The sequence below is a fragment of the Amycolatopsis mediterranei genome, from assembly GCF_026017845.1.
Taxonomy (GTDB): Bacteria; Actinomycetota; Actinomycetes; order Mycobacteriales; family Pseudonocardiaceae; genus Amycolatopsis; species Amycolatopsis mediterranei.
The window spans coordinates 5,422,090-5,469,615 of sequence record NZ_CP100416.1 but is presented as its reverse complement, the minus strand read 5'-3'; the positions used below and the strand labels follow the sequence as shown (position 1 = coordinate 5,469,615).

Annotated in this window: 54 protein-coding genes; 19 read left to right on the top strand and 35 right to left on the bottom strand. The window is 72.6% G+C overall.

The features are described 5' to 3' along the window. Positions 1-251: 251 nt before the first annotated feature. The 4 genes from ISP_RS24565 to ISP_RS24550 are packed head-to-tail and all read right to left on the bottom strand — an operon-like array spanning position 252 to position 5,603. Positions 252-1,340 (bottom strand): SWIM zinc finger family protein, encoded by a 1,089-nt coding sequence (locus ISP_RS24565; RefSeq protein ID WP_013226544.1) that lies wholly within the window; start codon positions 1,338-1,340, stop codon positions 252-254. After that, positions 1,337-3,853: a DEAD/DEAH box helicase gene (locus ISP_RS24560; protein WP_013226543.1), complete on the bottom strand. Its 2,517-nt coding sequence runs from the start codon at positions 3,851-3,853 to the stop codon at positions 1,337-1,339. The genes ISP_RS24565 and ISP_RS24560 overlap by 4 nt, the downstream gene beginning before the upstream one ends. A gap of 44 nt (positions 3,854-3,897) precedes the next feature. Further along, on the bottom strand, positions 3,898-4,680 hold the full coding sequence (locus tag ISP_RS24555; RefSeq protein WP_013226542.1) for an ABC transporter permease: 783 nt from the start codon (positions 4,678-4,680) through the stop codon (positions 3,898-3,900). Next, complete coding sequence (locus ISP_RS24550) at positions 4,677-5,603, bottom strand: daunorubicin resistance protein DrrA family ABC transporter ATP-binding protein (protein WP_013226541.1); 927 nt, start codon at positions 5,601-5,603, stop codon at positions 4,677-4,679. Before ISP_RS24550 ends, ISP_RS24555 begins: the two co-directional genes overlap by 4 nt. 80 nt (positions 5,604-5,683) lie before the next feature. On the opposite strand from ISP_RS24550, the gene ISP_RS24545 reads away from it, so the two are divergent. Beyond that, positions 5,684-6,460: a TetR/AcrR family transcriptional regulator gene (locus ISP_RS24545; protein WP_013226540.1), complete on the top strand. Its 777-nt coding sequence runs from the start codon at positions 5,684-5,686 to the stop codon at positions 6,458-6,460. Here ISP_RS24545 and ISP_RS24540 read toward each other — a convergent pair. After that, positions 6,443-7,618, bottom strand: a complete 1,176-nt coding sequence (locus ISP_RS24540; RefSeq protein WP_037374416.1) for a cytochrome P450 family protein — start codon at positions 7,616-7,618, stop codon at positions 6,443-6,445. The two genes, ISP_RS24545 and ISP_RS24540, sit on opposite strands and share 18 nt — an antisense overlap. An 86-nt stretch (positions 7,619-7,704) precedes the next feature. Here ISP_RS24540 and ISP_RS24535 point away from each other — a divergent pair, with 86 nt between their 5' ends. The 5 genes from ISP_RS24535 to ISP_RS24515 are packed head-to-tail and all read left to right on the top strand — an operon-like array spanning position 7,705 to position 11,664. Then, positions 7,705-8,775 carry a TetR/AcrR family transcriptional regulator gene (locus ISP_RS24535; protein ID WP_013226538.1) on the top strand — a complete coding sequence of 357 codons (1,071 nt, stop codon included), beginning with the start codon at positions 7,705-7,707 and terminating at the stop codon, positions 8,773-8,775. A 22-nt stretch (positions 8,776-8,797) separates the two neighbouring features. Beyond that, complete coding sequence (locus ISP_RS24530; protein ID WP_013226537.1) at positions 8,798-10,081, top strand: RNA polymerase sigma factor; 1,284 nt, start codon at positions 8,798-8,800, stop codon at positions 10,079-10,081. Then, positions 10,078-10,842 (top strand): alpha/beta fold hydrolase, encoded by a 765-nt coding sequence (locus ISP_RS24525; RefSeq protein WP_013226536.1) that lies wholly within the window; start codon positions 10,078-10,080, stop codon positions 10,840-10,842. The genes ISP_RS24530 and ISP_RS24525 overlap by 4 nt, the downstream gene beginning before the upstream one ends. A 1-nt stretch (position 10,843) precedes the next feature. Further along, on the top strand, positions 10,844-11,179 hold the full coding sequence (locus ISP_RS24520; protein ID WP_013226535.1) for a YciI family protein: 336 nt from the start codon (positions 10,844-10,846) through the stop codon (positions 11,177-11,179). Continuing rightward, positions 11,179-11,664, top strand: coding sequence for a GyrI-like domain-containing protein (locus ISP_RS24515; protein WP_013226534.1), 486 nt, complete (start codon positions 11,179-11,181; stop codon positions 11,662-11,664). Before ISP_RS24520 ends, ISP_RS24515 begins: the two co-directional genes overlap by 1 nt. Here ISP_RS24515 and ISP_RS24510 read toward each other — a convergent pair. Further along, positions 11,661-12,113, bottom strand: a complete 453-nt coding sequence (locus ISP_RS24510; protein WP_013226533.1) for an anthrone oxygenase family protein — start codon at positions 12,111-12,113, stop codon at positions 11,661-11,663. The two genes, ISP_RS24515 and ISP_RS24510, sit on opposite strands and share 4 nt — an antisense overlap. Before the next feature lie 17 nt (positions 12,114-12,130). Further along, positions 12,131-12,952 (bottom strand): NAD(P)H-binding protein, encoded by an 822-nt coding sequence (locus ISP_RS24505; RefSeq protein WP_013226532.1) that lies wholly within the window; start codon positions 12,950-12,952, stop codon positions 12,131-12,133. 81 nt (positions 12,953-13,033) lie between these two features. Between ISP_RS24505 and ISP_RS24500 the strand changes: the two genes are divergently transcribed. Genes ISP_RS24500 through ISP_RS24485 form a run of 4 tightly spaced genes read left to right on the top strand, consistent with a single transcriptional unit; the run spans position 13,034 to position 15,309 of the window. Then, on the top strand, positions 13,034-13,969 hold the full coding sequence (locus ISP_RS24500; protein ID WP_013226531.1) for an AraC family transcriptional regulator: 936 nt from the start codon (positions 13,034-13,036) through the stop codon (positions 13,967-13,969). Between the two features lie 46 nt (positions 13,970-14,015). Further along, the gene (locus tag ISP_RS24495; protein ID WP_013226530.1) at positions 14,016-14,609 is read left to right on the top strand and encodes a TetR/AcrR family transcriptional regulator; all 594 of its coding nucleotides are present in this window, start codon (positions 14,016-14,018) and stop codon (positions 14,607-14,609) included. Then, complete coding sequence (locus tag ISP_RS24490; protein WP_013226529.1) at positions 14,606-14,866, top strand: DUF3159 domain-containing protein; 261 nt, start codon at positions 14,606-14,608, stop codon at positions 14,864-14,866. The genes ISP_RS24495 and ISP_RS24490 overlap by 4 nt, the downstream gene beginning before the upstream one ends. Next, positions 14,857-15,309, top strand: a complete 453-nt coding sequence (locus tag ISP_RS24485; RefSeq protein ID WP_230468329.1) for a DUF3159 domain-containing protein — start codon at positions 14,857-14,859, stop codon at positions 15,307-15,309. Before ISP_RS24490 ends, ISP_RS24485 begins: the two co-directional genes overlap by 10 nt. Before the next feature lie 5 nt (positions 15,310-15,314). On the opposite strand, the gene ISP_RS24480 is transcribed toward ISP_RS24485, so the two are convergent. From ISP_RS24480 to ISP_RS24460, 5 genes are all read right to left on the bottom strand, one after another. Then, complete coding sequence (locus tag ISP_RS24480; protein WP_013226527.1) at positions 15,315-15,749, bottom strand: SRPBCC family protein; 435 nt, start codon at positions 15,747-15,749, stop codon at positions 15,315-15,317. After that, complete coding sequence (locus ISP_RS24475) at positions 15,746-16,093, bottom strand: ArsR/SmtB family transcription factor (RefSeq protein ID WP_013226526.1); 348 nt, start codon at positions 16,091-16,093, stop codon at positions 15,746-15,748. The genes ISP_RS24480 and ISP_RS24475 overlap by 4 nt, the downstream gene beginning before the upstream one ends. Positions 16,094-16,102: 9 nt before the next feature. Next, positions 16,103-17,218, bottom strand: coding sequence for a hypothetical protein (locus ISP_RS24470; RefSeq protein WP_230468328.1), 1,116 nt, complete (start codon positions 17,216-17,218; stop codon positions 16,103-16,105). Between the two features lie 257 nt (positions 17,219-17,475). Next, on the bottom strand, positions 17,476-18,678 hold the full coding sequence (locus ISP_RS24465; protein WP_013226524.1) for an RNA polymerase sigma factor: 1,203 nt from the start codon (positions 18,676-18,678) through the stop codon (positions 17,476-17,478). Beyond that, positions 18,675-19,019 carry a YciI family protein gene (locus ISP_RS24460; RefSeq protein WP_013226523.1) on the bottom strand — a complete coding sequence of 115 codons (345 nt, stop codon included), beginning with the start codon at positions 19,017-19,019 and terminating at the stop codon, positions 18,675-18,677. Before ISP_RS24460 ends, ISP_RS24465 begins: the two co-directional genes overlap by 4 nt. A gap of 108 nt (positions 19,020-19,127) precedes the next feature. On the opposite strand from ISP_RS24460, the gene ISP_RS24455 reads away from it, so the two are divergent. Beyond that, positions 19,128-19,610, top strand: coding sequence for an alpha/beta fold hydrolase (locus ISP_RS24455; RefSeq protein WP_013226522.1), 483 nt, complete (start codon positions 19,128-19,130; stop codon positions 19,608-19,610). Positions 19,611-19,619: 9 nt separating this feature from the next. Further along, on the top strand, positions 19,620-20,654 hold the full coding sequence (locus tag ISP_RS24450; RefSeq protein WP_013226521.1) for a site-specific integrase: 1,035 nt from the start codon (positions 19,620-19,622) through the stop codon (positions 20,652-20,654). Position 20,655: 1 nt separating this feature from the next. Here the strand turns inward: ISP_RS24450 and ISP_RS24445 are convergent, their stop codons facing one another. After that, positions 20,656-20,820, bottom strand: coding sequence for a hypothetical protein (locus ISP_RS24445; RefSeq protein WP_014467145.1), 165 nt, complete (start codon positions 20,818-20,820; stop codon positions 20,656-20,658). Positions 20,821-20,845: 25 nt separating this feature from the next. Here ISP_RS24445 and ISP_RS24440 point away from each other — a divergent pair, with 25 nt between their 5' ends. Continuing rightward, positions 20,846-21,355, top strand: a complete 510-nt coding sequence (locus tag ISP_RS24440) for a CGNR zinc finger domain-containing protein (RefSeq protein WP_013226520.1) — start codon at positions 20,846-20,848, stop codon at positions 21,353-21,355. Here ISP_RS24440 and ISP_RS24435 read toward each other — a convergent pair. Then, on the bottom strand, positions 21,352-21,477 hold the full coding sequence (locus ISP_RS24435) for a hypothetical protein (protein WP_265049857.1): 126 nt from the start codon (positions 21,475-21,477) through the stop codon (positions 21,352-21,354). The genes ISP_RS24440 and ISP_RS24435 overlap by 4 nt on opposite strands. A 71-nt stretch (positions 21,478-21,548) precedes the next feature. After that, positions 21,549-22,124 (bottom strand): dihydrofolate reductase family protein, encoded by a 576-nt coding sequence (locus ISP_RS24430; protein WP_013226519.1) that lies wholly within the window; start codon positions 22,122-22,124, stop codon positions 21,549-21,551. 107 nt (positions 22,125-22,231) lie between these two features. Here ISP_RS24430 and ISP_RS24425 point away from each other — a divergent pair, with 107 nt between their 5' ends. After that, positions 22,232-23,008 carry an SGNH/GDSL hydrolase family protein gene (locus tag ISP_RS24425; protein ID WP_176742086.1) on the top strand — a complete coding sequence of 259 codons (777 nt, stop codon included), beginning with the start codon at positions 22,232-22,234 and terminating at the stop codon, positions 23,006-23,008. Here ISP_RS24425 and ISP_RS24420 read toward each other — a convergent pair. The 6 genes from ISP_RS24420 to ISP_RS24395 form a co-directional block, all read right to left on the bottom strand. Continuing rightward, the gene (locus ISP_RS24420; RefSeq protein ID WP_013226517.1) at positions 22,988-23,593 is read right to left on the bottom strand and encodes a TetR/AcrR family transcriptional regulator; all 606 of its coding nucleotides are present in this window, start codon (positions 23,591-23,593) and stop codon (positions 22,988-22,990) included. The two genes, ISP_RS24425 and ISP_RS24420, sit on opposite strands and share 21 nt — an antisense overlap. Before the next feature lie 71 nt (positions 23,594-23,664). Further along, on the bottom strand, positions 23,665-24,153 hold the full coding sequence (locus tag ISP_RS24415) for an SRPBCC family protein (RefSeq protein WP_013226516.1): 489 nt from the start codon (positions 24,151-24,153) through the stop codon (positions 23,665-23,667). Further along, positions 24,150-24,470, bottom strand: a complete 321-nt coding sequence (locus tag ISP_RS24410) for a metalloregulator ArsR/SmtB family transcription factor (protein ID WP_013226515.1) — start codon at positions 24,468-24,470, stop codon at positions 24,150-24,152. Before ISP_RS24410 ends, ISP_RS24415 begins: the two co-directional genes overlap by 4 nt. Next, positions 24,470-24,856 carry a VOC family protein gene (locus ISP_RS24405; protein ID WP_013226514.1) on the bottom strand — a complete coding sequence of 129 codons (387 nt, stop codon included), beginning with the start codon at positions 24,854-24,856 and terminating at the stop codon, positions 24,470-24,472. The genes ISP_RS24410 and ISP_RS24405 overlap by 1 nt, the downstream gene beginning before the upstream one ends. Before the next feature lie 26 nt (positions 24,857-24,882). Further along, on the bottom strand, positions 24,883-26,406 hold the full coding sequence (locus tag ISP_RS24400) for an FAD-dependent monooxygenase (protein ID WP_013226513.1): 1,524 nt from the start codon (positions 26,404-26,406) through the stop codon (positions 24,883-24,885). A 97-nt stretch (positions 26,407-26,503) separates the two neighbouring features. Continuing rightward, the gene (locus ISP_RS24395; RefSeq protein ID WP_013226512.1) at positions 26,504-27,127 is read right to left on the bottom strand and encodes an acyl-CoA-like ligand-binding transcription factor; all 624 of its coding nucleotides are present in this window, start codon (positions 27,125-27,127) and stop codon (positions 26,504-26,506) included. A gap of 251 nt (positions 27,128-27,378) precedes the next feature. On the opposite strand from ISP_RS24395, the gene ISP_RS24390 reads away from it, so the two are divergent. Together ISP_RS24390 and ISP_RS24385 are read left to right on the top strand one after the other, a co-directional pair. Beyond that, positions 27,379-28,716 carry an MFS transporter gene (locus ISP_RS24390; RefSeq protein ID WP_013226511.1) on the top strand — a complete coding sequence of 446 codons (1,338 nt, stop codon included), beginning with the start codon at positions 27,379-27,381 and terminating at the stop codon, positions 28,714-28,716. 168 nt (positions 28,717-28,884) lie between these two features. Beyond that, positions 28,885-30,024, top strand: coding sequence for a mechanosensitive ion channel family protein (locus ISP_RS24385; protein ID WP_013226510.1), 1,140 nt, complete (start codon positions 28,885-28,887; stop codon positions 30,022-30,024). A 43-nt stretch (positions 30,025-30,067) separates the two neighbouring features. Here ISP_RS24385 and ISP_RS24380 read toward each other — a convergent pair whose 3' ends face one another. From ISP_RS24380 to ISP_RS24335, 10 genes are all read right to left on the bottom strand, one after another. Further along, the gene (locus tag ISP_RS24380) at positions 30,068-30,586 is read right to left on the bottom strand and encodes a CAP family protein (RefSeq protein ID WP_230468327.1); all 519 of its coding nucleotides are present in this window, start codon (positions 30,584-30,586) and stop codon (positions 30,068-30,070) included. After that, complete coding sequence (locus ISP_RS24375; RefSeq protein WP_013226508.1) at positions 30,583-31,254, bottom strand: hypothetical protein; 672 nt, start codon at positions 31,252-31,254, stop codon at positions 30,583-30,585. Before ISP_RS24375 ends, ISP_RS24380 begins: the two co-directional genes overlap by 4 nt. Positions 31,255-31,285: 31 nt before the next feature. Beyond that, entirely contained in the window at positions 31,286-32,827 is a 1,542-nt protein-coding gene (locus tag ISP_RS24370; RefSeq protein WP_013226507.1) for an adenosine deaminase family protein, read from the bottom strand. A gap of 359 nt (positions 32,828-33,186) precedes the next feature. Then, on the bottom strand, positions 33,187-34,536 hold the full coding sequence (locus tag ISP_RS24365; protein ID WP_230468946.1) for an SPFH domain-containing protein: 1,350 nt from the start codon (positions 34,534-34,536) through the stop codon (positions 33,187-33,189). An 88-nt stretch (positions 34,537-34,624) separates the two neighbouring features. After that, complete coding sequence (locus ISP_RS24360) at positions 34,625-35,110, bottom strand: SPFH domain-containing protein (protein ID WP_013226505.1); 486 nt, start codon at positions 35,108-35,110, stop codon at positions 34,625-34,627. Then, a complete protein-coding gene (locus ISP_RS24355) occupies positions 35,107-35,541 on the bottom strand; it encodes an NfeD family protein (RefSeq protein WP_013226504.1) in 435 nt (144 codons plus the stop codon). The genes ISP_RS24360 and ISP_RS24355 overlap by 4 nt, the downstream gene beginning before the upstream one ends. 84 nt (positions 35,542-35,625) lie before the next feature. After that, positions 35,626-36,438 carry a DUF3097 domain-containing protein gene (locus tag ISP_RS24350; RefSeq protein WP_013226503.1) on the bottom strand — a complete coding sequence of 271 codons (813 nt, stop codon included), beginning with the start codon at positions 36,436-36,438 and terminating at the stop codon, positions 35,626-35,628. A gap of 50 nt (positions 36,439-36,488) precedes the next feature. Next, on the bottom strand, positions 36,489-37,406 hold the full coding sequence (locus ISP_RS24345) for an aminoglycoside phosphotransferase family protein (protein WP_013226502.1): 918 nt from the start codon (positions 37,404-37,406) through the stop codon (positions 36,489-36,491). Next, positions 37,391-38,188: an SCO1664 family protein gene (locus ISP_RS24340; protein WP_013226501.1), complete on the bottom strand. Its 798-nt coding sequence runs from the start codon at positions 38,186-38,188 to the stop codon at positions 37,391-37,393. The genes ISP_RS24345 and ISP_RS24340 overlap by 16 nt, the downstream gene beginning before the upstream one ends. 2 nt (positions 38,189-38,190) lie before the next feature. Next, positions 38,191-38,769, bottom strand: a complete 579-nt coding sequence (locus tag ISP_RS24335; RefSeq protein WP_013226500.1) for a DUF3090 domain-containing protein — start codon at positions 38,767-38,769, stop codon at positions 38,191-38,193. A gap of 77 nt (positions 38,770-38,846) precedes the next feature. On the opposite strand from ISP_RS24335, the gene ISP_RS24330 reads away from it, so the two are divergent. Genes ISP_RS24330 through ISP_RS24320 form a run of 3 tightly spaced genes read left to right on the top strand, consistent with a single transcriptional unit; the run spans position 38,847 to position 42,051 of the window. Then, positions 38,847-40,757, top strand: a complete 1,911-nt coding sequence (locus ISP_RS24330) for a prolyl oligopeptidase family serine peptidase (RefSeq protein WP_013226499.1) — start codon at positions 38,847-38,849, stop codon at positions 40,755-40,757. Continuing rightward, positions 40,754-41,653 carry a S66 peptidase family protein gene (locus tag ISP_RS24325; RefSeq protein ID WP_013226498.1) on the top strand — a complete coding sequence of 300 codons (900 nt, stop codon included), beginning with the start codon at positions 40,754-40,756 and terminating at the stop codon, positions 41,651-41,653. The genes ISP_RS24330 and ISP_RS24325 overlap by 4 nt, the downstream gene beginning before the upstream one ends. Next, a complete protein-coding gene (locus ISP_RS24320) occupies positions 41,650-42,051 on the top strand; it encodes a TIGR03668 family PPOX class F420-dependent oxidoreductase (RefSeq protein ID WP_013226497.1) in 402 nt (133 codons plus the stop codon). Before ISP_RS24325 ends, ISP_RS24320 begins: the two co-directional genes overlap by 4 nt. A 212-nt stretch (positions 42,052-42,263) precedes the next feature. Here the strand turns inward: ISP_RS24320 and mptB are convergent, their stop codons facing one another. Genes mptB through ISP_RS24300 form a run of 4 tightly spaced genes read right to left on the bottom strand, consistent with a single transcriptional unit; the run spans position 42,264 to position 47,449 of the window. Then, entirely contained in the window at positions 42,264-43,799 is a 1,536-nt protein-coding gene (gene mptB, locus ISP_RS24315; RefSeq protein ID WP_013226496.1) for a polyprenol phosphomannose-dependent alpha 1,6 mannosyltransferase MptB, read from the bottom strand. Positions 43,800-43,812: 13 nt separating this feature from the next. Further along, positions 43,813-45,558 carry a nickel ABC transporter ATP-binding protein NikE gene (gene nikE, locus ISP_RS24310; RefSeq protein WP_013226495.1) on the bottom strand — a complete coding sequence of 582 codons (1,746 nt, stop codon included), beginning with the start codon at positions 45,556-45,558 and terminating at the stop codon, positions 43,813-43,815. Beyond that, a complete protein-coding gene (locus tag ISP_RS24305; protein WP_013226494.1) occupies positions 45,555-46,451 on the bottom strand; it encodes an ABC transporter permease in 897 nt (298 codons plus the stop codon). The genes nikE and ISP_RS24305 overlap by 4 nt, the downstream gene beginning before the upstream one ends. Continuing rightward, positions 46,448-47,449, bottom strand: coding sequence for an ABC transporter permease (locus ISP_RS24300; RefSeq protein ID WP_265049920.1), 1,002 nt, complete (start codon positions 47,447-47,449; stop codon positions 46,448-46,450). The genes ISP_RS24305 and ISP_RS24300 overlap by 4 nt, the downstream gene beginning before the upstream one ends. Between the last annotated feature and the right edge of the window lie 77 nt (positions 47,450-47,526).

Genomic DNA, 47,526 nt, shown 5'->3' with positions numbered 1-47,526 from the left:
GGCGGGGGGTGGCCCCCCCCCCCCCTATGTGCCGGGGGCGTGGCCTGCGGCCGGCCTTTCGGGGGGGGGGCCCGGGGCGCCCCCCCCCCCCCCCCCCCACCCCCAGTGGCCCGGCGGAACCCGCCGTCAGGGGACAGGAGACAACGAGTCTCGCGCTGGATACCGGGAAAAGTGGCGGATTTCAGCCTCGTAACGAGCCCGGAACGCAGCACGTCGAGTCCGGCCGGCCGGCGTGGTGGCCGGCCGCGATTTCAGCCCACGAGCAGCCCCGGATCGCGCTCCGGCGCCCCCGCGGGCCACCACGTCTGATCTTCGAGCCGGTACGGGTGCCACCGGCCCCGGCGATCCAGTCTCAGCTGCACCGCACCGACCGTGCAGTGGTTGCGTTCGAACACCGGCTCCCCCGCCACGTCCGCGAGCGCCGCCCGCGCGGCCGCCAAAGCCGCTTTCGGCGGGCTCCACGGCGTTTCCAGCACCTCCAGCCCGTCCTGCCCGCCGTACCGCCACGCCGCGACCGCCCGCGCGAAGCCCGCTCCCTGCCCCAGCCGCTGCGCCGCCGGAGGGAACTCCGCGGCCAACCGGACCGCGTCGTGCCGCCGCCCCGGCCACGGCCGCCCCGCCGCCAACGCCCGGGCCCGCGCGGCCGCATTGGCCACCAGCAGCGTGAACGCCTCGGCCGGCACCCCGGGCGCCGCCGGGATCGACGGCGCTCCCGACGGCCGGAACCCGGCCAGGTCGGGCAGCTCCCCCGGGACCCGGTCCGCCGCCGGCGCCACGACCGGAACCGGCGCGGTGCGGCTCTCCAGCTCCTCACGGATCTCCCGCTCGCCCTTGCCCCGCATCAGCAACAGCAGGAACGGGTCCGCGTCGAGCAGCCACGACGCCTGGAACGACAACGCCGCCGCGTGCCGGCACGGCAGCTCCCAGCCCGGGCAGTCGCACTCCGGGTCGAGGTCGCCGATCCCCGGCAGCAGGTCGACGCCGGCCGCCTCGACCAGGTCCGGTGGCAGGTCGCGGTCCAGCAGGGCCGCCAGGTGCCCCGCGCGGGAGGCGACGCGGTCGAGGAAGCGCGTCCAGTCCGGTTCGGACAGTTCCGCCAGCCGCAGCTGCGTGCGGTACGGGCCGCCGTCGGCGTCGTCGACCACCGCCGCGAGGCGGCCCGGGCTGACCGTGATCGGGCCGACCAGGCCGGCCGCGGCGTACTTGCGGCCCTTCTTCAGCTGACGCAGGTCCAGCGCGGTGTCCTCCATCGCGCGCACCCACGCCCGTCCCCACCACGAGCGGGCGAGGTGCCCGCCCGCCCCGAACGCGGGAAACCCGCGCACCCGGTCGTCGGTCATCCGCGGCTCCTCAGTTCGACGAGCTCGGCCAGCTCGGTGTCCGACAGTTCCGTCAACGCGGCCTCGCCGCCGGCGAGCACCGCCTCGGCCAGTGCCCGCTTCTCCCGCAGCATCGCCGCGATCCGGTCCTCGACCGTGCCTTCGGCCACCAGCCGGTGCACCTGGACCGGCCGGGTCTGCCCGATCCGGTACGCCCGGTCGGTCGCCTGGTCCTCCACCGCCGGGTTCCACCAACGGTCGAAGTGCACGACGTGGTCGGCGCGCGTGAGGTTCAGCCCCGTCCCGGCCGCCTTCAGCGACAGCAGGAACACCGGCACCGCACCGGCCTGGAACCGGGCCACCAGTTCCTCGCGCCGGGGCACCGGCGTGCCGCCGTGCAGCAGCTGCGTCGCGATCCCGCGGCCGGCCAGGTGCTTTTCCAGCAGCCGCGCCATGGCGACGTACTGGGTGAACACCAGCACCGCACCGTCTTCGGCGAGGATCGTGTCGAGCAGCTCGTCGAGCAGCTCCACCTTGCCCGAACGGCCGCCGCCCTCGTCCAGAGACCGGGCCTTGAGGTACTGCGCCGGGTGGTTGCAGATCTGTTTGAGCGCGGTCAGCAGCTTGACGATCCGGCCGCGCCGGGCCATCCCGTCGCTCGCGGCGATCTCGGCCATCATCTCCCGCACGACCGCCTCGTACAGCGCCACCTGGTCCGCGCTGAGCGCCACCGGCCGGTCCGTCTCGGTCTTCGCCGGCAGCTCGGGCGCGATCCCCGGATCGGACTTGCGGCGCCGCAGCAGGAACGGCCGTAGCAACCGCGAAAGCCGTTCGGCCGCCACGGGGTCCCCGGCTTCGATCGGCTTCGCCCACCGCGTCCGGAACTCGCTCAGCGACCCCAGCAGGCCGGGCGCCGTCCAGTCGAGGATCGCCCACAGCTCCGAGAGCGTGTTCTCCACCGGCGTGCCGGTCAGCGCCACCCGCGCCGCCGCCGGCACCAGCCGCAGCGCCTTCGCCGTGCCCGAACGGTGGTTCTTGACGTGCTGGGCCTCGTCGGCCACCAGCAGCCCCCACCGCACCCCGGCCAGCGGCGCGGGATCGGTGCGCAGCGTGCCGTAGGTGGTCAGGACGAACCCCTCGAGGTCTTCGAGTGAGCGGGCGTTGCCGTGGAAGCGCCGCACCGGCCCCCCGGGGGCGAACCGGCGGATCTCGCGTTCCCAGTTGCCCAGCAGCGAAGCCGGGCACACCACCAAGGTCGCCCCCGCCGCCCGGTGCAGGTGCAGCGCGATCAGCGTGACCGTCTTGCCCAGGCCCATGTCGTCGGCGAGGCACCCGCCGAGCCCGAGGCCGGTCACCGTGGCCAGCCACTGCAGTCCCCGCAGCTGGTAGTCCCGCAGCGTCGCGGCGAGCCCGGCCGGCGGGCCCTGCGGTTGTGGCGGCTCGGACAGCCGTTCCCGCAGCCGCGCCAGCCAGCCCTCGGTGACGACCTCGACCACCTCGCCGTCGACCTCGGTGGTCCCCGACAGCACCGCCCCGAGCGCGTCGACCGGGGTCAGCGGCTTGAGCGCCCGGTCCCGCGCCTTCGCCGCCAGCGCCGGATCGACCAGCACCCAGCGATCGCGCAGCCGCACCACGGGGCGGCGCGCCTCGGCGAGCGCGTCCAGTTCCGCCTCGGTCAGCACCTCACCGCCCAGCGCGAGCTGCCAGTCGAACGCCAGGGCGCGCCCGCCGCCGAAGAACGACGGCAGGTCGCCCGGGGTGTCCCCGGCGCGGACGACCGCCCGCGCGGTCAGCGACCCCGCCAGCTCGGCCGGCCAGTGCACGTCGATCCCGGCCGCCGCCAGCCGCGGCGCCGCGGCCGCGACCAGCTCGGTCACGTCGTCTTCGCCCAGCGCCACTTCGGCCGGCACCGCCGAGGTCAGTAGCGGGCTCAGCGCCGGCCACACCTGCGCGCCGCGCCGCAGCGCCAGCAGGACGTCGATGCGGGCCCTCGGCCCGAAGCGCCCGGTCTCCCACAGCTGCGCCGCGTCGGCGACCTGCCCGGGATCGGCCAGGCTGTGCACCTGGACCACGGCGTGGAACCGCCTGGTGCCGAACCCGCCGGGCGCGGTCACCCGCAGCGACACGCGGATCCCCGAATCCAGGCCCGCGGCCAGCTCGTCGGCCCAGTCCCGCAGGGAATCCGCGCGCTGCGGTGCGACGGCGGCGAACAACCGCGTCCCGGCGGCTTTGGCCGCAGCGGGCGTGCGGGGCAGCGTGTCGGCGACGGCGTCGAGGAAGGCCCGCAGCAGCGGTCCCGGCGCACGCTCGTCCGGGGGCATCGCGGCCGCGAGGTCCCGCAGCCACGCGGCTTCCGCCGGTTCCAGCGGCCCGACGCGCCAGGCGTCGTGTCCGGCGGCGGTGACGCCGGGCAGCAGCCGTCCCGCGGCCACCAGCCGCAGCGCCGCCTTCGCCGCGGTCGCCCAGAAGGCATCGGTGCCGGCCAGCAGCTCCGGCAGGCCGTCCGCAATGGACAGTTCGCGGCCGTCGACCACCAGGCGGCCGGTCCGCGGTGGTTCGCCCGGTTCGAAGTGGACGTTCAGTTCCCCAGCCTCCCGTACCGGCGCACCGACAACGGCACGAACACCGCCAGCAGCACCAGCGGCCACCCCACGGCCATCGGCACCGCGTGCGCACTCACCCAGGACGTCCCCGCCGCGCCCGGGTTGCCGAACAGCACCCGCGCCGCGGTCACCGTGGAGGACAACGGGTTCCACTCCGCCACGGTTCCCAGCCACGCCGGCATCGTCGAGGTCGCCACGAAGGCGCCGGAGAGGAACCCGAACGGGAATTCGAGGGTCTGCGCCAGCGGCACCATCGACGGATCGGCGGTCAGCAGGCCCAGGTAGATCCCGGCCCACACCAGCGCCGTCCGCAGCAGGAGCAGCAAACCCAGCGCCGCGAGGGTCTCGCCAAGGCTGCCGTGCGGACGCCAGCCGACGGCGAGCCCGCAGCCGACCAGCACGGCCAGCGCGAGGACGGCGTTCACCAGATCCGCGGCCACCCTCCCGGTGAACACCGCCGACGGCGCCATCGGCAGTGACCGGAACCGGTCGGTGACGCCCTTGCCGGTGTCGTCCAGCACCGCGCTCATCGTCCCCGACAGCCCGAAGACCATGGTCATCGCGAACATGCCCGGCAGCAGGAACTCCCGGTAGGAGCCCCCGCCGGGCACGCTCATCCCGCCGCCGAGCAGGTAGGCGAAGATCAGCACCATCAGGATCGGGAACGCCACCACCCCGGCGAGACGCGCCGGGCGCCGCGCCAGCTGCGCCAGATAGCGCTGGGCCATCGTCCAGCCGTCTTCGACCGCCCACCTCATCGCGTCACCCCCGTCAGCTCCAGGAACACTTCGTCGAGCGTCGGCTGCCGCAGCGCCACGTCGGCGAACGACAGCTCGGTCGCCGCCAGCTCACGCACGACGTCGGTCAGCATCGACGGCTCGGCCGCCGCGCTCACCCGCAGCTCTTCGGTGACCGGCTCGGCCCCGGTGACGCGGGCGAGCAGCGCAGCCGCCGCGCCGAGCGCGTCCGGGTCGGTGAGGACCAGCTCGATCCGGGTCGCCCCGAGCGAGCCCTTCAGCTCGGCCGGGGCCCCTTCGGCGATCACCCGGCCGTGCTCGACGAGGGCAATCCGGTCGGCCAGCCGGTCGGCCTCCTCCAGGTACTGCGTGGTGAGCAGCACCGTCGTGCCGTCCGCGACCAGCGAGCGCACCGCTCGCCAGACCTCGGCGCGGCTGCGCGGGTCCAGCCCGGTCGTCGGCTCGTCGAGGAAGAGCACCCGCGGGGCCGCCGGCAGCGACGCGGCCAGGTCGAGCCGCCGCCGCATCCCGCCCGAGTAGGCCGACACCGGCTTCGGCCCGGTATCGGCGAGACCGAACCGCTCGAGCAGGTCGTCGGCGCGCTGGGCGGCCTCCCGGCGGCCCAGGTGGTGCAGCCGGCCGAAGAGGATCAGGTTCTGCCGGCCGGACAGGATTTCGTCGACGGCGGCCTGCTGGCCGACCAGCCCGATCGACGCGCGCACCTTCGCCGGCTCGGTGGCGACGTCGAACCCGGCCACCCGGGCGACGCCGCCGTCGTGGCGCAGCAGCGTCGAAAGCACGCGGACCGCGGTGGTCTTCCCTGCGCCGTTGGGTCCCAGCAGGCCGCACAGGGTGCCGGCCGGGACGGAGAGATCGAACCCGTCGAGGGCGTACGCATCGCCGTAGCGCTTGCGTAGTCCCTCGGCGTGAATGTGCGCAGTCATCCTGTCCCCCTAACTCTGTACAGTGTACGAAGAAGAGATTAGCACAACTCTGTACGTTGTACGGAAATCAGGTGGGCAGAATGGCCGGCGTGCACGAGCAGGACAACGGTGACGGCGACCCGCGGCGGGCGATCGAGCTGCTCTGGGGCGTCTCGGCACCCCCGCGCCGCGGCCCGAAACCCAAACTGGCCACGGCCGACGTCGTCCGCGCGGCGATCGCGCTCGCCGACGCCGACGGCATCGAGGCCGTCACCATCCGCCGGGTCGCCGAGCAGCTCGGCGTCTCCCCCATGTCGCTCTACACCTACGTGCCGGGCCGGGCCGAGCTGCTGGACCTGATGATCGACCACGCCCACGGCGAGCTGGCCGCCCCGGAGGAAGGCCTCGGCTGGCGAGCGGCGCTGACCGCGATCGCCGAAGAGCAGTGGGCGCTGTTCCACCGCCACCCCTGGCTGCTGCAGGTGACCACCAGCCGCTCGGCGCTGGGCCCGCACAGCTTCGCCAAGTACGAGCACGAGCTGCGCGCGATCGAGGGCATCGGCCTCGGCGACGTCGAGATGGACGCCGTGGTCAGTCTCGTCACCGGCCTGCTCCGCAGCACCGCGCGCAGCTCGCTCGACAACGCCCGCCTGGTCCGCGCCACCGGCATGACCGACGCCCAGTGGTGGGAGCGCGCCGGGCCGGTGCTGGCCGGCATCCCGGCCGCCGACGCGGCGCACTACCCGATCTCTTCCCGCGTCGGCCAGGCCGCCGGCGAGGCCCACAACGCCGCCGAGAACCCGGCCTACACCTTCCGCTTCGGCCTCGCCCGGGTCCTCGACGGCATCGAAGTGCTCGTGTTACAGCGCCAGCAGTAGCCGTGCCGGACGCCAGGTCCCGCCGTCGGGCGCGCGCGGGACGTCCTCGGTGAGAGCCAGGTCCGGGAAGCGCGCGAACAGCGACGACAACGCCACCTCCGTCTGCACCCGCGAGATCGAGGCACCGAGGCAGAAGTGCGGGCCGTGCGAGAAGCCCAGCTGTACCGGCCCCGAACGGGTGATGTCGAAGCGGTCCGGCTCGGCGAACGCCCGCGGGTCGCGGTCGGCGGCCACCATCGCCGCCGTCACCCGCTCGCCTTTGCGGATCAGCTCGCCGTCGATCTCGACGTCCTCACGCGCGAACCGCGGCGTGGTCAGCAGCTGCGGGCTGCACCAGCGCATCAGCTCCTCCACCGCCCCCGGCCACAACGCGGGGTCGGCACGCAGGTGCGCCAGCTGGTCCGGGTGCCGCAACAGCGCTTCGACGGCGTTGGCGATGAGGTTCACCGGCGTCTGCCCGCCGAGGACCAGGTGCCAGACCAGGGTGACCAGCTCGGTGTCGGTGAGCCGGTCACCATCCTCGGCCTGGACCCGCACCAGGTCGCCGATGAGGTCGTCGCCCGGTTCGGCCCGGCTGCGCGCCACGGCTTCCTTCGCGCCCTCGATGATCGCCGGGATCGCCTCGGCGAAGTCCGGCCCCATCCCGCTCGCGACCGCGGCACCGTAGCCGCGCCAGCGGGGCCGATCGGCCCCGGGAATGCCGACCAGCTCGCAGATGACGTCGATCGGCAGCGGTCGGGCGAAGTGCGGCACCAGGTCGACGACGCCGTCTTCGGCATGGCCGGGCAGTTCGTCGAGCAGCCGGTCGGTGATCGCCGCCAGCCGTGGCCGCAGCTGCGCGGCCCGCTTCGGGGTGAACGCCGGCACCACCAGCCGCCGCAGCCGCAGGTGCTCCGGCCCGTCCTTCTCCGACATCGTCTCCAGGTACGCCAGGCAGTGCTCGGGGATGCCCGGGGGCCGCATGAAGCTGCCGGAATTCACCTCGAACCGCGAGTCGGCCAGCATCGCGCGCGCTTCGGCGTAGCGGGTCAAGGCCCAGAACGGGCCGAAACCGGGGATGACCAGCTTGGCCACCGCGCTCACTTCCCGCGCCCGGTCGTAGGCGGTGAAGGGGTCGGTCAGCACCTTCGGGTCGGTCAGATCGATCTCGGGGGTCATCCACCACTCCAGATGTTCAAATCAGATGTTCTTATCATCTCAGTGGTCACGGTATCTTGACTCGCGATCCCACGGCAAGGAGGACGATGGCCAGGCTCAGCAGGGCGGAGACCCAGGAGCGCAACCGCGCCAAGGTGCTCACCGCCGCCCGCGACGAGTTCGCCCGCCGCGGTTTCCGCGAGGCGAAGATCGACGTCATCGCCGAACGCGCCGAACTGACCCGCGGCGCGGTCTACTCCAACTTCCCCGGCAAACGCGCCTTGTACTTCGCGGTCCTGGCCGACCTCGCCGAACGCTCGCCCCGGCCCGCCGTCCCGCCGCGGCATCCGGCCGCGGCCGACGTCCTGGCCGCGTTCGCCGGCGCCTGGATCGCCCGGCTCCCGCTGGCTACCGACACCGACAGCGAAGACGCCCGCCTCGCCCGCGACCTGCTGCCGGAAGTCCTCGCCGACGAGCACACCCGGCGGCCCTTCGCCCAGCTCATGAGCGTCGACGCGATCCTGCTCGGGCTCGCCCTCGAACGCGTCCGGCCGGGACGGCGTCTCGTGCGGGTCGCCGAAGCCGCGCTCACCACGCTCCACGGCGCGAGCCAGCTCGCCGCCGCCGCGCCCGGTTTCGGCGAGCCGTTCCACCTGGTCACCGCCTGCGCCGCCCTGCTCGAGCTGGACCTGAGCGACGACTGGCCGACCGAGCCGCCGATCACCACCCAGGCCCGGCCCGCCGGCCAGCCGTGGGACCCGCCGACGGCGACCGATCTGCTGACCGGCGAGCCGTTCCGGCCCGGCGACGGCGTCGTCACCGTCCTCGGCCTGCACCGCGCCGCCGCCTTCGAAGAGGCCGTCCGCGCCGGCGCCGACGTCACCGCCGTGCTCGTCACCAGCGACCCCGGCGAACTCGCGCCGCTGGCCCGGCTCGCCGTCGCCGACCTGCGCGGGTGCCTCGACCAGGCGATCGCACCCCCGGCCCGGCCCCGGCTGCGGCTGGTCTGCGACGCCACCGGCGAACTCGCGGCCGCCGCCGGTGTCACCGCCGTCAGCGACGCCACCGAGACGGCCGTCCGCGTCGAAGCCGGCCGGATCGTCGTGCGCGCCGACGGGTACGGCGCGTGTCACGCGGCGGCTGTCGGTCCCGGGCCGTCCCGTTCGTCGTCAGGGTGAAACCGGCGGAAAGGAGCGGGTGGTGGACGTCGAGACCGTGGTCGCCGAGGCGTTCCGCGAGGAGTGGGGCCAGGTCGTGGCCACGCTCATCCGGATCACCGGCGACTGGGACCTCGCCGAGGAGTGCGCCCAGGAAGCCTTCGCCCTCGCCCTGCGCACCTGGCCCCGCGACGGCATCCCTGACCGGCCCGGTGCCTGGCTGACCACCGCCGCCCGCCACCGCGCCACCGACCGGCTCCGCCGCGACGCCCTCGGCGCCGCCAAGCTCCGGGAGGCCGCCCGCATGCCCGTCCCCAGCCCGGACCCGGTCCCCGAACCCGACGACAGCGGCGTCACCGACGACCGGCTGCGGCTCATCTTCACCTGCTGCCACCCCGCGCTGGCCACCGAAGCCCAGGTCGCGCTCGCCCTGCGCACCCTCGCCGGGCTGTCCACCGCCGAGATCGCCCGCGCCTTCCTCGTCCCGGAAGCGACCATGTCCCAGCGGCTCGTGCGGGTGAAGCGCAAGATCCGCCACGCCCGCATCCCCTACCGCGTCCCGCCCGCGCACCTGCTGCCCGAACGCACCAACGCCGTGCTCGGCGTGCTCTACCTGACGTTCAGCGAGGGCTACTCCGCCAGCGCCGGCCCCGACCTGCTCCGCCCGGACCTCGCCGCCGAAGCGCTCCGACTCGCCCGCGTCCTCGCGCAGCTGATGCCTGACGAACCCGAAGCTCTCGGCCTGCTCGCCCTGATGCTGCTCCAGCACGCCCGCCGCGCCACCCGCGTCGACGCCGAGGGTGTCCTCGTCCCGCTCGAGGAACAGGACCGCACCCGCTGGGACACCGCCGCGATCACCGAAGGCACCGCCGTCCTGGAAACCGCGCTGCGACGCCGCCGTCCCGGGCCGTACCAGATCCAGGCCGCCATCGCCGCCTGCCACGCCATCGCCGCCCGCGCCGCCGACACCGACTGGCCCCAGATCGCCGGCCTCTACGACCAGCTGCGCAAGCACGTCCCCAGCGCCGTCGTCGAACTCAACCGCGCCATCGCGGTCGGCATGGCCCACGGCCCGGCGGCCGGGCTCGCCCTCCTCGACGCCTTGGCGCTGCCGGACTACCACCTGCTGGCCGCCGCCCGCGCCGACTTCCTCCGCCGCCTCGGCCGTCACGCCGAAGCCCGGCACTGGTACGAGCAGGCCCGCGACCTCGCCGGCACCGACGCCGAACGCAGCTACCTCACGCGAAGAATCTCCGAAACGGTGTCGGTCCCGGGCGACGCCGTTCGTCGGGCTGGTGAAGCCCGACCCCCGGAGGAACACCCATGACCACCCTCGCCGTCCCCGGCGCCACCCTCACCTACGACGTCCACGGCCACGGGCCGGTGCTGCTGCTGGTCCCCGGCGGACCCGCCGACGCCGCGGTGTTCACGCACCTGCGGCCACTGCTGGCCGAAGACCACACCGTCGTCACCTACGACCCGCGCGGCCTGTCCCGCAGCCTCCTCGACGGCGCCCCCGGACCCGACCCCGTCCGCGACCACGCCGAAGACGTGCACCGGCTGCTCACCGAGGCCGGCCCCGCCGACGTCCTGGCCAGCAGCGGCGGCGCGATCACCCTGCTCGAACTCCTGCGCCACCACCCCGCCGACGTCCGCACGGCCGTGCTGCACGAACCGCCGGTCACCCGGTACCTGCCCGCCGGCGCGCTCGACGGCCCCGGCATTCCGGCACTGTTCCGCGACCAAGGCCTCGCGGCCGCCTTCGCCGCGTTCATGAAGGTCGTCGGCGTCGACCCTGCCCCGCCGCTCGACCCGCGCGCGGAAGGCAACTTCGCCTACTTCTTCGGCCACCTCATGCCCGCGACCGGCGCCTACGAGCCCGACCTCGACGCACTGCGGGCGACGCCGGCGCGGCTGGTCGTCGCCGTCGGCGAGCAGTCCGCCGGGCTGCCGGCCCACCACGCCGCCCTCGGGCTGGCCGCGGCTCTCGGCGCCGCCACCGAGGTGTTCCCCGGCGGCCACGGCGGGTTCGACACCGACGCGGAAGCCTTCGCCGCGCGCCTGCGCGAAGTCCTGAAAGGATGCTGACATGCAGTACCTGCTGATGATCTGCGGCGACGAAACCGCCGAAGAACACGCGAACGACGGCTGCGGCGGCTGGAGCGAGGACATGGAACGCCGTGGCAAGGTCCGCGGCGGTGGCGGCCTGCGCCCGCCGTCGGAAGCGACCACGATCCGTGTCCGCGGCGGCGAAGTGCTGCTCACCGACGGGCCGTTCACCGAGGCCAAGGAACAGATCGGCGGCTTCGTCATCCTCGACTGCGCCGACCTCGACGAAGCCCTCGAACTCGCGGCCCGCCACCCCGCCGCCACCTACGGCAGCATCGAAGTCCGCCCGATGCTCGGACCGGAGGACTTCGCCTGATGCCGACCGTCGTCGAGCGGGCCGCCCAGCGCTACGTCGCCGAACGCGCCACCGTCGGCATCCCGGACTTCCCGCGGATCGCCGACCGGCTGCCACCCCTCATCGGCACCCTCACCACCCACGGCCTCGCCCCGGCCGGAGCCCCGTTCTTCCGCTACCGCGTCCTGCACCCCGGCCCGCGGTTCACCGTCGAAGCCGGCGTCCCGATCGACGGCGACCACACCCCGGCCGAGCCCGCCTTCCTCGGCGAGCTCCCGGCGGGCCGGTACGTCCTGGACACCTACGTCGGCCCGCCCGGCGGCCTCGCCGCCGCGACCGAAGCCGTCCTGGCCTGGGGCGACGCCGAAGGCCTCACCTGGGACCGCACCGCGGGGCCGGACGGCGAGGAATGGGGCTGCCGCCTGGAAGTGCTGCGCAGCAACCCGCGCGAGGTCCCCGACCCCGCGCAGTGGGTCACCGACCTGCTCTTCCGCCTCGAGGGCTAACCGCGCCGGGTGAGCACGGCCGCGACCAGGCAGCCGAAGCCCGCCGTGCTCACCAGCGCGCGCAGCACGTTCCAGCGGACCCACGTCGTCTCGAACGCCGCCCGCGCCGCCGCGTAGTCGTCGCCGCCACGGTCGAGCGCGTTGTTCAGCGGGATGTTGACCGCCCCGGTGATCACCACCATCGCGGCCAGCAGCACGAACCCCGCGATCACCCACGGCCGCGGCCCCGGGTTCAGGAACACCGCCACCCCCGCCAGCAGCGGCGCGCCCAGGAACGTCAGCAGGAACACCGGGTTCACGATCGCGATGTTGATCCCGCGCATGCCTTCGACGAACGTCTTGTCGTCAGCCCGGGCCAGACCCGGCATGACCGAACAGGCGTAGGCGTAGAACAACCCCGCGAGCAATCCCGCCGCGACCAGCGCGGCCACCAGTACCACCGTCGACATCGGTTTCCCCGTCCCCTTCACCGCGCCCAGACCCCGGCCGCCGCGGCGTCCCGCGCGAAATCGGCGAACTGCGTCGCCGGACGGCCCAGCACCCGCTCGACGTCGGACGTCACCGACGAGTTGCGGCCGTCCAGCACCCGCGCGAACAGCTCGGTCAGCGCGCCGATCTCCACCTCCGGCACGCCCTGGGCCGCCGCCGCGGCGGCGAACTCCCCGGCCGAAACCGGAACATAGCGGACATTCCGTCCGGAGGTGGCGGCGATCTCCGTGGCGGCGTCGGCGAAACTCAGCAGCCGCGGCCCGGTCAGCTCGTACAGCTCACCGGTGTGCCCGGGCTCGGTCAGCACCTTCACCGCGACGTCGGCGATGTCGCGGACGTCGACGAACGGCTCGGTCACCGTCCCCGCCGGCAGCACGATCTCCCCGGACCGCACCGCGTCCAGCAGGAAGTGCTCGCTGAAGTTCTGCGCGAACCAGCTGCACCGCAGGATCGTCCAGCCGGTCCCGGCCGCCCGGACGATCGCTTCGCAGGCCTCGGCTTCCTCTTCGCCGCGGCCGGACAGCAGCACCAGGTGCCGCACCCCGGCCGCCACCGCCAGGTCGGTGAAGGCCCGGATGTCGCCGGCGGCGCCCGGCACCACGAGATCGGGGTAGTAGGTCAGGTAGACCGCGCCGACGCCGTCGAGCACCGGCGCCCACGTGCCTCGGTCACCCCAGTCGAACGGCGGCACTCCGCGCCGCGACGTGCTCCGCACCGGCAAGCCACGCTCCCGCAGCCGGTCCGCCACCCGGCGCCCGGTCTTGCCGGTGCCGCCCACCACCAGGAAGTTCGTTGTCATGGGATTCAGTCAACCGGCCGCCGGTGAGACTCTCCATAGTTGAAAACCTCGATCGCATGTTCCAGCGTCTACGATCGGCCCATGGATCCGCTCGCCGCACTCCTCGACGGCCCCCGCGCCCACGGCGCGTTCCTGCTGCGATCGGTGCTGACCCCGCCGTGGTCACTGCGCATCGAAGACCGGGCGCCGCTGACCGTGGTGGCGGTGGTGCGCGGCGAAGCGTGGATCGTGCCCGACACCGCCGACGGCGTTCTGCTGGGCGAAGGCGACGTCGCGATCGTCCGCGGCCCGGAGCCGTACCTGGTCGCCGACCACCCCTCGACACCGCCGCAGGCGCTCATCCTGCCGGGCCAGGAGTGCCGCGCCCCCGACGGCGGTCACCTGACCGAGCTCGCCGACCTCGGCGTCCGCACCTGGGGGCACGGCACCGACGGCCCGGTGGTGCTGCTCACCGGCACCTACGGCATGGAGGGCGAGCTGAGCAACCGGCTGCTGGCCGCGCTGCCGACGGTGCTCGTCCTGCGCGCGGTCGACTGGCCGAACCCGGTCGCCGGGCTGCTCGCCGCCGAGATCGGCCGCGACGTGCCCGGCCAGGAAGCCGTCCTCGACCGGCTGCTCGACCTGCTGCTCATCGCCGCGCTGCGGGCCTGGTTCGACCGGCCGGACACCAGCGCACCGGCCTGGTACCGGGCCCACGACGACCCGGTCGTCGGCCAGGCGCTGCGGCTGCTGCAGCACCAGCCGGCCGAGCCGTGGACGGTCGCCAAGCTCGCCGCCGACGTCGGCGTGTCCCGCGCCGCCCTGGCCCGGCGGTTCGCCGCCACGGTCGGCGAGACACCGATGGCGTACCTCACCGGCTGGCGGCTCGCCCTGGCCGCCGACCTGCTGCGCCAGCACCCGGAAACGACGATCGCCTCGATCGCCCGCCAGGTCGGCTACGGCAGCGCCTTCGCCCTGAGCACGGCCTTCAAGCGCGAGTTCGGCGTCAGTCCGCAGAACTACCGGACCCGAACGTAATGGCCGTGGTAACTTTTATCTGGTCAGATAAAAGTATGGAGGGGTCATGGGGCGGACGTTCACCAACGAGGCACGGCGCGCGCAGATCATGCGGGCGGCGATCGACACGATCGCGGAGGTGGGGTACGCGAAAGCGTCCTTCGCACGGATCACCGAGAAGGCCGGGCTGAGCGGCCCGCGCATGATCTCCTACCACTTCGCCGACAAGGACGAACTGATCCACGAGATCCTCATGCACGTCTTCACCGCCGGCGCGGCGTTCATCAACGAGCGGGTGGAAGCCGAAGTCACCGCGACCGGCAAGGTGCGGGCCTACCTCGAGGCCAACCTGCAGTTCCTGCGCGAACACCCCAACGACATGGCAGCACTGACCGAGATCGGGCCACACCTGCGCACCGCGACCGGACGGTCGTACACCTCCGTCAGCGCACAGGAACTCAGCGTGCAGAGCCTGGAGAAACTCCTCGCCCAGGGCCAGGCGAGCGGCGAATTCCGCGACTTCGACCTCCGGTCGATGGCGGTGCTGATCCGGGGAGCCGTCGACGGAGCCGCCCGCCGGCTGCGCGACGAAGCCGACTTCGACTTCGACGCCTACACCGCCGAAGTCGTCACGACGTTCACCCTGGCGGTGGCCCGGTGAAGGGGTTCAACGGCGTCCTGATCGAGGTGCTCGCGCCGCTGGCCCTGTTCTACGGGCTGCGCGCCGCGGACGTGGACCAGCTGCTCGCCCTCCTCGCCGGCGCGGCCATCCCGGTCGTGACCGGACTGCGCGACCTGGCAGCGGGAGAGCGGATCGGCGGCGTGCGCTGGTTCGTGCCCGGAGCCATGGCGGTGACCGCGGCCGGGTCCTTCATCAGCGGCAGCCCCGCGCGCTGTTGCTGCGCGGCGTGGTGCTGACGGCGGCACTCGGCGGGTTCCTCCTGGTCACGGTGTGGGCCCGGCGCCCGTTCCTGTACGAGGCGGCGAGGACCGTCTTCGACGAGGACAAACAGCGCACCTGGCAACGCAACTGGGACGACCACCCGTCGTTTCGCCGCCGGACCTGTTCTACGCGACCAGCAAGCACGCGCTGGTCGGCCTGGCCCGCTCGGCCGCCCCGGCGCCGGCCGCCGCCGGGATCCGGATCAACGCACTGCCCGGGGCTGGTCGACACCCCCGCGCTCGCCCCGCACCGGCGGGCGCTACGGGACCGGGGCCTGCGTCTGGCCGACCCCGATGCGGTGGCCGCCGCGGTCGAAGCCGTGCTTGCCGGCCCCGGCACCGGGCAGGTCTGGGCGGTCCAAGCCGGGCAGCTCGCGGCCGTGGTCCCGGCCACCGAGGTGCCGCTCGCGGCGGGGTGATCCCGTTACGGCTGCAGTTCCTTGCCGAGCCGGTCGAGCCAGTCGCCGGTGCCCTGCTCGCGCCACTCCGGCTTCTCGGCGCCGTCGAGGAAGGTGTCCTGCTCGGTGAGCACCAGCCGCGTGCCCTCACCTTCGGGGATCAGTTCGATGGTCGTGGTCGACACGGTCGCGAGCTTGCCGTCGCCGGTGAGCGTGCCGGCGAAGACGATGCGCTCACCGGGCACGATGTCGTGGTAGGTCGCCGTGAAGTTCAGAGCGCCCCCGGCCGGGGTGCGGCCTTCGACGGTTTCCCGGCCACCGACGCGGAAGTCCAGCTCGTGCGCACCGGCGGAAACGAACCAGCGTTGCTTCGCCGCCGGATCCGACCAGGCGGCGAACACCCGCTCCGGCGGCACCGGGTAGGTGCGCTCGAGGGTGAACGTGGAGTGCAAGACGGTCATGGCGTGCTCCCTTCCGCGGTGTCCGGACCGGCGAGGAAGTCGCCGAGCCGGTCGAGCCTGCTCTCCCACGTGGTGCGCTGCCGGCCCAGCCAGTGCTCGCCGACGCGCAGCACCTCCGGTTCGATCCGGCAGGTGCGGACGCGGCCGACCTTCTCCGATCGCACGATTCCGGCCGTCTCCAGCACCTGCAGGTGCTGGACGACGGCGGCGAGCGACATGGTCAGCGGCTCGGCCAGCTCACTGACCGACGCCGGGCCACGCACGAGCCGCTCCACCAGGGCCCGCCGCGTCCGGTCACCCAGAGCGCGGAACACCAGGTCGAGCGTCTCCTCACGGTTAAGCATGTACTTAAGTTAACTCTCTGGGCGCGATCGGTCAAGTAATTGCTTAAGTGTTGCGGGGAGCTCGGGCGTCTCGCGCAGCGCCGTGAGCACGCCGGTCAGCTCCCGTTCGGCCGTGTCGGCTCGGCTGGACGCGGCACGCAGTTCGGCGCCGAGGTTCGTCGTGGTTTCGTGCATCGACCGGACGGTCTGCTCGTGCGCCGCCTGCAGTTCGGTGAGCCGCTGGTCGAACCCGGCACGCAGGACCTCGGCATCGGCACGGGCACGGTCAAGGGCGGCCTCGTGCGCCGCGACCGCCTCGGTTCGGGCCTCGAGGGCGGCGTTGAGCGCGGCCTCCCGCGCCGCAATGGCCTGGGCGTGGTCTTCGCGTGCCGCGTCGAACCGCTGCTGAACCGCGTCGGCGCGGGTTTCGGCCGCCTCCGCCCGCGCCGCGGCGGCCTGACCGCGGCCACGCTCCTCGTCCAGGGCGGTTCGGGCGGCGGCCAGTTCGGCGGTCAGCGTCGCGATCACCCCAGCCCGTTCGCCGGCCAGAGCCGCGGAGGCATCGGCGCGATCGGCGACGCGGGCGAGTTCGTCCCGCACCGCGGCCAGCTGCCCTTCGGCCCGCTGCTGCTCCTGGACCGCGGCGCGCCGAGCGGCGCCCTCTTCATCGCGCTCCCGCAACGCGGCTGCCTTGTCCTTCTCCGCCGAAGCGGCCGCGGCGACGGCCGCTTCGGCGGCGCCCCGGGCCTGGGCGGCTTCGGCGTCCGCGCGGCCACGGTGCAGACGGTGTTCGTCGGCCTCGGCCAACGCCGCGTCCCGTTCGGCCAGCGCGGCCGCGGTCGTCGCCTCGAGCTGGTGGCGCAGCGTCGTGAGGGTCTCGACGAGCCCGCGGGCCGGTTCGAGCACCCGGTCGACCTGGCCGGCCAGCGCCGTGACGGCCGTGTCGTCCAGCTCGGTGTCGCTCTCCCGCAGCGACTCGGCGTCCGACAGCACCGCCTCGGCGTCGCGGCAGCTGAGGTTGCGCCGCCCCCAGGTCTTGCCGTCCTGGCAGAACCGCGCCCGGCTGCCCCGCCCCACCGCGGGCGGCAAGGCGGCCCCACACCTCCGGTACTCGCACACGCGCACCTGACCTGCGTCTTCCGTCATGATCGAGACTCTAGCAAAGCTTCTAATCAGAACTAGAAGCAGCTGTTTAAAATTAAAAGACTAGAGAACCTGTGCTTGAGTTGGGATAAGGTCACATATCCCAACCCAGAACAGCCGGCGAACCCCGGGAGTGACGGCGAAGGGTGGATGGGCGAGTCTGGAACTGTGCACCCCCCCGGCACCGACCTCGCGCCGTCGATCACGTTGCCCGACGTCAGCGTCTTCCAGACCTGGGTGCCCCGCGTTCGCCGGTTCTCCTACGTCCTCTCACCGGCCACGGCCTGAGCGCGCTTGGCGCGCAGCAGGTCACGCTCCGCGCTGTTGCCGGTGAGCTCGATCGCCGTCGTGTACGCCGCGGCCGCATCCCCGCGCCGGCCCAGCCGAGCCAGCAGGTCCGCGCGGATCGCGTGGAACAGCGGAAACCGGTCCAGACCGAGGTCCTCGACCAGCGCCAGTGCGGCGGCCGGTCCGTCGACCTCGGCGACGGCGACCGCCCGGTTCAGCGCCACCACCGGCGTCGGTGTCACGGCCAGCAGCTGGTCGTAGAGCGCCTTGACCTGCGACCAGTCGGTGGGCGCGTCGCTGTGGACGGCCTGGATCGCCGCCTGGATCTGGTACGGGCCCGGCTGGTTGCGGCGCAGGCACCGCCGGACGAGGTCCTGGCCTTCGGCGATCAGGTCCCGGTCCCACCGGGCCCGGTCCTGATCGGCCAGCAGCACCAGCGCACCGTCGGCGGTGGTGCGCGCGGCGCGTCGCGACTGGATGAGCAGCATCAACGCCAGCAGCCCCTGCACCTCGGGTTCGTCGGGCATCAGCCCGGCCAGGACGCGGGTGAGCCGGATCGCCTCGCGGCACAGGTCGTCGCGGACCAGGTCCTCCCCCGCGCTGGCGGTGTATCCCTCGTTGAAGATCAGGTACAGCACGCCGAGGACCGCGGCCAGCCGCGCGGGCAGGTCGGCGTCGCGCGGGACGCGGTACGGGATCCCGGCGTCGCGGATCTTGTTCTTCGCGCGGACGATCCGCTGGGCCATCGCCGGTTCGGCGACCAGGAACGCGGCCGCGATCTCCGTGGTGGTCAGGCCGCCGAGCAGCCGCAGCGTCAGCGCGACCTGCGCCGGCCGGGCCAGCGCCGGGTGGCAGCAGGTGAAGATCAGGCGGAGCCGTTCGTCGGGCACGGCGCCCTCCTCTACCGGCTCGATTTCGGCGTGCATGAGCGCCGCCTGGGCGTGTTTGTCCGCCCGCGCGGCCTCGCGGCGCAGGCGGTCGATGGCCCGGTTGCGGGCGGTGGTGATGATCCAGCCCGCCGGGCTCGGCGGGAGCCCGGCCGACGGCCACCGCCGGACCGCCTCGGCGAACGCGTCCTGCACGGCCTCCTCGGCGACGTCGATGTCGCCGAAGACCCGCACGAGGACCGACACCGCCCGGCCGTACTCGGCGGCGAAGACCTCCTCGATGCTCACGCGCGGAACGGCCGCACCTCGACCGGCAGCGGGGCGACGGCGTCGGCGAGCCGGCCACCCCAGGCGAGGGCGGCGTCGAGGTCGGGCGCGGTGATGATCGTGAACCCGCCGAGGTGCTCCTTGCCTTCGGCGTAGGGGCCGTCGGTGACGAGGGTGCCGCCGTCGACGGCCCGCAGGACGGTCGCGGTCGTGGGCGGGTGCAGCCCGCCGGCGAACACCCAGGCGCCGGCGGTCTTGAGGTCGGCGTTGAGGGTGTCGAGCTTCTCGACGATGCCCTCGAGCACCTCCGGCGGCGGCGTCGGACCGTCGGGCTGGTAGATGCTGAGCAGGTACTGCTTCACGTCGTCCTCCTCGAAGTCGTGCCGTCACCGCTCATACGAACGCGCCGGGGGCGGATCGACCGTGTTCCGGCCGGGATTTTCCCTGGACGGCGCTGGGAAGATCAAGACATGAAGATCGCCGCCTCCGACCACGAGACGACGGTGACCGCCCGCGGCACCCGCGGCCCCGCCGTGGTGCTCGTCCACTCCCTCGGCCTGGACCGCCGGATGTGGGACCCGGTGCTCGACCGCCTCGCCGAAGGCCGGCGGGTGTTCACCCCCGACGCCCTGGCCGCCGGCGGCGTGCGGTACGCCCGCGAGTGCCTGGCGTCGGTCGATCCGCCGACGTGGGCGTCGATCTGGCGCGGGTACGGCGGTTTGGACGTCTACGACCGGCTCCGCGGCTTCCCCGCACCGGCGCTGGCGCTCGCCGGCGAGGCGGACGCGTCGATCCCGGTCGAGGGGATGGCCGCCATCGCCGGCCGGATCGGCCCCGGGGGCGCGAAGTTCGAGGTCGTCGCCGGTGCCCCGCACATCCAGACGCTGGAACGTCCCGACGCGGTGGCCAACGCCCTGGCCCGGTTCCTGCCCGCGGAGATCGACATCCCGTAACCTCGGCGCGTGCCCGACCTGGAACCGGTGATCGACGCCGCGCTCGGCCCGCAGGACCGGCTGGCGCTGCTGGACGCCGCGGCCGCCCGGCACGTCGACGAGCAGCGGCCGCCGAACACGCTCAAGGCCTACGCCCAGGACTGGCAGGTGTGGCGGGACTACACCGCCGAAGCCGGGATCCCGCCGCTGTCGGCGTCGATCGGGGCGCTGACCGGGTTCGTCGTGTGGCTCGAACGGGGCCGCACGCTGCGGCCGGGCGAACGGGCCGTGCCCGAGGTGCCCGAACGGGCCGCCCCCGCGGCGCCGTCGACGATCGAACGGCGGCTCACCGGGGCGCTGGCCGGGCTGCGCCACCACAAGGTCGTCGTCGATCCGGAAGCGAGCCGCGCGGCGTGGCGGGCGTTGAAGGGCTACCGGCAGCGCCTGGCCCGGGAAGGCGTCGAGCGTGGCCGCGGCAAGGCCACCATGGTCACCCTCGCCGATCTGCGGGCGATGTCGCGAGCCTGCCCGGACACCCTGGCCGGCGCCCGCGACCGGGCGATGCTGCTGATCGGCTTCCCGATCGCCGCGCGGTGCTCCGATCTGGCGAACCTGCTGGTCACCGACGTGCAGCCAGTCGACGACCGGGGCTTGGCAGTGACGGTCCGGCACGGCAAGAGCACCGGCGACATGGTCGTCCCGCGGCGCGAGAGCCCGGACACCGACCCGGTGCGGGCGTGGCACGCGTGGCGGTCGGGCGCGGGGATCACCGAAGGTCCGGCGTTCCGCCGCGTGGACCGGCACGGCAACGTCGGCGAGCCCGCATTGACCACGACCGGCGTCAACCAGATCCTCACCCGGGCCGGGGTCCGGGCCGGCCTGCCGTACCCGGTGACCGGGCACTCCCTGCGGTCCGGGTTCGCCACCGAGGCCCGCCGCGCCGGGGCCGACGACCTCGCGATCGCCGACCAGGGCCGCTGGGTGCGCGGCAGCCGGGCGCTGTACGAGTACATCCGCCGCGTCGACCAGTGGAACGACAACGCCGCGGGCGCCCTCGACCTCTGAGTCACGGCGCCGATCGGGTGGCGCCGACGACTTCGCCGTCCCAACGGGCGAGCCAGCTGCCGCAGACGCAGCGCACGTAGTCGAGGCGACGGGTGACGGGCTGGGACGCGGCCGCCGGGAGTTCGGCGAGCGGCCAGCCGCAGCGGGGGCAACGGTTCCGGTCCATGCCCCGATCGTGCTGTAATGACTCAGTGCACTTCAACCCTTACGGCGGTCCGGCGGCGCTGGTGGCCGCCGACCTGGTCAACGCCGGCTCCGCGAGCGAGCTCCTCGCCGGAATGGTCCGCAACGGCATGGCCATCGAGGCCCTGACCGACGGCGAAGCGGCCCTGATCGGCGCGTGGGCCGTCCGGTTGCGGCCGGTGTTCGCCGCCCGCGAAGGCGACCGCCCGGAGCTGGTCAACGAGCTGCTGGCCGAAGCGGCGTGCCGCCCGTACATCACCACCCACGACGGCAAACCACCCCACCTGCACTACTCGGCGGAAGACGCCGGTCCGGTCGGCCGGGTCCGCGCGTACACCACGGGCGGCCTGGCCCACCTGGTGTGCGAGGCCTCGGACCGCCTGGGCATCTGCAGCCGCGAAGGCTGCGAAACGGCGTACGTCGATACTTCGCGCAACGGCCGTCGCCGGTTCTGCTCGACGCGGTGTGCGACTCGGGTGCACGTCGCCGAGCACCGGGCCCGGCAGGTCAGCGCCTAGGTCAGGGGGTGGATCGCCGCCGCGCGCGGGTCCTCCGACAGCCCCAGGAGCAGCGGGTCCGCCCGCCAGCTGGGGACGAGCGTGGTTTCGTACCAGTCGGCGATCGCGTCGTAGCCGGTCACCCTTCCCGTGTACCGGGCCGCGGGCGCCACGGCCCACGGATTCCGCGACGGGCGGAACTCCCCGGCGACGGTCAGCCGTGCCGGGTCGGCCGGTAGGTCAGCACCTGCGTGTGGCCGTCGAAGGTGCGGGCCTCGAGCAGCTCGAGGTCGAAGTCGTCCACACCGTCGAAGATCCGGGTCACCCCGGTCTTGCCGGAGAGCACCGGGAACACCGTGACCTCGACGGCGTCGACCAAGCCGGCGTTCAGCACCGCCCGGTTGAGCGTCAGGCTCCCGTGGGAGCGCAGGGGCACCTCCGATCCGGCCTTGAGGTGCCTGACCACCTCGGCCGGATCGCCGGCCTCGATCGTCGTGCCAGGCCAGTCGAGGGGCTCGGTCAGCCGGCTGGAGAGCACCGTCACCGGGGAGGCGAACATGCGCGTGATCCACTCGTCGAACCGGGCGCGATCGAAGCCCGGGGCCAGGAAGGGCGCGTTCGACGCGTAGGTCTTGGCGCCCAGCACCATGCGCAGCGGGTCGCGGTAGGCAGCGGCGCGGTGGGCCAGGAATTCCGGGCCCTGCTTGCCCCAGTAGCCGCCCCAGTCGCCGCTGTGGTTGGCGTAGCCGTCGAGCGTGGAGAAGATGTCGAAGGTGTAAGTGGCGGTCATGGTGTCTCCTCGAGGAAGCGGTGGCCTTTTACCGCTGCTACGAACACCACTGCCTCGATCCGACAGGCCTCCGGAATTTTCTTCCGCGGCTTGCCTACACTGGACACATGAGCAAGCGCTTAGTGACCCTGGGGGACTCGTTCACCGAAGGCGTCGGTGACGACGACCCCGCCGCTCCGAACGGGGTGCGCGGCTGGGCCGACCGCGTCGCCGAGCAGCTCGCCGCGCGCGAGCCGGAGTTCCGCTACGCCAACCTCGCCATCCGCGGCAAGCTGATGCCGCAGATCCTCGGCGAGCAGCTCGAGCCCGCGCTGGCCATGGACCCCGACCTCGTCACCCTCTACGCCGGCGGCAACGACCTGATGCGCCCCAAGGTCGACATCGACGCGCTGATGACCGGCTACGAAGCGGCCGTCGCGAAGATCCGGGCCACCGGCGCTCGCCTGGTGCTGTTCACCGGCGTCGACGGCGTCGAGGACGCGCTGTTCCGCAAGATGCGCGGCCGGGTCGCCATCTACAACGAGTTCGTCCGTGCCATCGCCGCCCGCCACGACGCGCTGCTGGTGGACATGTGGGCCATGCGGCAGCTGCGCGACCGGCGGCTGTGGGCGCCCGACCGCCTGCACCTCAACGCCTACGGCCACACCGAGGTCGCCATCGCCGTGCTGGCCGCCCTCGGCGTCGAACACCCGCTGGCCGCGGCCGAGCTGGGGCCGCGCGAGGTGCTGAGCCCGGCCGCGCGCCGCAGCCAGAACCTCAAGTGGGCCCAGGAGCACGCGCTGCCGTGGGTGCGACGCCGGCTGCGGGGCGAGTCCTCCGGCGACACGCTCACCGCGAAGCGCCCGGTGCTCGCGCCGGTGGGCTCAGCGCCGGTCCCCCGCTGACGGGCGGAGACCGTCGAAGAGGATCTCCACGGTCCGGTCGCGCAGGGTCGCGTCCGGACCGGCGTACTCGGCGGCCCGTGCGACCCCGATGATCACCGGGATGAGCTCGCCGACGACGAGGTCGTCCCGGACCGCGCCCGCCTGCTGCGCGCGCGAAAGCAGCACGCCCAGCGCCGTCAGCAGCCGCGCGCCGATGTCGGACTTCGCCACCGGGACCGTGACCCCGGCCGCGGTGAGCGCCTGGAAGTAGGCGTTCTTCGCGCTCGACATCTCGACCCAGCTGGTGAGGAACGTGAAGAACGCGCGGCCCGGCTCGGCGGACTCCGCGGCCACCGCCGTCTCGGCCTCGTCGACGAACCGGCTCAGCCGGGCGAAGAGCACCGCTTCGAGCAGCGCTTCCTTCGTCGGGAAGTGCCGGAACACCGTGCCGATGCCGACGCCGGCGACGCGGGCGACCTCCTCGGTCGGCGCTCCGGTGCCCTTCGCCGCGAACACGCTCTCCGCCGCCTCCAGCACGCGGGCCCGGTTGCGCCGGGCGTCGGCGCGCAGCGGTTTCGACTCGGCGGGGTCAGCGGCGGGGGTCACCGTCCGATCGTACTGTGCCGATGCGTTCTCAATCCGACCACAGTCACGGCCGAATGGCTTTGTGGCAACGGTTACGTGCCGCGCGGGGGTCGGCCTGCTTTTGGCCGGATTGAGAACGGGGCCGGATCCGGCAGCGTGTCCAGCAACCGGGCCAGCGCCCGCGGGACGTGCGAGCGCCAGCCGCCGCCCATGATCCGGCGGGAGACGCGCTGGAACTCGTCGTCCGGGTCGAACCCTTCGTGGCTGAGGAACAGCCGGGTGCCGGTGCCCTCCGGTTCGAGCCGCCAGGTGACCGTCCACTGCGGACCCCAGCGGATGCTGAGCTTGCGCTCGGGCTCGACTTCCAGGACCTCGCACACCACCGGGCCACCGGCGAACCCGGCCGCGGGCACCGGCTCGGCCAGCAGCTGGAAGCGGTGCCCCACCACGGGCTTGATGTCGTTGGGCATGTTCAGCCAGCGTTCCAGGAGGTCCGGCTCGGTCAGCGCGCGCCACACCTTGCGCGCCGGGTGGGCGAGGAACTGGTCGACGTGGATCGCCGTCGGGTCGTCGTCGGTCACAGGTCTTCCTCTTCGTCCAGCAGGTCACGCAGGTTGGCCAGCTTGGTGCGCCAGAAGCGCTCGTACGGGGTCAGCCAGTCCGCGACCTCTTCCAGCGGGGCCGCGTCGAGGCGGTAGACGCGGTGGCGGCCCTGACGCTGCTCGGTGACCAGGCCCGCCTCCCGCAGCACCCGAAGGTGTTCCGAAAGGCTGGGCCGGGCCATCTCGAACCGTTCGGCGATCGAGCCGGCGGGCATCGGACCGTCGAGCAGCAGCCGCAGCACCTCGCGCCGCGCCGGGCTGGCCAGCGCGGCGAAGACGTCGTCGTTGACCGGCATCAGCGCGGCACGGCGCCGAAGTCCGACGGCTCGAGCAGGCCGATCCGGTGGCCGTCGAGGTCGGTGAACGACGTCGCCCGGCCCCACGGCTGCGCCTGCGGCTCGGCGACCTCGACCCCGGCCGCCCGCAGCGCGGCGACATCGGCGTCGACGTCGGTGGTCTGCAGCTGGAAGTGCCGCGGACCCGGTTCGATCCCGGTGACCTGCCGGTCGGTCAGGACCACGCCGGTCTTGGCCCCCTTCGGGGCGACCATCACGAACCGGCCGCCCTCGGGTGTGCGGCGGTCGACGAGCGCTTCGAAGCCGAGCTTGCCCACGTAGAAATCCCGCGCGCGGGCGTGGTCGGCAACCGGCAGTGTCAGGAACTGCACGTGGGTGATCGTCATGCCGCCGACAATACGTAGGAGATCTCCTACGCGTCAAGCGGGTGGCCGAACCACCGTTCGAGGGCGGTGCGGAGGGCCTTGCGTTCCGTGTCGTCCGGCTCGGCCGAGCCGGACGCCCAGGCGACGTAGCCGTCAGGCCGGACGAGCAGCGCGGTCGTGTCGCCCGGGGCGTCGCCGGGAACGAGATCGACCCGGTCGGTCCAGCCGCGCAGCTCGTCGCCGAGCGAGCCGGTGAAGTCCAGCAGCAGCGGCCGGGCCGTCCGGGTCAGCTCGGCGAGCCGGGTGCCGTCGGCCAGGAGGAGGTCGGGGGCCCAGCGGCCGTCCAGCGGGTGGTCGGTGGCCGGGGTGTACCGGATGTCCGCGCCGGTCATCAGGTCCGCGATGTGCTGCACCGTGGACGGGAGCCGCAGCAGCTCGCCGAACAGCTCGCGCAGCGCGGTGACGTCGCCGCCCGGCGTGATCAGCGCGGACTGCGCCTGGGTGTGCATGACCACGCGCTCGGCGACCGGGCGGCGTTCGCTCTCGTAGGTGTCCAGCAGGCCTTCGGGCGCCCAGCCGTGCAGGGTGGCGGCGAGCTTCCAGCCGAGCCCGACAGCGTCCTGCAGGCCGAGGTTGAGCCCGGGTCCGCCGATGGCGGAGTGGACGTGGGCGGCGTCGCCGACCAGCAGGACCCGCCCTTCGCGGAACTTCTCGGCCAGCCGGGTGTTGCGCCCGCGCAACCGCCGCAGCAGGTGGGGCCCGTCGCCTTCCGGCGGCCCGATGGGCAGAGCGAAGCCGAGTACCCGCTCGATGCTCGCGTGCTGCTCGTCGAGGGTCATCGGGGGCTCGTCGCCGGTTTCCTCCTCGTCGGTCCACTCGATCGTGGTGACGAGCGTGCCGGTCGGGAACGGCGCGTAGACGAACAGGCCGGTTTCGGTGCGGTAGTGGAAGAACGGCGGGATGACGTCGTGGCCCGGCACGCGCAAGCCGCCGGATGCCGCGTCGACGAATTCCGCCGGCACGGTGGCGTTGGCGGTGCGGGACACGGTGCGGTCTTCGGTGACGCCGGGGAAGCCGATGCCGGCGAGCTTGCGTGTGGCGCTGCGGCCGCCGTCCGCGCCGACGAGGTACCGCGTCGTGAGCCGGTAGCCGCCCTCGGGTCCGGTGACCTCGGCGGTGACCGCGTCGGCGTCCTGGGTCATGCCGGTGAGCTCGTGCCCGCGCCGGACCTCGACGCCGAGTTCGGCGGCGCGCTCGTCGAGCACCGCTTCGACGCGGCGCTGCGGCACGCCGAGGATGTTCAGCGGGTTGCGGTCGGCGAGGGTGAGGTCGAGGCGCAGCGCGCCGAAGACGAACGCCGGCGAGGGCGGCCCCATCGGACCGGCCAGCCGCTCGTGCAGCCCGCGGCGGTCGAGGAGACGCACGACCTGCCCGACGAGGCCGTTGGCGCGGTTTTCGGTGGTGGGTTCGGGTAGCCGCTCCAGGACCAGCGGGCGGATGCCGGCGAGGGCGAGTTCGCAGGCGAGCATGAGGCCGTTGGGGCCGGCTCCGGCGATGACGACGTCTTCCATGGCGGAACTCCTTTTGTTTTCGGCACTGTTTTCGGGCCCTGTTTCCGGGCACGGCGAAGCAGCCCGGTGCGCGGGCGGTCTTCGGATGGGTGTGGCGTTAGCGGGGTTCGGGCAGGCCGGCGGCCAGCCGGCCGAAGACGTCCCGCAGGACCTCTTCCAGCGACGGCTGCGGTTCGGCGATGAGCCACTGCTGGGTGACAACGTTGAGCGCAGCCACGACGACGCCCGCGACGAGCCGCGGGTAGACGTCCCGGGCGGGGTCGGTGCCGGTGCGTTCGGCGACGGCGAGCGCGAACTCGGTTTCGGCCGCCGCACCGGCTTTCTGGAACTCGCCTTGCAGGGTGGGCTCGGCGACCATCAGCCGCAGCCCTTCGACCCACGCCGGCGTGGCGCCCTGCCCGTCGGGGATCGGTTCGCCGAGCGCGAACCCGTCGAGCGCGGCCTGGGTGATGGCGTCCCAGATCGGCTCATCGGCGGGCCGTTCGCCCAGGGCGGTGGCGATGGCGCGCGCCCGGTCGTGGTGGCGGGCGACGATGGCTTCGCCCTTGCTGCCGAAGTAGTTGCTGAAGGTCCGGGTGGACACCCCGGCTTCGGCGGCGATGTCTTCGATCCGGACGTTGTCGTACCCGCGTTCGACGGTCAGCCGGATGGCCGCCCAGCTCAGCGCGATCCGCGTTTGCTGCTTCTTGCGATCACGAAGGCCGGCGCGGTCGGTGTCCATGACCCCAAGGTACCGAACTTTGCAGATTCTGCAAAGTTGCCTAGTTGGCAAGTTTGGTGGCGGACACGCCGGAGAGGAGTGTCGCCGCCGCCGGCGCAACTCGCGGCCGTGCAGGCAGGCGTTTCGCGACCGTGCGCGCTCGATTTTCCGGCGCTCCGGCACCGACCGGACGAGAAACGCGTCATCGATCGCCGAAACCGTCGACGCGCGTCACACTGTTGTGTGACATCGGTCACCGGAGGTGTTGCGAGATGGTTCTGGGCGACAACAGCGTCACTCACAAGGTGGCAACGGGCAGCAAGGTGCAGGTACGGCGGGCGGCGCTGGCGAGCGCGGTCGGCACGACCATCGAGTGGTACGACTTCTTCCTCTACAACACCGCGGCGGCGTTGGTCTTCCCGCACCTGTTCTTCCCCGCGTCGAGTGCTTACGCCGGCGCCATGCAGTCGTTCGCCACCTACGCGGTCGGGTTCGCCGCGCGGCCGGTCGGCGCCGCGATCTTCGGGCACTGGGGCGACCGGATCGGGCGGAAGGCGACGCTGATCGTCACGCTGCTGCTGATGGGCATCTCCTCCGGCGTCGTCGGGATGCTGCCCGGGACGTCGGCGATCGGGGTCGCCGCCCCGCTGATCCTGGTGCTGCTGCGGCTGGTGCAGGGCATCGCCATCGGCGGTGAGTGGAGTGGCTCGGTGCTGCTCGCCATGGAGTGGGGTGACCAGCGCAAACGCGGGCTGCTCGGCAGTTTCGCGCAGATCGGCGTCCCGGTCGGGCTGGTGCTGGGCACCGGCGGGATGACGCTGCTGTCGGCGACCCTCTCCCCCGAAGCGTTCGACTCCTGGGGCTGGCGGATCCCGTTCCTGCTCAGCCTGGTGCTCGTCGCCGTCGGCCTGGTGATCCGGCTGAAGATCCTCGAGACGCCGATGTTCGCGAAGCTGCTCGAGAACCGGCAGACCGCGCGGACGCCGGTGCTCGACGCGATCCGGCACCACTGGCGGGAAATCCTGCTCTCGGCCGGCGTCCGGTTCAGCGAGCAGATGCCGTTCTACCTGTTCACCAGCTACGTGCTGATCTACGTCGTGTCGCGGCACGAGTTCAGCAAGACCTTCGTGCTCAACGCGGTTCTCGTCGGCGCGGCGTGCGAGCTGGCGCTGATCCCGCTGTTCTCGTCGCTGTCGGACACCTTCGGCCGCAAACGGGTCTACCTGTGCGGGGCGGTGCTGACCGGGGTGATCGCGTTCCCGTACTTCACCATCCTGGCGCACGGCAACCACGCGCTGGTGTTCGTCGCGGTCGTGGTGTCCTTCGTCCCGCACGCACTCCAATACGGCCCGCAGGCGGCGTTGATCGGCGAAAGCTTCCCGACGCACCTGCGCTACGGCGGCGCGGGGCTCGGCTACCAGCTGGCGTCGGTGTTCGCGGGCGGGCCGGCGCCGCTGCTGGCGACGTGGCTGCTGCACACGACCGGGACGCCGTACGCGATCTCCGGCTACATCGTCCTGTCCGCGGTGGTCACGGTGTTGTGCGTGATCTTCCTGAAGGACCGCTCGAAGGCCGACATCGACGACGTGAGCATCTACCAGCGCACCTGAACCGCCGGAAGATCGACCTGCTCATCCGGCACCTGAGCCGCGCCCACCCAGCCTGCGCCCACGCCGAGGCCCGACCGGCGCGGGCTCCTGCGCTGTGAGAACAGCCACCGTGTCGGGATGTGGCCGCGGTGGGTACGCCTGACGAGATGCCCGAAAGGAGGAAGGCGAGTGTCCGACGGATGGGGCCGGTTGGTGTCTGCGGTCGTTGTCGCGGCGGCGGCGTTCGGGCTATTCCTCGTCGCCGAGCACCTCTTCCGCCGGGTGGTGCGGCGGCTGGGGCGGCGGTCCGCGGTCTTGGCCGAGCTGACGGTGCACGCGCACCGGCCGTTCCTGTGGTTCGCCGCGGTGGTCGCGGTGCGCAGCGCCGGCGCCTTCGGCCTCCCGGACGGGCCGTGGCAGGGGCCGGTGAGCCACGGGCTCGGGCTGGCGTTGATCGGGGTCGGTGGATGGCTCGTTGCCGGGATCCTGACGTCGGTCGAGCAGGCCGCGCTTTCGAGGCTGCGGGTCGACGTCCCGGACAACCGGCACGCCCGGCGGCTGCAGACGCAGGTCACCTTGGTCCGTCGGATCACCGTCGCCGGAGTCGCGCTGATCGCGCTCGGCGCGATGCTGATGACCTTCCCGATGGCGCGGGCTGCGGGCACCAGCCTGCTCGCCTCGGCCGGGGTCATCGGCGCGGTGGCGGCGCTGGCCGCGCAGTCCCTGCTCGGCAACGTGTTCGCCGGGATGCAGATCGCGTTCAGTGATGCGATCCGTCTCGACGACGTGGTGATCGTGGAGAACGAGTGGGGCCGCATCGAGGACATCACGCTGACCTACCTGGTGATCCACCTGTGGGACGACCGCCGGCTGGTGATGCCCACCTCCTACTTCATGTCCCAGCCGTTCGAGAACTGGACCCGCCGGGAAGCGGCGCTTCTGGGCACGGTGGAGCTGGATCTGGACTGGTCGGTGCCGGTGGAGGAGATGCGCGAGGAACTGCGCCGGATCCTGGGTGACACCGACCTCTGGGACGGCCGGGTCAGCGTGCTGCAGGTGACCGACGCGGTGAACACCCTGATCCGGGTTCGTGCGCTGGTGAGCGCGGCCGACGCGCCGACGTTGTTCGACCTGCGCTGCCTGGTCCGCGAACAGCTCGTGCGGTGGGTCCGCCGGGCACATCCGTACGCGTTGCCCCGCGTGCGCACGGAGCAGGCGCCGGCGACTCCCGTTCCGAAGTCCGCGGAGCACGTACCCGACCACGACGCCCGCCTCTTCGGCGACAGCCTCGACGGCCGGACCCGGGAACGCGCCTTCAACGGCCGGTGACGGCCCGCCGTCGGTTCCGGCGGCGGGCCGCTCGGTCATCCGGTCACTGGGCCGGCGGGAGGACGTTGTCCTTGTACGCGCCTGACATGTTTCCGGCCGAGGAGAAGTTCACGGCGATGTAGGTGTCGTGCCAGGTGTTGTCCGCGCTGCCGCACACGCGACCCGCACCGATCTTGGTGCTGTCCTTCCAGACGAGCTGGGTGAAGTGTCCGATCGCTTTCTTCGGGTCGTTGCTGGCGAACGTCTCGTAGTTGTAGTACTTGATTTCGGCGTACCAGGCGTCGCTCGCCGCCGTGGCCGGTCCCTGGACCGGTTCGGACGAACTCGACGAGTAGAGGTTCTCTCCGTACCCTCCGGTCCCGTCGTGGACGAGAGCTCCCTTGTCCGCGACGTGCTCGGCCCGGGACTTGGCGTAGTCGACGAGCTGCTGGTCGAGGACCACGGGCGGGACTCCGTGCTTCGCCCGGTGCTGGTTGATGCTGTCCACCATGCTGGTCAGGAATTCTTGATCGGTGCGATCGGAGTAGCCGGTTTTCATGTCGTCCCTTCCGTTGCGGATCATCGATGGCAGCTGGTGATGTCGGCCGCGAATCGTGGGTCGATTTCGTAGTGGGTGTCGAATTGGCTGCTGAAACCGGTCACGCCGACGGTTTCGCCGGCGGCGAGTCCGGTGAGGTCGATGCCGGTCTGGGTGTTGACGAAGATGGTGAGTTCGCCCGAGCCGTCGTCGACGGAGAACTTGAACCCGTACGGCAGATCCGGCGCCGGCGCCTGGGTGATTTTGGCGACCACGCGCACCAGCTGTCCCTCGGAGTTCTCGCCGACGGCACCGGTGGCGAGCGGCCGCGGCCGGACGGCGGGTCCGTTGCCGTGCACGACGGCGGCCGGGTCGTCGACCACGAGGATGAGCAACCCGGAGCTGTCGCGCAGCGTGCCGGTCACCCGGACCCGGGTGCGGGGAGCGATACCCAGGTCCACCGCGACGCTGACGTAGATACCGGCGCTGCGCTCCTGCAGTCCGAAACCCTTGTCGAAGAAGCTGGACTCGAACGCACCCGAGGGGGTTGTCGCCACACCGTCGACGGTGACCACCGTGCCCGGCGGCAGGGTGCGTGCCTGCGCGATGGACACCACGTGGTGGGCCGCCTCCGCCGCGCGGGCGGGTGGTGCGAAGCCTGCGGAAGCCAGGAGCAGGAACAGAACCGGGATGCAACGCCGCCATGAAGACATACGGACTTCCTTTCCCGACGTCGTGCCGGACTCAGCGGTAGCGGTGCTCGAACGCGGTGAACTCGGCTTCCTGCTGCCATTGCACGCTCGCTTTCGGACTGCCGGCGAGGAACGTCCGGCAGGCCGGGCCGGGGTGGGGTGCGCCCAACCGGTCACGGGCGCACGGTGTGGCCGGCACGAAGGTGTCCGGGCTGCGCCACAGTGACGCGCCGTCGAGGAAGGCGTGGTCGAGGCTGGTGCGGGCCAGGGTTTTCAGGTCGCGGTAGCGCAGGCGGTAGCCGGTGGCGGCGCGCTGGTACTCGTGGGTGAGGTCGATGCGGGAGACGCCCTCGTCGTCGGTGGAGAGGGTGACCGGTACCCGGAACGCGCGGTAGCTCGGGAACGGGTGGTCCCGGCCGGAGAGCCCGAGGATCTGCTCGTTGCTGCTGAGGTTGATCTCCACCATCACGTGCCGGTCGGCCATCGTGCGCAGCAGCTGCGGCCAGTCGTCCTCGCCGAGCACGTCCGCGCCGTGCCCGATCCGCTCCGCCCGGCCGGTGAGCACGGCTTCCCGGATGTGGTAGGTCAGCTCCTCCGGCTTGACCAGGCCGGGAACGAGTTCGCCGGCGTGCAGGGTGATGTGCCCGGTGCGGTAGACGCCACGCAGGTAGTCCAGCATCCGCATGTGCAGCCGGTAGTCGCGGAGGGAGACCTCGCCTTCCTCCGGCGAGACCAGGTTCACCGCCACCGTGCGGTGGTCGGCCGCAGCGAGCTCGAAGGCCGACACCATGTACGTGAACACCACGTTGGGTGGGTTGTTCCGGTTGACCTGCTGGATGTACCGCGGGGTCACACCGCACCCCGGCGACGCGGCCGGGGTGGCGCAGCCGAGCAGTGACCGCAGCCGCGTGGCGTCGGTGTCCATCTCCGTGGTCGCGGCGGCCGTGATGCCCGCCATGGTGCCACCGGCCAGCACCTGCGCCCGCATCGCGGCGAAGTCGTCGGTGAAGGTGATGTGCTGTGACAGGTCGAACAGCGGCCCGCCCTGCCGGGTCAGCATCGTTTCCAGGTACTGCTCGTTCTGCCGTCCGGCCCGGTCCAGCACGTCGGCGAGCATGTCGAGCCGGTGCGCACCGGTGACCGCACCGAACTTGCCGAAGGTGGCGAAGAAGTGGTCGTGCCCGGATTCTCCCTGCCCCGGCTGGAAGCCCTCCATCGACCACGCCATCAGCACGGCACGGCGGAAAGCAGGATCCGACGAGGTGTCCGCGGCGGGACGCTGCCCGGCACCACACGGCCCGGCCGCTGCGACGAACGTGGTGGTGTGGATGCACAGCCCGTCCCGGACGGCCAGGGAGATCAGCAGCTCCGTGGACGCCGCCCCGGACAGGTGACTGTGCAGGTCGCCGCCCTTGGGCAGGTCCAGCATGAAGGACCGCAACCGGGCCGGGTCGTGCCGGACGGAGTCGAGATAGCGCTCAGCGCCCGCCTCGGCACCCGGATCCGCTTGCGCGGACGGGACGACCACCCCCGAGATCATCAGGCTCAGGAACCCGGCGGTGGCGAGCGACAACCCGGCCCGCAGTTTGCGCATGACGTTCCTTTCCGATCAGCACGATTGATCGAACCGGTCAGCCCCGCGCCGGCGAGAAATGAGCGCCTGCGCACCGGATTCCCCGGGCATCCAAGGTCGAAGGTCGCCGGAGCAGGCCCATCCGTTTCCCCATCAAGGGAAATTTGCGGGAAATTGCGCCATTCAGACCATGGAGTACGATGCGTGCGACGGTATGCAAGATTTTTACTGGCGCGGTTTGTCATCAATTTGACCCGTTTACCGGACCAGTTCGGCCAGTTCGGCGACCCACCCTTCACGCGGGGCTCCATGCCCAGGATGACGTGAAGGCCACGTAGAGGAAGGTCGAGTTCCTCAACGTGGCCTTCACGAGCCATCGGTCAGCGGCGCGGGCCGCCCTGGGGGCCGCCGAACGGGGGTTGCTGGGGGAACGGCCCGGTGCCCGGGTTCTGCTGCGGGCCGCCGCCGAACTGGCCCGGCGGCGGGGCCTGCGGCGGCGGGCCCTGGTACTGGCCGCCCGGCGGCGGGCCGGCCGGGGCCTGGGGCTGCGGCAGGGCGGGCTGGCCCCCCTTGGGTGTCGACGGCTGCTGCGGCGCGGGCGCGACCTCCGTGCCGCGGTCCTCGTCGGCCTCCAGTTGCTGCTGCTGGGCCGGGCGCGGGATCGAGGGCCGGGCGGGTGGCGAGGAGGGCGCCCCGATGGCCGGGACCTCCTTGCGCGCCACCGCTTCCGCGGCCGCGACGGCCTCGGCGACCTTCGGGTCGCTCTTGGTTTCGAACCAGCTGGAGACCTCTTCGTCCTCGAGGTCGGGCTTGGCCGGGACGTCGTCTTCCTTCGGCGGCTCGTACCGGAACACACCGTCGTCGCCAGGGGCGCCGAGCGCGCGGGCGAAGCCTTCGAGGGCCTTGCCGTAGTCGCTGGGGATCATCCAGACCTTGTTCGCGTCGCCCTGCGCCATCTGCGGCAGCGTCTGCAGGTACTGGTAGGCCAGCACCTCGGGGGTCGGGCGGCCGGCCTTGATCGCGGCGAACACCTTCTCGATCGCCTTCGCCTGGCCCTGCGCCTGCAGGTACCGCGCGGCCCGCTCACCCTGGGCGCGCAGGATGCGGGACTGCCGCTCGGCCTCGGCGGCGAGGATGGTCGCCTGGCGGGCACCTTCGGCGGAGAGGATCTGGCTCTGCTTCTGGCCTTCCGCGGTCTTGATGGCGGACTCCCGCTGCCCTTCCGCGGTGAGGATCATGGCGCGCTTTTCGCGGTCCGCGCGCATCTGCTTCTCCATCGAGTCCTGGATGGAGGGCGGCGGGTCGATCGCCTTCAGCTCGACGCGGCTGACGCGGATGCCCCACCGGCCGGTGGCTTCGTCCAGCACGCCGCGCAGCTGGGTGTTGATCGAGTCACGGGAGGTCAGGGTCTGCTCGAGGCTCATGCCACCGACCACGTTGCGCAGCGTGGTGGTGGTCAGCTGCTCGACACCGACGATGTAGTTGGAGATTTCGTACACCGCGGCGCGCGAGTCGGTGACCTGGAAGTACACGACCGTGTCGATCGACACCGTCAGGTTGTCCTCGGTGATGACCGGCTGCGGCGGGAACGAGACGACCTGCTCGCGCAGGTCGATCCGGGCGCGCACCTTGTCCAGGAACGGCACGAGGATGTTGAGGCCGGGCGAGGCGACCGTGCGGAACCGGCCGAGCCGCTCGATCACGGCCGACTGCGCCTGCGGCACCACCATGACCGCCTTGGCTATCGTGATGATCACGAGCAAGACCAAGGCGACGACCAAGCCGATCGCGAATCCGGTCAAGAGACTTTCCCCTTACCTAGTACCATTCTTGCGCGGTTGACGGCGTTGTGGGTGCGGGCGGGCTCACCTCGAGCTCGAGCTCCTTCGTGGTGATGCCCCAGCGGCCGGTGGTGTCGTGCAGGACCGTCCACACTGTACGGTGCAGGTCCCCGGGCGCGGTGACGGCGCGCTCGGCCGTGGTCAGGCCGGCTTCCTGCCGCAGCGCGGTGCGGGCGAGCTGCTCGATCGCGATCGCCGGGTTGGCGATTTCGTAGGTGGCCAGGCGTGGGTCGGTCACCGCGAAGACGACCTCGAATCCGATGAGGACCTCCGGCCCGTCGCCGGCCTCGACCGGGCGCGGCGGGGCGGAGAGGATCTGGTCGCCGAGGTCGAAGCGGGCGCGGACGGAGTCGGCGAACGGGACCACGAAGTGGCGGCCGGGGCCGAGCACGGTGCGGAACCGCCCGCCGCGTTCGATCACCGCGGCGTGGCCTTCGCCGACGATGACGAGTCCCAGGCTCACGGCTCGGCCGACACGACGGCGGTGGCGCCGGAGATCTCGACGACCGTGACCGGGGTGCCGGGGGCGATCGGCGGGAGGTGCTCCCCCAGGCTGCGGGCCGACCAGACGTCGCCGGCCAGCTTCACCCGCCCCGCTTCGGCGTCCACTGTGGACACGACGACGGCGCGGGCGCCGATCAGCGCGTCGATGCCGGTGTGGTGGGCCGGCCCGGACAGCAGGCGCCGCTTGAGGGCGGGCCGGACCAGCAGGAGCATGCCGACGGAGGCGACGGCGAACACGGCGACGTCGATGACCGGATTCCCCGTGAGGACCTCGGCACCGGCGCCGAACAGCGCGGCGACCCCCAGCATGACCAGCACGAAGTCGCCGGAGACGACTTCGGCGATCACCAGGGCGATGCCGACGATCAACCAGACCAGAGCCCAGGACATGGCTTCATGCTCTCAGATCGCGCCGGTTCGCACCGGCGCAGTGATGGGCCGTAACCCACGCGTGACCTTGGGCAATTCGGACATTCAGCCCTCTTCTGTCGGCTCGGTGACGAAATCGATGAGCCGTTCCACGGCCCCGATGAGCGGGGTCTCGAGGTCGCGGAAACTGCTCACCCCGCTCAGGACACGCTGCCAGCCTTCGAAAGGTTGCCCCCAGCCGAGGGCGTCGCAGATCCCCTGCTTCCACTCGATGCCGCGCGGGATCTTCGGCCAGGCCCGGATCCCGACGGCCTCGGGCCGCACGGCTTCCCAGACGTCGATGTAGGGGTGGCCGGTGACCAGCACGTTCTCGTCGTGGACGGCCTCGACCAGCCGCGACTCCTTGCTGCCGGGCACGAGGTGGTCGACCAGGACGCCGAGGCGGCGGCCGGGGCCGGTGCCGAATTCGGCGATGCGGTCGGCGAGCACGTCGACGCCGTCCAGGGGTTCGACGACGACGCCTTCGACGCGCAGGTCGTGGCCCCAGACACGTTCGACGAGCTCGGCGTCGTGCTTGCCTTCGACCCAGATGCGCGAGTCGCGGGCGACGCGGGCCTGCAGGCCCTGCACCTTCACCGACCCGGACGCCGAGACCTGCTTGACCGGTGTATTCACCGTCTTGACCTGCACCAGCGTGACCGGTTTGCCTTCGAGGAGGAACCCGGCGGGGACGAGCGGGAAGACGCGGTGGCGGCCCTTGGCGTCCTCGAGCACGACGTTTCCGTATTCGATCTTCACCACCGCGCCGCAGTAGCCGCTGGCCGGGTCTTCGACCACGAGACCGCGCTCGGCGGGAACCTCCGGCACCTTCTTGCGGCGCCGGCCGGCGAGCACGTCGTCATAGGAGTGGGAGCGCACGACCAGGGAACCTAGTGCCGCCAGGTGCCCGGGCGGGTCATGCCACGCCGTCAGCGGGCCAGTTCCAGGACCGCGTCGGTGAACGGCGTGCGCTCGCCGCGGCGCAGCGGGGCCAGGGCGACCAGCGGGGCCATCGCCACGCACCAGGCGCGGACGCGTTCGGCGTCGAAACCGGTCACGTGCGGGGCGAGCGCGGCGATGCCGTCGTCGAGGGTGCCGCCGGCGGCCATCGGGACGAAGACGAAGTCGACGGCGTCGAGGGACGGGTCGCCGAGGCCGGGACGCGGGTCGATGGCCACGATGCCGCGCTCCGGTCCGGCGTCGAGGACGTTGGCCGGGTGCAGGTCGCCGTGGATGAGCGTGACCGGCCCGCTGGTGGCCAGTTCCAGGGCGCGCGCACGGCCCTTGGCCAGCACGCCGGCGGGCATCAGCCCGGCGGCCGCGGACTCGCGACGACGGCGTTCGGAGAGGTCGAAGATGAACTCGATGCCCTCGGCCAGCCGCCGGAACTCGCCACGGGGCTCGGCCCCGCGTGGGTCAACCCCGCTTCGAACAACAGAGTGCAGCTGGTCGAGCAGCTCGCCGAGCTGCGCCCACGGGATGTCGTGACCGGCCAGCTCGGTGCCCGGGACGAGGCCTTCGAGCAGGATCGCGTTCGCGGCGAGGTCGGCGTCCAGGACTTGGACGACGCGGGAGCAGCCGGCCCAGGCGCGCAGCCCGGTGAACTCCAGCCGGGCGACTTCGGGGTCCGGGGTCAGCTTGAGGACCCGCAGGTCGCCGCCGGGGCCGGTGCACAGCAGGGTGCGGCCGGTGTTGCCGGGCCGGGCTTCGCGGACGGTCAGCCCCCACCGGGCGGTCAGGCGGGCGACGAGGTCCGGGAGGGCGTCGCACCACGGCTCGGCCAGTTCCGCGCCGAAGCGGTCGACGAGCCGGGCGCGGGCCGGGGCGTCGATCAGAAGAGGGGCCACGGGATGGCGCGCCAGTCGTCACCCGGTTCGGGGAAGATGCCCTCGGCGAGCAGCACGTCGGTGCGCTCGGCCAAAGCCCGGATCTCGAACTTGGTGATGTGTTCGGCGAGGGTCGTGCCGAGGCCGCCGTCGAGCTCCGAGCGCAGCTTGCGCAGTTTCTCGACGGTGTCCGGCGGCAGCGGCTCGCCGATCCAGCCCCACAGGACGGTCCGCAGCTTGGGGTCGGTGTGCAGGCAGATGCCGTGGTCGACGCCGTAGACGTGGCCGTCGACGCCGGGCAGGAGGTGCCCGCCCTTGCGGTCGGTGTTGTTCACCACGATGTCGAGCACGGCGAGGTCGCGCAGCCCGGGGTGGTTCGCGTGGGCGAGCACCGCGGGTTCGCCGAGCCGGTCGTGGGCGTGCAGCACCGGGCGCCAGCCGTCGGGGACGTCGTCGGGCGGCAGGACTTCCACCAGGTCGTCTTCGGTGGTTTCGACCCACAGCTGGACCATGCCGGGGCCGAACGGGCCGTCGCGCAGCACGGTCGGCGGGATCGCGCCGATGCCGGCGGCGTCGGCGATGATCGCGGTGGCGACCTCGCGCCCGGCCAGGGTGCCGTCGGGGAAGTCCCACAGCGGCCGCTCCCCCGACACCGGCTTGTAGACGACCCGGCCGGTGACGCCGTCGAGCTCGATGGCGCAGAAGAGCGTGACGTTGGAGGCGTCGACCAGCCGGCCTTCGACGTCGATGCGGCCGTGGGTGACGAGTTCGCGGGACGCGGGGTCGGCGGGGGCAGTCGCCATGGTCAGTCTTCTTCGCCCGCGTCGGTTTCGCGCCGGTAGCCGTTCTGCCGGGGGCAGATGTGCCCGGTGGGGTCGAGCGGCTCCGCGCACAGCGGGCACGGCTTGCGGCCGGCGTTGACGACGCGGTCGGCCCGTTCGGCGAAGGCGCGCGCGGCGGCCGGGCTGAGGAAGACGCGGACGGCGTCCGGGCCCTCCTCGGTGTCGTCGAGCACGACCGTTTCGTCGACCTCGCCCTCGGTGATGGCGAGCAGCTCGATGACGACCGCGCTGCTGTCGGCGTCCCAGCCCAGGCCCATGGTGCCGACGCGGAACTCCTCCTCGACCGGCACCGTGAGCGGGTCGAGGTCGACGAGGTCCTCGGGGGCGTCGTCGGGCACGTCGGCCCCGAACCGGCTGGCCACCTCCTCCAGCAGCGAGCTCAGGCGTTCCGCGAGGACGACGACCTGCTGTTTTTCGATGGTGACGCTGATGGTGCGCACGTCCTCCGACGCCTGGAGGTAGAACGTGCGATCGCCGGGCTCGCCGACGGTGCCGGCGACGAACCGATCCGGCTGGCGGAAGACGTGGATTACGCGAGACATAGCACTGACGACCCTAGGCCACCGGCGCATGATCGGCATCCGCCGCCCCACCGTTCGCGGGCCGCTAGCCTCGGGGGGTGTCTCGGATCTCCCCGTACGGAACCTGGTCGTCGCCCATCACCGCCGCCGAAGTGGCCGCCGCCGGTGGCGGCCCGCAGTGGCTCGACGTCGTCGGGAACGAGGTGTGGTGGGCCGAGGCGCGACCGGCTGAGCAGGGCCGGGTCGCGCTGGTCCGGGCGGTGCCGGGTGGCACCGAGGACGTGCTGCCGGCTCCGTGGAACGTCCGCAACCGGCTGCACGAGTACGGCGGGCGGCCGTGGGCGGCCGCCGGGGGGTCCGTGGTGTTCACGCACTGGGCCGATCAGCGCGTGTACGCGCAGAGCGAAATCGGCGTGGTGGCGCTCACGCCGTCCCCCGCGCAGCCGCAGGGCGTCCGCTACGGCGATCTGCGGGCCGGGCGGCCGGGCGAGGTGTGGGCGGTCCGCGAGCGCGGCACCGGGCCGCGTCCCGCCGACGTCGAGCGGGACCTCGTCGCGATCGCCGTGGACGGTGGCGGCGAGCGGGTCCTGGCCGCGAGCCACCGGTTCCTGACCGTGCCGAAGCTGTCGCCGGACGGGCGGCACGCGGCCTGGTTCGGCTGGGACCACCCGCTGATGCCGTGGGACGGCACCGAGCTGTGCGTGTCCGAGGTGGCCGCGGACGGCACGTTCGGGCCGCACCGGGTGCTGGCCGGCGGCGCGGACGTCTCGGTGTGCCAGGTCGAGTGGGAGACGCCGGCGACGCTGCTGGCGCTCATGGACCCCGGTGGCTGGTGGAACCTGCACCGGATCGGCCTGGACGGGTCGGTGGTGAACCTCGCGCCGGTGGAGCGGGAGCTGGGCGGGCCGCTGTGGAAGACGGGGTCGCGGTGGTTCGCGCCGCTGGGCGGCGGGCGGCACGCCGTGCTGTCCTCGGGCCGGCTGGCGGTGCTCGACGAAGCGGACGGCACCGTGGCGCCGGTGGCCGACGAGCTGACGGCGTGGTCTTCGACGGGACTCGCGGTGTCCGGCGACACGGTCGTGGGCGTCGCGGGCGGTCCGTCGCGTGAGGCTGCGGTCGTGCGGGTTTCCCTCGACGGCACGGTGACGGACCTGACGCCGCAGCCGGAGCTGTCCTCGGCGTTCCTGCCGGTGCCGCAGGAGCGGGTGTTCAGCACGGCCGACGGCGAGACCGTGCCGGTGGTGCTGTACCCGCCGCGGAACCCGGAGTGTGCCGCACCCGACGGGGAACTGCCGCCGCTGCTGGTGGACGTCCACGGCGGCCCGACCGGGCAGCGCTTCCCCGTGCTCGACCTCGAGATCGCGTACTTCACCAGCCGCGGCATCGGCGTGGCGGCGGTGAACTACGGCGGGTCGACGGGGTACGGCCGCGCCTACCGCGAGCGGCTGCGGGAGCAGTGGGGGGTGGTGGACGTCGCCGACTGCGTCGCGGTGGCCGAGGCGCTGGTGGCGGCCGGGCTGGCCGACGGTGAGCGGGTGGGGATCCGGGGCGGCAGCGCGGGCGGGTTCACCGCGGCCGCGGCGCTGACGACGACGAAGACCTACCGGGCGGGGACGGTGATGTACCCGGTGCTGGACCTGGCCGGGTGGGTCGCCGACACGCACGACTTCGAGTCGCGCTACCTGGACGGGCTCGTCGGGCCGCTGCCGGACGAGCGGCAGCGGTACGTCGAACGGTCCCCGCTGGCGAACGTCGGGCGGCTGGCCGGGGCGGTGCTGTTCCAGCAGGGGCTGGAGGACCGGATCTGCCCGCCGGAGCAGGCCGACCGGTTCGTGGCCCGGCTGGCCGGGCGCGGGATCCCGTACGCCTACCAGCGCTTCGCCGGGGAGCAGCACGGGTTCCGGCAGGCGGCGACGATCGTGGCAGCCCTGGAGGCGGAGTTGTCGTTCTACGGTCAGGTGTTCGGCTTCGAGACGCCGGGCGTGGCGCGGCTGGAGCTGTCGCGGTGAGGCCGCCGCGGCTGCGGGCCGGCGACACGCTGGCTCTGGTGGCGCCGGCCGGACCGGTGCCGGCGGACCTGCTGGAGAAGGCGCTGCCGGTGCTGCGCGGCTGGGGCGTCGAGGTGCGGGTCGGGCCGTGCGTGCGGGCCGAGCCGGGCTCGCCGCCGTACCTGTCCGGTTCGGACGCGGCGCGGGCAGCGGAGTTCACCGAGGCGTGGCTGGATCCCGGGGTGCGGTGCGTGCTGGCGGCGCGCGGCGGGTACGGCGTGCAGCGGATGCTGGACCTGGTGGACTGGGCGGCGCTGCGGGCGGCGGGCCCGAAGGTGCTGGCCGGGTCGTCGGACATCACGGCGTTGCACCGGGCGGTGGACGTCCACCTCGGACTGTCCACTTTGTTCTCCCCGATGCCGGCGAGCGTGCTGTTCGACGACTTCGCGGTCGAGCACCTGCGGCGGTCGCTGTTCGAACCGGAGCGGACCACGGTGGTGCGCGGCGGTTCGGCGCTGGTGCCGGGCCGGGCGTCGGGGGTGTTGACGGGTGGGAACCTGTCGCTGCTGGCGGCGGGGATCGGGACACGGGAGCACGGGTCGGCGCGGGACGCGATCGTGCTGCTGGAGGACGTGACGGAGGGCGTGTACCGGCTGGACCGGATGCTGACGCAGCTGCTGCGCAGCGGCTGGTTCTCCGGGGTGCGCGGGATCGTGCTGGGTTCGTGGGCGGCGTGCGGGGCTCCGGCGGACGTGCGGGCGCTGGTGCTGGACCGGCTGGGGCCGTTGGGGGTGCCGCTGGTGGAGGAGTTCGGGTTCGGGCACGTGGCGTCGTCGCCGACGTTGCCGCTGGGGGTGCCGGTGACGTTGGACGCGGACCTGGGGACGCTGACGTTCGACTCCCCCGCGTTGTCATGACGCCGGAAGAGGCGCGGGACCGGTTCACCGCGGCACGGGTGGCGCGGCTGGCGACGGTGTCGGCCGACGGGGTGCCGCACCTGGTGCCGGTGACGTTCGCGGTGCGAGGCGACGTGGTGGTGTTCGCGGTGGACCACAAGCCGAAGTCGACGACGGCGTTGCGGCGGCTGCGCAACATCGAGTCGAACCCCGCGGTGTGCTTTCTCGCCGACGGTTACGCCGAGGACTGGTCGCGGCTGTGGTGGGCGCGGGCGGACGGGGTGGCGCGGGTGGAGCCGCCGGGCGCCGAGCCGGTGGCGTGGCTGGTGGCCAAGTACGAGCAGTACGCGCAGCGGCCGCCGGAGCACGCGGTGGTCGTGACGGACGTGCACACGTGGAGCGGCTGGGCCGGGAGCTAAGAGGACTACCGCGGCGAGGTCCCGCGGTTGCACGATCCGGCGAACTTTCGTCACGTCGCGGTCGGAGACTTCGGCGGCGACATCGGTGCGTACGTCGCCTGGAGCGTCGACGCGGAACGCCACGATCAGCCACCTCGCCGTCGGCGCCGGGCACCGTCGGGGCGGCGTCGCGACCGAACCGCGCTGCCGCTGACGGTCTACTATCGGGAGCTCTAGTCGCGGAGGAACTTCTCCGGGCGGCGCCAGGCGTCGATGATGCCCAGCGGGTCCGGGCGCAGCAGGGACGCCGCCGAGTAGAGGCTGGCCACCACGACCAGGGCGATGAACCACCAGTCGTAGAGGGCCTGCTCGCCCGTCGGGTAGTACACCAGCGTCACGAACACCGACACCGCCACCACCAGCGCCAAGTGCCGGGGCTGCCACTTGAACGCCGACAGCAGCACGAAACCCCAGGTCAGGTACCACGGCAGGGTCGGCGGCATGAGGATCGCCACGGCCAGGAGCGAGATCCCGGCCCGGTAGACCGCCTCCGTGCCGCCGTCGCGGGCGAGCCACCACTGCCGGATGCCGATGCCGATCAGCAGGAGCATGCCCGCCGCGCGGGCGACCGTCACGAACGGCGAGACCTGGACGTCCACGATCAGGTGGACCAGGTTGTAGAACACCTCGCCGATGCCGGTGGGGATGTTGAGCCAGTTCGCGATGAGCTGCGGGGCCTTGAGCCCGGACCACCAGCCGAGGTTGAGCGAACCCAGCGAGATCCACGTGCCCGCCACGAACACCGGTAGGAACAGGCCCACCGAGGCCGCGCCGGCGCGCAGGAAGTTGCGGACCTTCGACTCGCCCGTGAGGTGGTTGGCCCACATCCAGACGATGAACGGCAGCGCGATCGCCGCGGTGGGTTTGATCAGCATGCCGATCGTGACCAGGACGACCGCGAGGGCGTGCTTGCGCTCGAGGGCGGCGAGGACGCCGATGGTGAGGAACGCGAGCATCATCAGGTCGTTGTGCGGGCCGCCGAAGAGGTGGATGACCATCATCGGGCTGGCCACCGCGAGCCACAGCGCGACCGGGAGCTTGCCGCCGAGGTGCTTGACCAGCCGCGGCAGTGCCCAGAGCGTCCCGGCCAGGCCGGCCAGCAGCACGACGCGCATGAGGATGACGCCGAGGATCATGTTGTCGCCGGTGGTGGCGACCACGCCCTTGGAGATCAGCAGGAACAGCGGGCCGTACGGGGCCGGGGTGGTCTGCCAGAGCGGGTGGACGTTCTGCACGACGTTCGGCAGCACGTCGAGCTCGGCGGGGCCGTTGGCGTACGGGTCGCGCCCGTAGAGCAGCTGGGCGCCCTGGCCGAGGTAGGAGAAGACGTCGCGGGTGAACAGCGGCGGCGACACCAGCAGCGGCGCCATCCAGCAGCCGGCGGCGACCAGGATCGGGCGGCTGCCGATGCGGCCGGCGAGGACGTAGCGGCCGAGGCGGACCCACGCCCAGACGACCATGCCGAAGCCGGTGTAGAGGACGGCGTTGGCGAGCATGCGCCCGTGGCCGTAGCGGACCCACGAGAGCGGGCCGTGGCCGAGCACGGGGTCGGAGATCAGGATGCCGCCGGCGCCGAGGGCGGCGATCATCAGCAGGGTGCTGCCGACGGTGCCCATCGCGATCGTGCGGTAGGGGAATCGCGAGGGCACGCGGAGCCGCTCGGCCAGGCCGGTCGAGGGCGTCTGTGCGGGGTCGGTGGTGGTCGCCATTTCCGTTCGGAGATTACACACCGCGCTCGTGCGGAGTTCCCGCAGTATCAGTCAAGGTCCTTTCGGGGGCTCCGGGTGGCGGAGCCCCCGGCTCGGGGCGAAGCCCCGGAGTCACTGCGTCGCGGTGCTGGAGGGTGCCGCCGGGCAGGGCGGCCAGCAGGGACTTCGTGTACTCGTGCTGTGGATCGAGCAGGACCTGTTCGACGGTGCCGGTTTCGACGAGCTCGCCGCGGTACATCACGGCGACGCGGTCGGCGATGTTCCAGGCCAGGCCGAGGTCGTGGGTGATCACCAGGGCGGCGAGGCCGAGTTCGCGGCGCAGCCGCAGCAGCAGTCCGAGGATCTCGCCGCGGACGGACGCGTCGAGGGAGGCGACCGGTTCGTCGGCCACCACCACCGACGGTTCGAGCGCCAGTGCCCCGGCGATGACGACGCGCTGGCGCTGGCCGCCGGAGAGCTGGTGCGGGAGCCGGTCGGCGTACTTCCCGGCGGGCCGCAGCTCGGCGGCTTCCAAGGCCCGGTGGACGACGGCCCGCTCGTCGGGGAGCTGGTGGATCCGGGGGCCCTCGGCGACGGCCTCGTAGACGGTGTGGGCCGGGTTGAGCGCACTCGTCGGGTCCTGCAGGACGAGCTGGACCCGACGGCGGTAGGCCTTGAGCCCGGCCCCGCCTGCCGGGACGGGCTTCCCGGCGTAGCGGACCACGCCGGAGTCGGGTTTCTGCAGGCCCAGCAGGGTGCGGGCGAGCGTGGTCTTGCCGGAGCCGGACTGGCCGACCAGGGCGACGATCTCGTCGCGGGACACCGTGAGGTCGACGCCGGCGACGGCGTCGATGCGCTTACCGGTGCGGTCGCGGAAGGACACGCGCAGGTTTTCGGCGGCCAGCAGCGGCTCGCCGGTGGGGGCGCGGTCCGCCGGTTCGGGTGGCAGCGGGGTGCTGGTGGCCGGGGCGAAGCGGGACACCGGGTCGCCGACGGTCGGGAACGCCGCGGCCAGGGCGCGGGTGTGGTCGTGGCGGGGCGAGCCCATCACCTCGGCGCTAGGGCCTTCTTCGACGATCTGCCCGTCGTACATGACGGCGATGCGTTGGCAGGTGGCGGCGAGCACGGACAGGTCGTGGCTGATCATGATCAGCCCGATGTGCTGCTCGGCGACCAGCTTGGTGAGCAGGGCGAGGACCTGGGCCTGGACGATGACGTCGAGGGCGGTGGTCGGCTCATCGGCGATGATCAGCCGGGGTGAGCAGGCCAGCGCCATGGCGATCATGACGCGCTGCTTCTGCCCGCCGGACAGCTCGTGGGGGTAGGCCCCGGCCCGGCTCGGGGGCAGGTCGACCTGGGTGAGCAGTTCGGCGACGCGGGCCTCGACCTCGGTGTCGGTGAGCGCCTTGCCCGCGGGCGGGTGCAGCCGCAGCGGTTCGGCGATCTGCTCGCCGATCCTGCGGACGGGGTTGAGCGCGTGCATGGCGCCCTGGAACACCACCGACGCCTCGGCCCAGCGGACCGCGCGCAGCCGTCCCCACTTCATGGTGGTGACGTCTTCGCCGTCGAGGAGGATCTCGCCGGTGATCTTGGCGGTGCGCGGCAGGAGGCGCAGCACGCTCATCGCGACGGTGGACTTGCCCGAGCCGGACTCGCCGGCGACGCCGAGGGTGCCGCCGGGGTCGAGGGTGAGGCCGACGCCGCGGACGGCGGGGACGGCGGAGTCCCCCACCGCGTAGGTGACGGTCAGGTCGGTGAGCTGCAGCAGCGGGGTGGTCACTTCTTCAACCTCGGGTTGAACACGGTCTCCAGGCCCCGGCCGACCAGGGTGAAGAAGAGGACGACGAGGACGATGGCGATACCCGGCGGGAGCACGTTCCACCAGGCGCCGCGGCTGATGGCGCCGTTGTTGAGCGCGTTTTCCAGCACCAGGCCCCAGGTGATGGAGTTGGGGTCGCCGACGCCGAGGAACGACAGCGTCGCGTCGGCGATGACGGCGTTGCCGACGACGAGGGTGGTGTTGGCCAGCACCAGCGGCATCACGCCGGGCAGGACGTGCCGGCCGATGATGTGCCGGTGGCCGCCGCCGAGAGCGTGGGCGCGCTCGATGTAGGGGCGGCTCTCGATGGTCAGCGTCTGGGCCCGGACGAGCCGGGCGGTGCTGGGCCAGGCGGTGAGGCCGATGGCGACGATGATCGTGCCGACGCCCCTGGGCAGCACCGCCGAGAGCGCGATCGCGAGGATCAGCGAGGGCAGGACCAGGAAGAAGTCGGTGAACCGCAGCAGCGTCGCCGACACCCAGCCGCCGAAGTGGGCGGCGGTGATGCCGATGAGGGTGCCGATCACGACCGAGAGCAGGGCGGCGGAGAACCCGACGAGCAGGGAGATCCGGCTGCCCCAGACGGTCAGCAGCAGCACCGAGCGGCCGAAGTTGTCGGTGCCGAGCCAGAAGTCGGCGTTCGGCGGGGACAGCGGTGCCCCGGTGGCCTTGGTGACGTCGAGGCCGCTCTCGTCGCTGACCAGCGGCAGGAGCAGGGCGACGAGCACGGTGGCGCCGAGCAGGACGAGCCCGGCGAGCGCGGCCCGCTGGCCGGAGAACTCGCGCCAGGTCTTCCTCAGCGCCGCGCGGCGGCGGCTCCAGGCGATCTGCCGGGGCGTCTCGGCGGTGGTCATGAGGTACGCACCCTCGGGTCGAGCACGCGGTAGAGCAGTTCCGCGAGCAGGTTCATCAGCACCACCGCGCTCGCCAGCACGGTGAACACGCCCTGCAGCACCGGCAGGTCGGGGCCGTGCAGCGCGTCGTAGGTGAGCTGCCCGAGCCCGGGCCAGCTGAACACGGCCTCGACGGTGACCGCACCGGCGACGACCTGGCCGAACTGCATGAACACCAGCGTGGTGGTCGGCAGCAGGGCGTTGGGGACGGCGTGGCGGCGGCGGACGAGGTCGTCGCGCAGGCCCTTGGCGCGGGCGGTGGTGAGGTAGTCGGCGTCCATCTCCCCCAGCAGCGACGACCGCATGATCAGCATGTACTGGGCGTAGAACACCGCCAGCAGCGTCACGCACGGCAGCACCAGGTGGTGCAGGACGTCGAGGGTCTGGGAGAGGAAGTCGGGGGCGGCGTCCGGGGAGTGCATGCCGCGGCTGGGGAACAGGCCGCCCGTCACCACGAGCAGCATCAGGCCGAGCCAGAACTGCGGGACCGACCACAGGGTCAGCGCGAGCCCGGTCTGGCTGCGGTCGAAGAAGCTGTCGCGGCGCCAGGCGGCGCGGATGCCCAGCCACAGCCCGAGGAGGACGGCGAGCAGGGTGGCGCTGCCGACGAGCAGGATGGTCGGCCAGAGCCGTTCGCCGATCATGTCCGCGACCGGGCGGCCGTTGTTGAGCAGCCGGGATTCGCCGAGGTTGCCGTGCAGCAGGTCCCGGAAGTAATTGCGGAACTGGACGAGGACGGGCTTGTCGACGCCCATCTTTTCGCGCAGTTCGGCGATCTGCTGCGGGCTGGTGGGGTGGTCGCGGGTCATGGTGGCGGCCGGGTCGCCGGGCAGCAGCCGGAAGAGGAAGAAGAACAGCACGATCACCAGCACGACGCTGATCAGTGCTTCGAGGAGCTTCTTGAGCACGAACCGGGCCGTGCCGGTGCCGCCGCGGTGGGGCGCGGGGTGGCCGGCCACCCCCGCCGGGGCCGGGTTGGGGCGGTGCTGCGCGCCGGCCGCCGGCGTCGTGGCGCGGCGGGCGCGCCAGCTTGCCC

What these genes read in the sequence shown, in the direction of transcription:
- ISP_RS24565 (WP_013226544.1), bottom strand. Translation starts at nt 1,340, where the DNA reads ATGACCGACGACCGGGTGCGCGGGTTTCCCGCGTTCGGGGCGGGCGGG.
- ISP_RS24555 (WP_013226542.1), bottom strand. Translation starts at nt 4,680, where the DNA reads ATGAGGTGGGCGGTCGAAGACGGCTGGACGATGGCCCAGCGCTATCTG.
- ISP_RS24550 (WP_013226541.1), bottom strand. Translation starts at nt 5,603, where the DNA reads ATGACTGCGCACATTCACGCCGAGGGACTACGCAAGCGCTACGGCGAT.
- ISP_RS24545 (WP_013226540.1), top strand. Translation starts at nt 5,684, where the DNA reads ATGGCCGGCGTGCACGAGCAGGACAACGGTGACGGCGACCCGCGGCGG.
- ISP_RS24540 (WP_037374416.1), bottom strand. Translation starts at nt 7,618, where the DNA reads ATGACCCCCGAGATCGATCTGACCGACCCGAAGGTGCTGACCGACCCC.
- ISP_RS24535 (WP_013226538.1), top strand. Translation starts at nt 7,705, where the DNA reads ATGGCCAGGCTCAGCAGGGCGGAGACCCAGGAGCGCAACCGCGCCAAG.
- ISP_RS24525 (WP_013226536.1), top strand. Translation starts at nt 10,078, where the DNA reads ATGACCACCCTCGCCGTCCCCGGCGCCACCCTCACCTACGACGTCCAC.
- ISP_RS24520 (WP_013226535.1), top strand. Translation starts at nt 10,844, where the DNA reads ATGCAGTACCTGCTGATGATCTGCGGCGACGAAACCGCCGAAGAACAC.
- ISP_RS24515 (WP_013226534.1), top strand. Translation starts at nt 11,179, where the DNA reads ATGCCGACCGTCGTCGAGCGGGCCGCCCAGCGCTACGTCGCCGAACGC.
- ISP_RS24510 (WP_013226533.1), bottom strand. Translation starts at nt 12,113, where the DNA reads ATGTCGACGGTGGTACTGGTGGCCGCGCTGGTCGCGGCGGGATTGCTC.
- ISP_RS24505 (WP_013226532.1), bottom strand. Translation starts at nt 12,952, where the DNA reads ATGACAACGAACTTCCTGGTGGTGGGCGGCACCGGCAAGACCGGGCGC.
- ISP_RS24500 (WP_013226531.1), top strand. Translation starts at nt 13,034, where the DNA reads ATGGATCCGCTCGCCGCACTCCTCGACGGCCCCCGCGCCCACGGCGCG.
- ISP_RS24495 (WP_013226530.1), top strand. Translation starts at nt 14,016, where the DNA reads ATGGGGCGGACGTTCACCAACGAGGCACGGCGCGCGCAGATCATGCGG.
- ISP_RS24480 (WP_013226527.1), bottom strand. Translation starts at nt 15,749, where the DNA reads ATGACCGTCTTGCACTCCACGTTCACCCTCGAGCGCACCTACCCGGTG.
- ISP_RS24475 (WP_013226526.1), bottom strand. Translation starts at nt 16,093, where the DNA reads ATGCTTAACCGTGAGGAGACGCTCGACCTGGTGTTCCGCGCTCTGGGT.
- ISP_RS24470 (WP_230468328.1), bottom strand. Translation starts at nt 17,218, where the DNA reads ATGACGGAAGACGCAGGTCAGGTGCGCGTGTGCGAGTACCGGAGGTGT.
- ISP_RS24455 (WP_013226522.1), top strand. Translation starts at nt 19,128, where the DNA reads ATGAAGATCGCCGCCTCCGACCACGAGACGACGGTGACCGCCCGCGGC.
- ISP_RS24445 (WP_014467145.1), bottom strand. Translation starts at nt 20,820, where the DNA reads ATGGACCGGAACCGTTGCCCCCGCTGCGGCTGGCCGCTCGCCGAACTC.
- ISP_RS24430 (WP_013226519.1), bottom strand. Translation starts at nt 22,124, where the DNA reads ATGACCGCCACTTACACCTTCGACATCTTCTCCACGCTCGACGGCTAC.
- ISP_RS24425 (WP_176742086.1), top strand. Translation starts at nt 22,232, where the DNA reads ATGAGCAAGCGCTTAGTGACCCTGGGGGACTCGTTCACCGAAGGCGTC.
- ISP_RS24410 (WP_013226515.1), bottom strand. Translation starts at nt 24,470, where the DNA reads ATGCCGGTCAACGACGACGTCTTCGCCGCGCTGGCCAGCCCGGCGCGG.
- ISP_RS24405 (WP_013226514.1), bottom strand. Translation starts at nt 24,856, where the DNA reads ATGACGATCACCCACGTGCAGTTCCTGACACTGCCGGTTGCCGACCAC.
- ISP_RS24400 (WP_013226513.1), bottom strand. Translation starts at nt 26,406, where the DNA reads ATGGAAGACGTCGTCATCGCCGGAGCCGGCCCCAACGGCCTCATGCTC.
- ISP_RS24395 (WP_013226512.1), bottom strand. Translation starts at nt 27,127, where the DNA reads ATGGACACCGACCGCGCCGGCCTTCGTGATCGCAAGAAGCAGCAAACG.
- ISP_RS24390 (WP_013226511.1), top strand. Translation starts at nt 27,379, where the DNA reads ATGGTTCTGGGCGACAACAGCGTCACTCACAAGGTGGCAACGGGCAGC.
- ISP_RS24380 (WP_230468327.1), bottom strand. Translation starts at nt 30,586, where the DNA reads ATGATCCGCAACGGAAGGGACGACATGAAAACCGGCTACTCCGATCGC.
- ISP_RS24375 (WP_013226508.1), bottom strand. Translation starts at nt 31,254, where the DNA reads ATGTCTTCATGGCGGCGTTGCATCCCGGTTCTGTTCCTGCTCCTGGCT.
- ISP_RS24370 (WP_013226507.1), bottom strand. Translation starts at nt 32,827, where the DNA reads ATGCGCAAACTGCGGGCCGGGTTGTCGCTCGCCACCGCCGGGTTCCTG.
- ISP_RS24365 (WP_230468946.1), bottom strand. Translation starts at nt 34,536, where the DNA reads ATGGTGGTGCCGCAGGCGCAGTCGGCCGTGATCGAGCGGCTCGGCCGG.
- ISP_RS24355 (WP_013226504.1), bottom strand. Translation starts at nt 35,541, where the DNA reads ATGTCCTGGGCTCTGGTCTGGTTGATCGTCGGCATCGCCCTGGTGATC.
- ISP_RS24340 (WP_013226501.1), bottom strand. Translation starts at nt 38,188, where the DNA reads ATGGCGACTGCCCCCGCCGACCCCGCGTCCCGCGAACTCGTCACCCAC.
- ISP_RS24335 (WP_013226500.1), bottom strand. Translation starts at nt 38,769, where the DNA reads ATGTCTCGCGTAATCCACGTCTTCCGCCAGCCGGATCGGTTCGTCGCC.
- ISP_RS24320 (WP_013226497.1), top strand. Translation starts at nt 41,650, where the DNA reads ATGACGCCGGAAGAGGCGCGGGACCGGTTCACCGCGGCACGGGTGGCG.
- mptB (WP_013226496.1), bottom strand. Translation starts at nt 43,799, where the DNA reads ATGGCGACCACCACCGACCCCGCACAGACGCCCTCGACCGGCCTGGCC.
- ISP_RS24305 (WP_013226494.1), bottom strand. Translation starts at nt 46,451, where the DNA reads ATGACCACCGCCGAGACGCCCCGGCAGATCGCCTGGAGCCGCCGCCGC.